The sequence below is a fragment of the Pedococcus ginsenosidimutans genome (genome assembly GCF_039544395.1).
Classification (GTDB): Bacteria; Actinomycetota; Actinomycetes; order Actinomycetales; family Dermatophilaceae; genus Pedococcus; species Pedococcus ginsenosidimutans.
Window position 1 is genome coordinate 57,297 of sequence record NZ_BAABLO010000009.1, and the last position, 56,384, is coordinate 113,680.

Consider the following 56,384-nt stretch of genomic DNA (forward strand, 5'->3'; position numbering starts at 1 on the left):
GCGTTGTCCGTCGTGTTGCCGACCGTGGTCGTGTAGTGGCGCGGGCGGACGCCGTCCCAGCAGTTCGGGAAGTCGATGTGCAGCGTCAGCGTCTTGCCGGGGGAGCCGTCAGCGCCCAGGCAGCTGGGGACGGACGTCGAGGGGGCGACCGGCATGTACTGGCCGCAGGACCAGTCGTACTTGGTGCCGACGAGCCGGGTGTCCGCGGGGAACGCGAGGCCGGGCCCGGAGTCCGGGCCACCCACACCGGTGAAGGGTCGGTAGTAGGCGGTGAACGCCTGGACGGGGATGGTCTGGCGGGTGCCGGTGGTGTAGCGCAGTGTCGGGGTCCAGTACCCGGCCGTGTCGGCGAGCTCGCGGCAGTTGGTGCCCTTGCTGACCAGGTCGGCGTAGTTGGCGAAGTTGCCCTTGGCGAGCCAGCCGTTGTTGCCGAAGAACTGGTGGGTGTGGACCATCGCCATGGTCTCGTTGTGGTGGACGATCGGGTCGACGGCGGCGGTGCCGGTGGTCTGCTTGCACTTGACCTTGAGCAGGGCCGAGGCCGACGACGCGGAGCCGACGAGGCCGGTCAGGACGAGGGCTGCGGCCACGGCGGCAGCGGAGAGTCTGCGGTGCATGGGGGGTGTCCTTGCTACGGCGCCACGGGGGCGCAACTGGGGGAGGAGGCCGCGCTCGGGGGGTGGCCCGAGGGGGGTCACGGCCTGCGCCGAAGGTAGCCAGCCGGCACCGTCCCCCGGACGCGTTCGAGGCATCGGGAGGCCGAACGATCGACGGGTCTCGGCCCAACAGGGGAGCCCTGTGGCCGGATCTGGGAAGGCGCCGGCAAAGAGTTGGTCAACCGGGGTCTGCGGCCCGTCGTGCGGGTGTAGGGAGCGAGGTCGCCCCCGCCTGCTCGAGAGCGGACGGGGGCGACCGGACGTCGACGGGGAGCAGGGGGCTCCCTGGCGACCGCGCGATGCTACCGCCCGTGGCGACGTGGTCCGCGCACCGACCTGCCGGTGGTTCAGAGGATGCGGGTCCTGACCAAGAGGCGGGCGAGCTCGGCCTCGTGGATCCCGGCACGGTCGGAGGCCTCCCGCAGCCTGCGGCCGGCTGCGTCGCCGTCCAGGTGCTGGGCCACCATGATCATGCCCACCGCCTGGTCCACCGCGAACTGGTCGAGCATCGCCTGGGGCGTCTGCTTGGCCCGGCGCACCCCGGCGAGGGACAGGTCGGCGTTGGTGACCGCCCCCTGCGCCCAGCCACCGCAGATCGCGGCCAGGGTCTCGTGGAGTCCGTCGAAGGTGGACTCGCTGCTGCCGTAGAGGTTGATGCCGCCGTAGACCTTCGCGGTCCGGCCGGAGCCCGTGCCGGCGGTGAGGAGCGGGATCGACAAGGTGCTCCTGACCCCGACGCGGTTCTCGTACTGCGAGAACAGTGCCCAGCTCCGCTCGTCGAGCGGGTCGTCACTCAGGGTGGCCGCCACGACCTCACCGAGCTCCATCGACTCCAGGCACGGCCCGGAGGTGAGGTACTGCACGGCGTCGAGGGCCGCCACGTCCACGCTGCTGGCGAGCCAGGTGAAGGCGAGCCCGTCGCGCACGAAGGACACGGTGAGCCCGAGGCAGTCGGGCGCGACGATGCCGACGTTCGCGACCACCGTCTCGAACAGCTCGCGGTACCCGTCCTCCTCGTACCTCGACAGCTCGGCCAGGGCGAACCGGGTCTCGGCAAGGGGTTCCATGGTCATCTCTTCTCCGGACCGGCTGGTGCACAGCCGTCAACCGCCGCGAGGGCCCGCGGCCGGTGCGGTGTCTGTGCCCCGTTCGTCGCTGCCGAAACACCGCATGGGGCATAATCGGTCGCGGTCAAAGCGTGGCCTTCCCTCCCCGGGCGCATGAGGCGCCCGGGTGTCGCAGAGGAGGCCACGATGACACCTGGGACCAACAGCCACGGCACCGCCATGACGTTCGACTTCCACGTCGACGAGCAGCGCTGGTACTGGTCGCCCTCCCTGCGGGAGCTCCTCGCCGTCGCCCCCGACGAGCCGGCCACCACCGCTCGGCTCTTCGACCACGTCGCCCCCGAGGACCTGCAGGCGACCTGGGCCGTCTTCCATGAGGTCACCAGGCGGCCGGGCGCCTTCTCCCTCACCTTCGGACTGCGCGACGGGCAGGCCCGCCTGCGCCGAGTCGTCATGGCGGGACAGGGTGTTGGAGAGGGCGACGGGCCGGACGGCGCGGTGCGCGAGGTGTCCGGGTTCCTCGTCGACATCACCGAGACGCTGCGCGCCAGCGAGCAGCACGCGGTCGAGGCCTCGAGTCGGCACCGGGCCGCCATCGAGCAGGCCAAGGGCGCGCTCATGCTGAGCTTCGGCATCTCCGCCGAGGCGGCCTTCGAGGTCCTGCGGGCCGAGTCCAACCGTCACAACATCAAGGTCGCGGTGGTGGCACAGCGGATCACCGCCCGCCTCAGCGACCCCGTGTTCGCCCGGAAGGACCCGCTGCGGTCGCTGCTCGACATCCTCAAGACCCTGGCGCTGCCCGAGAGGGTGACGTGTTCCGGGGCCGAGCCGCCCGAGTGCCCGGCACTCCGGGACGGGGAAGCGGCAGGCTGACCGGGTCGCGGGTCGCCTCGGGCGTGCGGCCCGAGGAGCACCTGCCCCCGCACGAATCCGCGGGCCGCACAGCATCTCCTTGCCCCGCGGACACCTCCGGCAAACGCAGGACAGACGCGCATTTTGCCGTATGGCAACAGGCCGCGGCCGCCCGGAGAATTGCGTCCATGGTCAGGCAAGCGGTGCTCGACGGGATCGCCTCCCTCGTGGCTGCCTCGATGATCGTGGCCGCCTGGGCGGCCGGTCGCCACGGCGGTCTCTGGTGACGCAGTCCGGGTCCTGACCGGGGTCGACCCCGGTCCCGCGGCACCGTCGTGGGCGACGCCGTACGGTGCGGGACCGCCCCGCGCGTCATACCGTGGGGCCCATGCGGATCACCCACCTCGGCCACGCGTGCCTGCTCGTCGAGATCGGCGACGCACGCATCCTGCTCGACCCGGGAACGTTCTCGCCGTCAGCGGCTGACCAGCGTGACCTCGACGCCGTCCTCGTGACCCACCAGCACGCGGACCACTTCGACGTGGACCGGTTGCCCGAGCTGCTCTCGGCCAACCCCGGCGCGCAGCTGCTGGTCGACCCGGAGTCCGCGCAGCTGTTGCGCGGCAAGGGGATCGAGGCGCAGGCCGTCGCGGGCGGGGACACCTTCTCGGTCGGGGGAGTGACGGTGACCGGGGTGGGGGAGATGCACGCACTGATCCACGACGAGATCCCCAGGATCCACAACACGGGGATGCGCCTGTCCGCCGACGGCGAGCCCACGTTCTTCCACCCCGGCGACGCGCTCGACGCCGAGCCCGGCGACGTCGACGTGCTCGCGTTCCCGCTCAGCGCCCCGTGGTCGCGCAGCCGTGACATGACGGCCTTCCTGCGCAGGCTCGACGCCCCGCACGCCGTCCCGATCCACGACGCGATCCTCAGCGACGTCGGTCGCAAGCTCTACCTCACCCAGGCGGGCAACCTGGGCTCCCGGCGGACGCAGGTCCACGACCTCGGCGGCGGCCGCACCGAGGAGTTCACCGCCTGAGCCGGGACCCACGGCGCGGTCCGGCGCCCACCCGCTCCTACACCGTTCGGACAGTCGTGCCGCGCCTCGACGTGTGCACGCCCTGCCTTCGCTAGCGTCGGGGGCATGCCGGACGACCAGATCGCCCTCCGCCTCCGGGGCCTGACCAAGCGCTTCGGGGCGATGACCGCCGTCGACCGTCTCGACCTCGACGTGCCCCGCGGCTCCTTCTTCGGGCTGGTCGGCCCCAACGGCGCCGGCAAGACCACCACGCTCTCCATGGCCACCGGGCTGCTGCGGCCCGACGCAGGCAGCGCCCACGTCCTCGGCACCGACGTCTGGGCCGACCCCGTCGCCGCCAAGGCCCGCATCGGGGTGCTGCCGGACGGCCTGCGGCTGTTCGACCGCCTCACCGGGCTCCAGCTGGTCACCTACGCCGGCCTCCTGCGCGGCATGGAGCGCGACCTGGTCGCCCAGCGGGTCGGCGAGCTGCTCGCCGCGCTCGGCCTCACCGACGCGCAGGACAAGCTCGTCATCGACTACTCCGCGGGCATGACCAAGAAGATCACCCTCGCCTGCGCCCTCGTGCACGCCCCGCGGCTGCTGGTGCTCGACGAGCCGTTCGAGGCGGTGGACCCGGTGTCGGCGCGCACCATCCGCGGCATCCTCGAGGACTTCGCGGCCAACGGCGGCACCGTCGTCCTGTCCAGCCACGTCATGGACCTCGTCGAGCGGATCTGCAGCCACGTCGCGATCATCGCCGGGGGCCAGGTCCGGGTCGTCGGCACGGTCGACGAGGTCCGGGGCGGCATGACCCTGGACGACAGGTTCCTCGACCTCGTCGGGGGCACGACCGACGTGGAGGGTCTGGCGTGGTTGCGCACCTCCTCCGACTGAAGCTCCACCTGCTGCGCAACGGCCTGCGCCGCAGTCCGGCAGCCCTCATCGGCATGGTGCTGGGTGTGCTCTACGGCGGCGGCATCGTCGTCGCGGTGGTCAGCGGCCTCGTGGCCCTGCGGTTCGTCCCCGACGCCGAGCTCGCCCGCGCCCTGGTCGTCGTCGGCGGGTCCGCGATGGTGGCGGGCTGGGCGCTCCTGCCGGTCGTCCTCTTCGGCATCGACCCCACCCTCGACCCGGCCCGGTTCGCCACCTTCGCCGTCCGCGAGCGGACGCTGGCCCTCGGCCTGGCCCTGGGTGCCCTCGTGGGCCTGCCCGGCGCGATGACCGTCGTCGTGGTGCTGGCCACCGTGTTCACAGGCACCCGCACCCCCGTGGCCGCGGTCGCGGCGCTCCTCGGCGGTGCCTTCGGGCTGGCCACCTGCATCCTCGTGAGCCGCATCGTGGCCGGTGCTGCAGCAGCAGTGCTGGCCACCCGGCGCGGGCGTGACGTCGCGGGCATCGGCGGCCTGCTGGTGCTGCTCAGTCTCGGCCCGCTCGCCGGGGTGGTCAACGACGGCGGCATCACGGTCGCCGGGATCAAGTCGCTGGGTAGCGTGCTCGCCTGGACACCCCTGGGGTGGGCCTGGGCCGCCTCGGGCGACGTCGTCGCCGGTGACTGGGGCGCGGCCGGGATCCGCCTGCTGCTCGCGGGGGCGCTCTGCCTGGTCCTGTTCGCGGTCTGGGAGCGCCTGCTGGTCGCGGTGCTGCGCAACCCGCACTCGACGGCCGCCGGCGGCTCCGGTGGCGCGCGCCACGGCCTCGGCCTCTTCGCGCGGCTGCCGGCCACGCCGACGGGGGCGATCGCGGCGAGGGCGGGCACCTACTGGCTGCGCGACCCGCGCTTCAACTTCCCGGCCATCATGACCACCCTGCTCCCCGCGGGCCTGCTCATCCCGGGACTCGGCGGCTCGCGCTTCGCCCTGGCGGCGATGCCGCTGGTGTCCGCCTACCTCATCGGCTGGGGCCAGCACAACGACGTGGGGTACGACTCGACGGCCTTCTGGCTGCACGTCAGCTCAGGGGTCGACGGGGTCGCCGACCGCGTGGGCCGGCTCTTCCCGTCGGCTGTGCTGGCGCTGGTGTGCGTGCCCGGCTACGCGGTCCTCGGGCCCCTGGTGGGCGGGTCATGGTCGCAGGTGCCCGCGACGCTGGGGGCCGGGGTGGGGCTGGCCCTCAGCGGCTTCGCCGTGGCGTCGGTGACCAGTGCGGTCAAGCAGTACGCCGTGCCCGTCCCGGGCGAGAGCCCCTTCAGCAGCCGGCCGGGGTCGGTGGGCGTGACCTTCGCCGTGCAGACCGTGTGCGGTGGCGCCGTCGTGGTGCTGTCGCTGCCGGTCCTGGTCCTGGCGGGCCTGGCGTTCTTCGGCTGGCACTGGGCCGCCTGGGCCGCGCTCGTCGTCGGACCCGTGGTCGGGGTGGTCGCGTTCGTCGGGGGTGTGCGCCTCGGGGCGAGCCTGTTCCGCCGGCGCCAGGCCGACCTCCTGCAGGACCTCGTCGGCATGGCCTGACCGCGGCGTACCGGGTCGGTGCGCCCAGCGGGTCAGTGGTGGCGCCGCTCGTGCTCCTCCTGCGCGAGGTGGGCGGCACCGATGATGCCCGCCTTGTTCTGCAGGGTTGCGGGCACGATCGGGGTCTTGAGGCGCAGGAGCGGCAGGAACTGGTCGGCGTCCTTGGAGACCCCGCCGCCGACGACGAAGAGCTCCGGCCAGAGCAGCGCCTCGACGTGGCTGTAGTAGCGCTGGAGCCGCTCGGCCCACTCGGGGTAGCTGAGCCCCTCCTTGTCCTTGACCGAGGACGCCGCACGGGTCTCCGCGTCGAAGCCGTCGATCTCGAGGTGGCCCAGCTCGGAGTTGGGGATGAGCTTGCCGTCGTAGATGAGCGCCGACCCGATCCCCGTGCCGAGGGTGGTCATGACGACCAGGCCCTTCTGGCCCTTGGCGGCGCCGTAGTGGATCTCGGCCACGCCGGCAGCGTCCGCGTCGTTGACCAGGACGATGTCGTGCCCGAGCTTGGCCTCCAGCATCGGCTCGGCGTCGAAGTCGAGCCAGGACTTGTCGATGTTGGCCGCCGAGCGGACCACCCCGTGGGTGACGACACCGGGGATCGTGACGCCGATGGGGGAGTCGCCGCGGACGTCCTCGAAGTGCTCGACCACCTGGTTGATGACGTCGGCCACCGCCTCGGGCGTCGACACGGCCGGGGTGTCGATGCGCAGGCGCTTGGACGCGAACGCGCCCTGGGACAGGTCGACCGGCGCGCCCTTGATGCCGCTGCCGCCGACGTCGATCCCGAGGGGGAGTCCCTGCTTCGCGTGCTTGGACATGGTGTGCCGCCTCCTTGCGGTCGCCGTGCGCCGGAGTGGTACCGGTCAGGGCAGGGTGAGGATCTCGTTGCCGTGGTCGGTGACCAGGATGGTGTGCTCGAACTGTGCCGACCGCCGGCGGTCCTTGGTGACCACCGTCCAGCCGTCGTCCCACATCTCCCAGTCGGGCGTGCCGAGGTTGAGCATGGGCTCGATGGTGAAGGTCATGCCCGGCTCGATGACGGTGTCGTAGGACGGTGCCGCGTCGTAGTGGGGGATGACCAGGCCGCTGTGGAACGAGCGACCGATCCCGTGGCCCGTGAAGTCGCGGACCACGCCGTAGCCGAACCGCTTGGCGTAGCTCTGGATGACACGGCCGATGATGTTGACCTCGCGGCCGGGCACAGCCGCCTTGATGCCGCGCATCATCGCCTCGTGGGTGCGCTCGACCAGCAGGCGCGACTCCTCGTCCACGTCGCCCACGAGGTAGGTGGCGTCGGTGTCGCCGTGCACCCCACCGATGTAGGCGGTGATGTCGATGTTGACGATGTCGCCGTCCTCGAGCGGGCGGCTGTCCGGGATGCCGTGGCAGATGACCTCGTTGACCGAGGTGCACAGCGACTTCGGGAAACCCTTGTAGCCGAGCGTCGAGGGGTACGCCCCGTGGTCGAGGAGGAACTCGTGGCCGACGCGGTCGACCTCGTCGGTGGTGACTCCCGGCGCGATGACGGCAGCGGCGGCGGCCATGGCCTGGGCGGCGATGCGCCCGGCGACCCGCATCTTCTCGATGGTCTCGGCGTCCTTGACGTCGCCGCCCTCCTCGCGCGCGGGCGCCGGCCGGTCGACGTACTCGGGTCGCTCGATGGTGGTGGGCACCGGGCGGCGCGGTGACACCTCTCCCGGGGCCACGCTTGCGTACGTCAACGGCATACGGTGGAGTCTAGAGAGGTCCACAGATCCGTCGAGTTGGAGGCACCCCCCATGGCTTACTGGTTCAACGTCGATACCCGTCAGGTCGAGACCGACGACAACAAGAGCCAGGGGGACCACCTCATGGGCCCCTACGACACCCAGGACGCGGCGTCCCGTGCCCTCGACAGCGCGCGGGAGCGCTCGGAGAAGTGGGACGCCGAGGACCGCGCCTGGGAGGACGGTCGCTCCGAGGACTGACCGGTCGGGGTCAGTCGTCCAGCCGGTGCACGGAGACGGCGTACCCGCCGCCGTCGTGCCAGGGCTTGCGGTCCCAGGTGCCGTAGCGCCGCACGAACGACAGCCCGGTCACCTCACAGGCGCGGTCGTAGTCCGCGAGCGGGGTGACGGGGCAGCCCTGCGGCAGGTGCGCGGCGTCGAGCCCGAACCCGGCCACGAGCAGCCCGCCGGGCTGGAGGTGGGCGGCGATCCGTTCCACCGCCGACAGCAGCGTGCCGGGGGCCAGCAGCGGGATGACGTTGCCTGCGAGGACGGCGATCTCGAACGCCTGCGCCCGCAGCTGCAGCCTGCTGAGGTCCTGGCGCACCCACGTCGTCGACGGGTCGCGCTTCTCCGCGACCTCGACCATCGCCGCGTCGGCGTCGACCCCGGTGCAGTGGTAGCCCAGGACCGTGAGCTGGGTGGCCACCCGGCCGGTGCCGCAGCCCGCGTCGAGGACGCGGACCGGGGGGCTCATCAGCGACGCGACGAAAGCCGCCTCACCGTGGATGTCCATCCCCTTGGCGGCGAGGTCGTCGAACCGCTGCTGGTAGGCCGTCGCGGCGCCGGGTCCGCCCGACACCTCCGACCAGCGCGTGCGCGGCTCCATCTCGGTCATTCGCTCACCTGTCCCTCCCTCGGCGGTGGACCCAGCCTAGGTTCCGGTGGGGCGCAGCGGAACCGCCGCCCACCGCGGCCCGCAGGTCGAGCTACCCGCCGAGCTCCCGCAGCCCGGGCAGCACGCGGTCGGCGAACGTCGTGAGGAACCGTGACTGGTCGGCGCCCGGGCCGTGGAAGACCAGGTGGTTGAAGCCGAGGTCGACGTACGGCCGCACGGCGGCCACGACCTCCTCGGGGTCGTCGGTGACGATCCACCGCGACGCCACCTGCTCGTCCGGCAGCTCGTCGCCGAGCCGCTCCATCTCCAGCGGGTCGCTGGTCCCGTGCTTCTGCTCCGCGGTGAGCGACAGCGCGGCCCAGAACCGGCAGTTGGCCACCGCCTGCTCGCGGTCGGGGTCCCACGACAGCTTCACCTCGATCATCCGGTCGAGGTCGTCGCGGGTGCGGCCCGACTTCTCCAGCCCCTCGTCCACGGCCGGCAGCAGCTTGTCGCGGTAGAGCTCCTCGCCCTTGCCGGAGGTGCAGATGAAGCCGTCCCCGGCACGCCCCGCGTACCTCGCCACGAGCGGCCCCCCGGCCGCGACGTACACGGGCACCGGCTGGTCGGGCTTGTCGTAGACGGTCGCGTCGGTGGTGCGGTAGTAGTCGCCCTCGAAGGTCACGCGGTCCTCGGTCCAGAGCCTGCGCATCAGGGTCACGGCCTCGCGGAGCCGGGCGAAGCGCTCCTTGAACTCCGGCCACTGCTCGACGGACCCGACGACGACCTCGTTGAGGGCCTCCCCGGTGCCGATGCCCAGCATGAGGCGGCCCGGCTGCAGGCAGGCGAGGGTGCCGAACGCCTGCGCCACGACGGCCGGGTTATAGCGGAAGGTCGGGGTCATGACCGAGGTGCCGAGCTGCACGCGCTCGGTGCGCTCGCCGAGTGCGGCGAGCCAGGCCAGCGAGAACGGCGCGTGCCCCCCGTGGTGGCGCCACGGCTGGAAGTGGTCGGAGACCATGACGCTGTCCAGTCCCAGCTGCTCCGCCTGGACCGCGAAGTCGAGCAGCTCGCGGGGGGAGAACTGCTCGGCTGAGGCCTTGTACCCGATGCGCAACGTCATGCGTCACACCGTATGCCGCGCGTCGCGGCGGTGCCTTGCCGGTGGGGGGCATGGCAGGGTCGTCCCATGGATGCCGAGGCCGGGCCGCTGACCGACGTCGAGGCCGAGGTGCTCTCGCGCCTCGACCCCGAGGCCCTGCTGGCCGACCTGCGCGAGCTCGTCGCCTGCGCCCCCGTGGGCGGCACGACCGGCGAGGTGGAGGTGCAGCGGTGGTGCGCCCAGCGGCTGCGCGACCTCGGGTTCACCGTCCGGGAGTGGGACGTCGACCTGGCGGCGACGCGCGCCGACCCCGGTCACCCGGGCGAGGAGGTGGACCGCGACTGCCTCGTCGCGGTCGTCGCGCGGTGGGGCGGCGCCGAGGACGAGCTCCCCGCGCTCGTCCTCTGCGGCCACACCGACGTGGTGCCCGCGGGGGACCGTGGTCGGTGGCGCACCGACCCGTTCACGCTGCACGTCGAGGGGAAGGGCGACGCGCGCGTGGTGGCCGGCCGCGGCACCTGCGACATGCTCGGCGGCGTCGCTGCGGTCCTCGCAGCTGCCCGCGCCCTCACCGGCTCAGGGGCGCCCCTTCCGCGGGGTCTCGCGGTCCACCTCGTCAGCGGCGAGGAGGACGGCGGGGTCGGGGCCCACGCCACCCTCGCTGCGGGCCACGGCGGCGAGGCGTGTGTCATCGCCGAGCCCACCGGTGGGGCCGTCGTCCCGGCCAACGCCGGCTCCCTGACCTTCCGGCTCGAGGTGCGGGGGCGGTCGGCGCACGGGTCCACGCGGACCCTCGGCGAGAGCGCGCTGGACCACCTCGCTGCGGTGCTCGCCGTGCTGCGCGAGCTGGAGGCGGCCCGCAACGACGGGGCCCCGGACGCGTTCGCCCACCTCGACCTCGTCGCCCCGATCTCGGTGGGCATCGTGCGGGCCGGTGAGTGGGCGAGCACCGTGCCGGACCAGCTCGTGGCGCACGGTCGGTACGGTGTGCTGCCCGGTGAGCCGCTGGAGGACGCACGGGCGGTGTTCGAGGCAGCGCTGGCGGGCCCGGCCGACCGCGACCCGTGGCTGCGCGACCACCCGGTGTCGGTGACCTGGCCCGGCGGCGCGTTCGCCCCGGGCGCGTTGCCCGACGGGCACCCGCTGCTGGACCAGACCCTGGACGCGGCGGCTGCAGCCGGTGCCGGTCGACCGCGCGTCGAGGGCGCGCCCTACGGCTCGGACCTGCGGCACTATGCCGCGCACGGCATCCCCACCCTGCAGTACGGGCCGGGCGAGCTGGCTGCCGCGCACGCGGTCGACGAGTCGGTGACGGTGCGGGAGCTCATGGGCTGCGCGCGGACCTACGCGCTGCTGGCCCTGCGCCGCTGCGGCGCACCCACCCCGTAGGGGCGAGCGCGCCGCAGCAGCAACGGTTCTCGTACGGAGCGGTCAGGTCAGAAGACGATGCCCCGCGCGGCGAAGCGGTCCTTGACCAGTGCGGCCGCGGCCGCCCCGTCGTGGGCCAGGGCCTCGGTGTAGGTGGCCTTCGCAGCCGCCGAGAAGCTCGTGTCGGGCGCGTAGTGGAACTGGCTGTTCACGAGCGTGCGGTCCCAGGCCGCGGTCGTCTTGCCGAGGGTGACGTAGCCCTTGCGGATCTCCCAGAGGGCCTGGCTCCAGATCTGCCCGTCGTAGTGCACCTCGCCCTTCTTGTCGGCCACCGTGAGCCCGAGGTCGAAGCGCCGGATGCAGTGCGGCGCAGCGGTGTACGACGTGGAGTCCCAGTCCATCGGGCACGCCTCCTCCGCCTTCGTCGGCCAGCCGTACTGCTTGTCGGCGGCCAGTCCCACGGACACCGCGAGGTAGTCGCCGAAGGACTCGCCGATCGAGCCGGCCTCCTCGCTGGTCCCGTAGCCGGGCACCTGCGAGGCGTGCACCGCGTGGCCGTACTCGTGGACGATGACCTCTGCGTCCTCGGCGTCGTCGACCCCACCCTTGCCGAGGCGGATCCGGTAGGGCTTGTCGGTCTGGTAGGAGTTGTCGCCGCCGTACTGGTCGACCTTGACGGTGAACTGCTCCTTGACGACGCCGGGCAGGGTCGACCCGAAGCCCAGCGACTGCAGGTACTCCTGCGCCTGGTTGACCCAGAAGTAGGCCATCACCTGCTCGAACTGGTCCTGGTGGCGGGTGTAGTCGAACGTGTTGGTGGTGTTGAAGGCCGGCGTGCCCGTGGCCGACTGCACCGTGACCCACGAGCCCCGCAGGTAGCCGGAGCCGTCGAGGTTGCGCAGGGGGACCGTGGCGTAGGCGGAGGCGGGGACCGCGGCGTCGGAGTCCTTCTGGTCGGTGAGCGACTGGTCGCCCGAGGACTGCACCGGGTTGACCATGAACACCGAGCCGCTGCCGGTGGTGGTGCCGCTGCCGGCCTTGGTCGCCTGGGCGGGTGCGGCGGCCAGGCACAGGGCCAGCGCGGTGGCGCCGACGGCGATGGCGCTGGCGGTACGTCGAGTGGGGGTCACGTGGGTTCCTCCGGTCACGAGGGTGCGGCCCCGGTCGGGGTCCACCGGTGGACGTTAGCCCGCCGACAGCCCCGGTGGGGTCCTCCGCGTGGTGGAGTTCGCGCGGACCGCCCCTGACCGCCCTGCGCCCGGAACGCCTACTGCGGCAACGAGGGGATGCCGCCCGCCGGGGTGGCGGGCCCGCGACCGCTACTCGGGGAAGGAGTGCTCGGGGGCCGGGAAGGCGCCCGAGGCGACGTCGGCGGCGTAGGCGGCGGCGGCCCGCCCCAGCTCGCCTCGCAGGTCGGCGTACTTCTTGACGAAGCGTGGAGCCTTGCCGCCGCGCAGCCCGGCCATGTCCTGCCAGACGAGGACCTGCGCGTCGCACTCCGGCCCCGCGCCGATGCCGATCGTCGGGATGGACAGCACCTCGGTCACCCTCGCCGCGAGGGGGGCCGGGACCATCTCCATGACGACGGCGAAGCAGCCGGCCTCCTGCAGGGCCAGCGCGTCCTCGACGAGGCGGTCCGCGGACTCGCCGCGGCCCTGCACCTTGTAGCCGCCCAGGACGTGCTCGCTCTGGGGGGTGAAGCCGATGTGGCCCATCACGGGGATGCCGGCCCGGACGAGCAGCTCGACCTCCGGGACCATCGAGGCCCCGCCCTCCAGCTTGACCGCGTGGGCCATGCCCTCCTTCATGAAGCGGGTGGCGGTGGCCAGCGCCTGCTGCGGGCTGGCCTGGTAGGACCCGAACGGCAGGTCGGCGACGACCATCGCGTGGCGTGCGGCCGAGGTGACCGCGCGCACCAGCGGCACGAGGTGGTCGACCGTCACCGGCACCGTCGTCTCGAAGCCGTAGACGTTGTTGCCGGCCGAGTCACCCACGAGCAGGACGGGGATGCCGGCCTCGTCGAAGATCTCCGCGGAGTACATGTCGTAGGCCGTGAGCATCGCCCACTTCTCGCCGCGCTCCTTCATGGCCTGCAGGTGCGGTACCCGTACCCGGCGCTGCGGCGCGGCCTGCACGCCCGTGCCGTAGGGGGCCGTGACCTCGGCCGGGGTGCTCGTCGTCGAGGGGTGCTCGCTCATGCAGGCATCCTAGGAGGGCGGGGGACCGGGGACGGCCCGTCGGGTCCTGCCCGGGCCGCCGGGGACACCGCTCGGACGCACGGGCTCCACCTCGTGTTCACAGAACATCAATCGACCGAACGGGTGAATCTCTTTACCGAGTCCTGACCATTTCAGACATTCCGCATGACTCGAACCCGTGTTTGGGTCGTGCCTATGTGTGCCGGACCTTGGCACGCACAGGTCAATTGGAGGATCAGTGAAGAGACACCACGTGAGCGTTCTCTCGGGTGTGGCCGTCGCGGCCATCGCCCTGAGCATGGCTCCCGCGTCGGCGCAGGCAACCCCTGTCGCCGGCGACAAGGAGGCGAAGGCCGCCAGCCGCGACCACGACCTGCCCAACCCGCTCGGCGACGCCCAGCGCGCGCTGCGCAAGGAGGCCGTCGAGAAGCTCGTGAAGGGCGAGGCGACGACGGAGACCAGGGGCGGCCAGCGCGTCATCAAGGTCAAGGGCAACGCCAAGGCTCCGAAGGGGAGCAAGGCTGCCAGGGACAAGTTCGTGTCCTACCCGGTCGAGCGCGAGGAGGACATCTTCACGATCCTCGCCGACTTCGGTGACCAGACCAAGACCACGACGGGCGGCACGGCGGGTCCGGTGCACAACCAGATCCCCTCGCCCGACCGCAACTGGGACGGAAGCAAGACCGACGACAACTCGACCTACTGGACCAAGGACTTCAACCGGGCCCACTACCAGGACATGATGTTCGGGTCGGGGGAGTCGTTCAAGGACTTCTACACCAAGCAGTCCAACGGCCGCTTCCTCGCCAAGGGTGACGTCTCCGACTGGGTGAAGGTGCCCTACAACGAGGCCGCCTACGGCAGCAACAAGCAGAGCGACGCCGCTGGCTACTGGCCCTTCATCCGCGACACCGCAGCCGCCTGGTACAACGACCAGAAGGCCCAGGGCAAGACCGACGCCGAGATCAAGACCTACCTGTCGCAGTTCGACAAGGTCGACCGCTACGACTACGACGGCGACGGCAACTTCAACGAGCCGGACGGCTACATCGACCACTTCCAGGCGATCCACGCCGGTGAGGGCGAGGAGGCCGGCGGTGGTGCGCAGGGCGAGGACGCCATCTGGTCGCACCGCTGGTACGCCTACTCCAACAACCAGGGCAAGACCGGTCCGTCCGGCAACCTGCTCGGCGGTGTCCCGCTGGGCAGCTCCGGCCTGTGGATCGGTGACTACACCACCGAGCCCGAGAACGGTGGCCTCGGTGTGTTCGCGCACGAGTTCGGCCACGACCTCGGCCTGCCGGACCTGTACGACACCGCGGGTGGCGACAACGGCACCGGCTTCTGGACGCTGATGTCCGGCGGCTCGTGGCTCAACCACGGCACCGACTCCATCGGCACCACCCCCGGCTACATGGGGGCGTGGGAGAAGCTGCAGCTCGGCTGGCTCGACTACAAGACGGTCAACTACGGCGAGGACTCCACCGTCAAGCTCGGGTCCGCCGACAAGGCCAGCAACACCGCCTACCAGGCGCTGGTGGTCAACCTGCCCGACAAGACGGTCAAGACCGACTACAACACCCCGCACTCGGGTGCGAACGAGTGGTGGGGCGGCGCTGACGACAGCCTGAACAACACCCTGAGCCGCTCGATCGACCTCACGGGGAAGACCTCGGGCAGCGTCACGGCCTGGCTGCAGTACAACATCGAGACGGACTACGACGCCCTGTACGCGGAGGCCTCCACCGACGGTGGCAGCACCTGGGCGCAGGTCGGCAGCCTCGTGGACGGCCCCGGGGACAACTCGGCGCTGAGCCCGTGGACCCAGAAGACGTTCGACCTGGCGGCCTACGCCGGCAAGAAGATCGACTTCCGGTTCCGCTACGCCACCGACGGCGGTCTGCACTACCAGGGTGCGTTCATCGACGACATCACCATCTCCGCCGACGGCGCGCCGGTCCTGACCGACGACGTCGAGGGCGGTGACAACGGTTGGACCGCCAAGGGCTTCACCCGCATGGGCGGCTCGACCTCGGTGCAGGCCTCGCACTTCTACCTGGCCGAGAACCGCACCTACACCGGCTACGACGCCACGCTCCAGACGGGGCCGTACAACTTCGGCTACGCCAACACCCGGCCCGACTGGGTGGAGCGCTTCCCCTACCAGAACGGCCTGCTGGTCACCTACGCCGACGGCCAGTACGGGGACAACAACACCTCCGCCCACCCCGGCGGTGGCGAGGTGCTCCCGGTCGACGCGCGCCCGGCCCCGGTGCTGTTCTACGACGGCACCAAGCTCGGGAACCGTCGCCAGCCGTTCGACGCCACGTTCGGACAGGAGGCCACCGACGCAGTGACCTTCCACAAGAACGGCGTCGCCACCACGGTCCCGTCGCAGCCCGCGATGCCGACCTTCGACGACCGCGACCCGAACCGCTACTGGAGCGCCGCCAACCCGTGGAACTCCACCAAGGTCGCCGGCTCCGGAACCACCATGACGGTGGCCAAGACCACCGACGGTGGCAACGAGCTGCAGGTCAAGGTCCAGTTCAAGTAACACTGCTGGTCGTCACGCCGATCGGCTGACGGCACCACGAGGGGCCCCGGGACACGTTCCCGGGGCCCTTCGCGTGCTGCACCAGTGGTGAGGTGGGGCGACGCCCAGCAGAATCAGGACGAACCCGCCACAGCGGGGGTACCGGCTACGAGGAGGTTCCGGAGATGGCTGAGGGCTTCGAGGTGGGCCACGCACGCGGAGAGCTGGACGAGCAGACCCGCCACGCGCTGGTGGCGGCGCAGCTGCGTGGCGAGGAGAAGGCCAGGGGCAGGGACCCTGAGGCGGTCATCGCCGCAGTGGCCGAGGAGATCCGTGCGCTGGGCCTCGAGCCGGACCACGACGAGCTCGAGCGCCGCTACGCCGCGATCGACCCCGACCTGCCGCTGACGCGCGACACCGAGGACGAGGTCACCGGGGACGCAGCCACCGACCTAGCCACCGACAGGGCCACCGACGCGCCGGAGGGGGCGCCGGGGCCGAACCCGCAGGTCCGGTCCGACCTCGTGAGCGAGGCGGAGATGACTCCCACACCGACCGGCGACGAGCCGCGACGCAGCGACGGCACCTGAGCCTGCGTGACCTGCGGCCGCCGGACTGCCTAGGCTGCCCCGGGTGATCTACGACGACGTCGTCATCGGTGCCGGCCACAACGGGCTCACCGCCGCTGCCTACCTCGCCCGAGCCGGGCGCAGGGTGCTGGTGCTGGAGGCCGCCGACCACGTCGGCGGTGCCGCCGTGTCGGCGCAGGCGTTCCCGGGGGTGGACGCGCGCCTGTCGCGCTACTCCTACCTCGTGTCCCTGCTGCCCCGGCAGGTGATGGCCGACCTCGACCTCGACGTCCGGCTCATCCGGCGCCGCTACTCCTCGTTCACGCCCGTCCCGTCCGACCCGTCGCGCGGGCTGCTCGTCGACCACGGCGACCCGGCCGCCACCGCGGCGGGTTTCGAGGCACTCACCGGCGGCAGGGCCGAGTACGCCGCCTGGCAGGACTTCTACGGTCGCGTGCAGCACCTCGCCGAGCAGGTCTTCCCGACGGTCCTCGAGCCGCTGCGCACCGAGGCCGACCTCGCCGCCCGCGTCGGCGACGACGCACTGTGGGAGGCGCTGGTCCGCCGCCCGCTCGGGGAGGTCCTCGAGCAGACCTTCGGCGACGACACGGTCCGCGGGGTGGTGGCCACCGACGCGCTGATCGGCACCTTCGCCGACCTGCGCGGCGAGGACCTGCGGCAGAACGTGTGCTTCCTCTACCACCTCATCGGCGGCGGGACCGGCGACTGGGACGTGCCCGTCGGCGGGATGGGTGCGGTGACCGACGGCCTCGCCCGCGCCGCTGCGAAGGCTGGGGCCGAGATCCTCACGGGGACAAGGGTTCTCGCGGTCGACCCGAACGGAGAGGTCACCTGGGAAGGCGGCTCCGCGCGCGGGCGCACGGTCCACGCGGCCTGCGCCCCCGCCGTCCTCAACCGGCTCCTCGACGCCACTGGCGCCGCACCGGTCGCCACCGAGGCCGAGCCCGAGGGGGCGCAGCTGAAGGTCAACATGCTGCTGTCACGGCTGCCCCGCCTGCGCGACTCCTCGGTCGACCCGGCGGGGGCGTTCGCCGGCACCTTCCACATCAACGAGGGCTACGGCCAGCTCCAGGAGTCGTGGGCCGCTGCCGGAGCGGGTCGCGTGCCGCAGCTGCCGCCGTGCGAGATCTACTGCCACAGCCTGTCCGACCGCTCGATCCTCGGACCCGACCTCGCCGCCACCGACGCCCAGACGCTCACGCTGTTCGGCCTCCACCTGCCGGCCAGGCTGTTCCGCGGCACCGCCGAGGAGCACGACGCGGTGAAGGACCTCGCCCTGGCGCGCACGCTCGAGTCGCTCAACTCCGTGCTGGCCGAACCCATCCAGGACGTGCTGCTGCGCGACGGCGACGGCGCCTACTGCCTCGAGGCCCGCACCCCCGTGGAGCTCGACGCGGATCTGGGGCTGCCCGGCGGCAACATCTTCCACCGGTCGCTGCAGTGGCCCTGGGCCGAGGAGGAGGCCGAGGTCGGCACGTGGGGGGTGGAGACGCGCCACCCGAACGTGCGCGTCGCCGGTGCCGGGGCCCGTCGCGGCGGCGGCGTGAGCGGCATACCCGGGCACAACAGCGCGCAGTCGGTTCTCACGGGCTGAGCGACCCGGCGCTGCGAGGCGCCCCGCGCCCCGCGACTAGGGCAGGATTCACCCCATGGATCGTCAGCAGGAGTTCGTCCTTCGCACCATCGAGGAGCGCGACATCCGCTTCGTGCGGCTGTGGTTCACCGACGTGCTCGGCACGCTCAAGTCGGTGGCCGTCGCCCCGGCCGAGCTCGAGGGTGCGTTCGCCGAGGGCATCGGCTTCGACGGCTCCGCCATCGAGGGCTTCGCGCGCGTCTACGAGGCGGACATGCTCGCCAAGCCGGACCCCGCGACGTTCCAGGTGCTGCCCTGGCGCGGTGAGAACCCCGGCACCGCGCGCATGTTCTGCGACATCACGCTGCCGGACGGGTCGCCCAGCTTCGCCGACCCGCGCCACGTGCTGCAGCGGGCGCTGGGCAAGGCCTCCGACCTCGGGTTCACCTTCTACACCCACCCCGAGATCGAGTTCTACCTCCTCAAGGCCGGGTTCAAGCCGGGGGAGAGCCCCGAGCCCGTCGACCAGGCCGGGTACTTCGACCACGTCCCGCACGGCACCGGCCACGACTTCCGCCGGGCCGCGATCACCATGCTCGAGTCGATGGGCATCTCGGTGGAGTTCAGCCACCACGAGGGCGGTCCCGGGCAGAACGAGATCGACCTGCGCTACGCCGACGCGCTGTCGACGGCCGACAACATCATGACCTTCCGCACGGTCATCAAGGAGGTGGCCCTCGAGCAGGGCATCTTCGCCTCCTTCATGCCCAAGCCCTTCGCCGACCACCCCGGCTCCGGCATGCACACTCACATGTCGCTGTTCGACGGTGACAGCAACGCCTTCTACGAGGCCGGCGCGCCCTACCAGCTGAGCAAGGTGGGCCGTCAGTTCATCGCGGGGCTGCTCCACCACGGCGCCGAGATCACCGCCGTCACCAACCAGTGGGTCAACTCCTACAAGCGGCTCTGGGGCGGCGGCGAGGCCCCGGCCCACCTCACCTGGGGCCACAACAACCGCTCCGCCATGGTCCGCGTGCCGATGTACAAGCCCACCAAGGGGCAGAGCAGCCGGGTCGAGGTGCGCACCCTCGACGCCGCGTGCAACCCCTACCTCGCCTTCGCGCTGATGCTGGCGGCGGGGCTCAAGGGCATCGAGGAGGACTACCCGCTGCCGGCCGAGACCGAGGACGACGTGTGGGGCCTGACCTCCGGTGAGCGCCAGGCGATGGGTATCGAGCCGCTGCCCACCTCGCTGCACGAGGCCATCCGCGTCATGGAGAAGAGCGACCTGGTCGCCGACACCCTCGGCGAGCACGTGTTCGACTTCTTCCTGCGCAACAAGCGCGCCGAGTGGGACGACTACCGCGGCGAGATCACCCGCTTCGAGCTCGAGCGCTACCTGCCCGGTCTGTGATCTCGGGCCGCGCGGTCTCCCAGTCGGCAACCCTGGCCAGGCTGGGCTTCGCCGATCCGCCGCGGGCCGGGCAGCTGCTGGCCGACCCGGCGCTCGCCGGTCTCGTCGACCCGTTCGACGACGTCTTCCGGGACGGGCTGCCCGACGCGCTCGGTGTCGTGGCGGACCCCGACCTGGCGCTGCTCAGCCTGGTGCGCCTCATGGAGTCGCTGCGTGCCTCCGAGCCCAGGCGGCGCGACGAGGAGTCCGGGGCGGCCACGGAGGTCACCGGGCTCGTCGCCGCACTGCGCCACCCGGGCGCGGCCCGCGACCGGCTGCTCGCAGTCCTGGGGGCGTCGAGCGCCCTCGGCGACCACCTCGTGGCGCACCCGGAGCACTGGCGCAGCGTCGCCGAGGCGCGACCACGCACCCCGGAGCAGCGGGTCGAGGAGCTGGTCGCCGCCGTGCGCGAGACCGGCGGCCGCACGCCGTACGACGCCCTGCGCATCGGCTACCGCAGGCAGCTGCTCGGCATCGCGGCGCTCGACCTCACCACCGACGACCCGCCGGCGGCGCTGCCGGAGGCGGCGGCAGCCCTCGCCGACCTCGCGGAGGCCGCGCTCGAGGCCGCCCTGCAGATCGCCCGCGACCACGTCGGCGACGACGCCGACCTGTGCGACTTCGCCGTGATCGGGATGGGCAAGACCGGTGGCCGCGAGCTCAACTACGTCAGCGACGTCGACGTCATCTTCGTCGCCGAGCCGCGCGAGGGGGTCGACGAGCCCCGTGCGCTCGCGGCCGGCACAGCGCTGGCCACCCACCTCATGCGGGCCTGCTCCACCTCGACGGGGGAGGGCACGCTGTGGCCGGTGGACGCCGCACTGCGGCCCGAGGGCAAGAACGGCCCACTGGTGCGCACCGTCGAGAGCCACCGCACCTACTACGAGCGCTGGGCCAAGACCTGGGAGTTCCAGGCGCTCCTCAAGGCCCGGCCCGTCGCGGGCGACCGGGCGCTGGGCGAGGCCTACCTCGAGGCGGTGCGCCCCATGGTGTGGCAGGCCGCCTCGCGGGAGAACTTCGTCGAGGACGTCCAGGCGATGCGCCGCAGGGTGGAGCAGCACGTCCCTGCAGCGGAGGCCGACCGCCAGCTCAAGCTCGGCCCGGGCGGCCTGCGCGACGTCGAGTTCAGCGTGCAGCTGCTGCAGCTCGTGCACGGCCGCGCCGACGCGTCCCTGCGCTCCGGCACCACCCTCGAGGCCCTCGACGCCCTGGCCCGGGGCGGCTACGTGGGGCGCGACGACGCTGCGACCCTCGACGACGCCTACCGGCTGCTGCGCACCCTCGAGCACCGGATCCAGCTGTTCCGCCTGCGGCGTACCCACCTCATGCCGACGGCGGAGGCCGACCTGCGCCGGCTCGGCCGCGCCCTCGGCCACCGCTCGGACGCGGCCAAGGCCGTCGCGGCCCAGCGGCAGCAGGAGGCGCGCGAGGTGCGCCGGATCCACGAGCGGCTCTTCTACCGCCCGCTCCTGGCCGCCGTCGCGCGCCTCAGCACGAGCGACGCCCGGCTGGGGCCGGAGGCCGCCCGCGAACGGCTGGCCGCCCTCGGCTTCCGCGACCCGGCCGGCGCGATCCGCCACCTCGAGGCGCTCACCGCCGGCGTCAGCCGCCGTGCCGCCATCCAGCGCACGCTCCTGCCGGTGATGCTCGCCTGGTTCGCGGACGAGGCGGACCCCGACGGCGGCCTGCTCGCGTTCCGCAAGGTGAGCGAGGAGCTGGGGTCGACCCACTGGTACCTGCGGCTGCTGCGCGACGAGGGCTCGGCCGCCGAGAGGCTCGCCCACACCCTCGCGCGCAGCCGCTACGCCGCCGACCTGCTCGTCGGGGCGCCGGAGTCGGTCGCGATGCTGGGCGACCCCGGCGGCCTCACGCCCCTGCCGCGGGCCGACCTGGTCAAGCGCATGACCGCGGCCGCGGGGAGGCAAGAGGACCCCGACCGCGCCGTACGGGCGGCCCGGAGCCTTCGCCGGCAGGAGCTGTTCCGCATCGCCGTCGCCGACCTCACCGGCGAGCTCGACCTCCAGCAGGTGGGCACCGCCCTGACCGACCTCACGGCCGCCCTGCTGGAGACCGCCCTGACGGTCGCCGTGCGCGTCGTCGAGGAGCGCCACGGGCCCGCGGCCACCCGCCTGCTCGTGGTGGGCATGGGCCGCCTCGGCGGGGGAGAGGTGGGGTACGGGTCGGATGCCGACGTGCTCTTCGTCCACGACCCCGTCGACGGCGCGGACGACAAGGCCGCCCAGGAGCAGGCCCTCGAGACCGTGCAGGAGCTGCGCCGGCTGCTGGGTGCGGCCGGACCGGACCCCGCGTTGGGGCTGGACGCGGACCTGCGCCCCGAGGGCAAGAACGGCCCGCTCGTCCGGAGCCTCGCCAGCTACCGCGCCTACTACGCGCGGTGGTCGCTCACGTGGGAGTCGCAGGCCCTGCTGCGCGCGACGCCGATCGCCGGTGACGTCGAGCTGGGGGAGCGCTTCCTCGAGCTGGTCGACCCCCTGCGTTGGCCCGACGACGGCCTCACCCCCGACCAGGTGCGCGAGATCCGCCGGCTCAAGGCGCGCATGGAGGCGGAGCGGCTGCCGCGCGGCGCCGACCCCAAGAGCCACTTCAAGCTGGGCCGTGGCGGGCTGAGCGACGTCGAGTGGACCGTGCAGCTCATCCAGATGCAGCACGCCCACGAGGTCGAGGGGCTGCGCACCACGTCCACCCTGGGCGCGCTGGGGGCCGCAGTGGCCGCCGGGCACCTCGACCCGGAGCAGGGGGAGGCCCTGCGCGCGTCATGGACCCTGGCGTCCCGGCTGCGGAACGCGGCCGTCCTCTTCCGGGGCAAGCCCGCCGACAGCGTGCCCTCCGACCTGCGCGTGGCCGACGGCGTCAGCCGCATCCTGGGGGGTGAACCCGGCTCCGGCGCCGACCTCGCCGGTGCCTACCGCCGGGTCGCCAGACACGCCCGGGCGGTCACCGAGTCCAACTTTTACGGGTCCCGGTAGCGGGGTACGGTCGGGCCATGGTCAGCGGGAAGGGTGGCTCCGCCACGGTGCCCTCCTACGCCGAGGTGCTGCGCACCCCGGTGTTCCTCCCGGTCTTCGCCGCCTCCACGCTGTCGACCTGGGGCGACTACATCGCCCGCATCACCGTAGCCGCCGTGGTCTACACGTGGACGGGCTCCGCGCTCGCCACCGCGGCCACGTTCGCGGTCTCGCTCGTACCCAGCATCCTCGGCAGGGCCCTGCTCGCGCCCCTGTGCGACCGCCTCGCCCCGCGGACGACCCTCGTCGGCACCCACCTGATCCGGGCGGCGCTGGTGCTGTTGCTGGTGCTGTGCGTACGCACGACCGAGTCGGTCGCGCTCGTGCTCGGCATCGTGTTCGTGCTCGAGTTCGTGGGCGGGCCGGCCATGACGGCCAGCCAGATGCTGCTCACCGACCTGTTCCCGGTACGCCGCGTGTACGCCCGCGCGTTCGGGCTCACCACCCTGGCCACGCAGGTCAACCAGGCCATCGGCCTGGCCCTCGGCGGCGTCGTCGTGGGCCTCGTGGGCGACACCACCGCGCTGCTGCTCGACCTCGCGACGTTCCTCGTCGGCGCCGTGGTGCTGGCCGTCGTCACGCCACCCAAGGCCGTCGTGGAAGGGGCGGACGGCCCCCTCTCCGGGCTCCTCGGCGACCTGGCCGAGGGGTGGCGGCAGATCCGCACGAGCAGTGTCCTCACCATGCTGCTGCTCCTCTCCCTGGCCAGCGCCCTCGCCGCGGCGGCGCCGGAGGCAGTGGCGCTGCCCTACGCCAGCGACCACGCGGGGTCCTCCACCTGGGGAGGCCTGCTCATGGCCGCCCCGATCCTCGGCGCCGTGGCCGGCCTCCTCCTGCTCGGCAGGCTCCCCGCAGAGCGCCAGTTCCGCATCGTGCTGAGGCTCGCGCTGCTCATGCCGGTGCCGCTGCTGGTGACGATCTTCGAGCCCCCGCTGCCGGTGGTGTGGGCGGCGTGGTTCGTGTCCGGTGCGCTGCAGAGCTACATGCTCCCGCTGCAGTCCGCGTTCACCCTGCTCGTGCCGACCGCCATGCGTGGACGCGTCTTCGGCCTCGCCGGTGCGCTCTCCGTCGGCGTCACCGGGCTCTGCTTCCTGGCCGCAGGATGGGTGTCCGAGCACACCTCGCCGGCGGCCTCGGTCGGGATCTGCGCGGTGCTCACGCTCGGCATGTTCGTGCTGCTCGCGGCCCGGTGGCCGGGGGAGCAGATGCAGGAGGAGATCGACGCGACGTTCGGTCCGGCCGAGGCGCAGACGGGTGAGCCGCAGACGGGTGAGGCGTCGAGGCCGGACGAGCTGGAGGCGTCGGACGCCCACCCGGTGGACGTCCCCGGGGTTGGTTCCCACGTGGTGGAGGCCCGGCCGGTCGACAGGGAGCCCCGCGCGGGCTGAGACGCCGACCGGGGCCGTTCGGGCCATCCCGGGGCCCCGCCTAGACTTGGGCCCATGATGTCCACGATCGACCTGCGCGGACGCGACCTCGGTGCCCGTGAGCTGCGCCTCCTGCTGCCGCGAGCCGAGTTCGACGTGGCAGCGGCCGTGGAGACGGTGCGCCCCCTGTGCGAGGACGTGCGCCGCCGCGGTGCGGAGGCCCTGTACGAGCTCGGCGAGCGCTTCGACGGTGTCCGCCCCCCGACGCTGCGCGTGCCCGCCGACGTCATCGCCGCAGCCCTCGACACGCTGGCCCCGGACGTCCGGGCTGCCCTCGACGAGTCGGTCCGACGGGCCCGCATCGTGCACGAGGACCAGCGCCGTTCCACCACGACCACCCAGGTGGCCCCGGGTGGGTCGGTCACCGAGCGCTGGGTCCCCGTCGACCGGGTCGGGCTCTACGTGCCCGGCGGCCGGGCGGTCTACCCGTCGAGCGTCGTCATGAACGTCGTCCCGGCGATGGTCGCCGAGGTCGGCTCGCTCGCCGTCGCGAGCCCGCCGCAGCGCGAGAACACCGGTGTCTTCGCCGGATACCCGCACCCGACCGTGCTCGCCGCCTGCGCGCTGCTGGGCGTCGACGAGGTGTACGCCGTCGGCGGTGCCCAGGCCGTGGCCGCCTTCGCCTACGGCTTCACCGACGGCGAGGGGGACGATGCGGTGGTCGCCGAGCCGGTCGACCTCGTCACGGGCCCGGGCAACATCTACGTCACCGCGGCCAAGCGCCTGCTCAAGGGCCTCATCGGCATCGACTCCGAGGCCGGCACCACCGAGATCGCGATCCTGGCCGACGACACCGCCGACCCCGGGCACGTCGCGGCCGACCTCATCAGCCAGGCGGAGCACGACCCGCACGCCGCCTCGGTGCTGGTCACCGCGAGCGCCGAGCTCGCCGACGCCGTCGCCGCCGCGGTGGAGCGTCGCGTGCCCGCCACGAAGCACGCCGACCGGGTCCGCACCGCTCTGACCGGCCCGCAGTCCGGGGTCGTCCTCGTCGACGACCTCGACCAGGGCCTGCAGGTCGTCAACGCCTACGCCGCGGAGCACCTCGAGATCCAGACCCGCGACGCCGCCGCGGTCGCCGGACGCGTCCGCAACGCCGGCGCGGTCTTCGTGGGGGCCTTCTCGCCGGTGAGCCTCGGCGACTACGTCGCCGGCTCCAACCACGTCCTGCCCACGGGTGGCTGCGCGTGCCACAGCAGCGGCCTGTCGGTGCAGACGTTCCTCCGGGGCATCCACGTCGTCGACTACAGCCGCGAGGCGCTGCACGAGGTGGCGCACCACGTCGTCGCCCTGTCGCAGGCCGAGGACCTTCCCGCCCACGGCGAGGCGGTCACGGCCCGTTTCGACGACGGTCGCTGAGACGGGGGCACCGACCGTGACCGAGACCACCGACCGGGCGGCGCTCGACGCCCTCCTGCGTGAGGACCTGCGTGGTGCGAGCCCGTACGGCGCGCCGCAGCTCGACGTGCCCGTCCGCCTCAACACCAACGAGAGCTCCTACCCGGTGCCCGCCGAGGTCGTCGCCGACATCACCGCGCGGGTCGCCGCGGTGGCGCCCTCGCTCAACCGCTACCCCGACCGCGAGTTCACCGAGCTGCGCACGGCCCTCGCCGCCTACCTCACCTCGACCTCCGGCGTCGTGGTGGGGCCGGCGCAGGTCTGGGCCGGCAACGGCTCCAACGAGGTGCTCCAGCACGTCGTCCTCGCCTTCGGCGGCCCGGGGCGCACCGCGCTCGGCTTCACCCCCGCGTACTCCATGCACCCCCTCATCAGCACCGGCACGGGGATGGCCTGGGTCGACGGGCTGCGCGGCAGCGGGCCCGATGCGCCGTTCGACCTCACGGTCGAGTCGGCGGTGGCGCAGGTCCGCGAGCACCAGCCTCACGTCGTCTTCCTCTGCTCGCCCAACAACCCCACCGGCACGGCCCTGTCGCTCGAGGTGGTCGAGGCCGTGTACGCCGCGGCCGAGCGCGCCGTCGTCGTGGTCGACGAGGCCTACGCAGAGTTCGCCCGCCCGGGCACCCCGAGCGCGCTGACGCTCCTCGAGGGCCGTCCCCGCCTGGTGGTGACCCGGACGATGAGCAAGGCGTTCGCCTTCGCCGGCGGGCGGCTCGGCTACCTCGCGGCCGACCCGGCGCTGGTCGACGCGCTCCGGCTGGTGCGGCTGCCCTACCACCTGTCGGCGCCGACGCAGGCGATCGCCCTGGGCGCCCTCGCCCACGCCGACCAGATGCTCGGCACCGTCGAGGCCATCAAGGAGCAGCGCGACCGCATGGTCACCCGGCTGGCCGAGCTCGGCTACGCCCCGGTGGCCAGCGACGCCAACTTCGTCCTGTTCGGCGGACTCGTCGACGCGGCCGACACCTGGCGGGCGCTGCTGGACCGGGGTGTGCTGGTCCGCGACGTCGGCATCCCCCACTATCTTCGTGTCACGGCCGGGACCCCGGCCGAGACGGACGCGTTCCTGGCCGCCGTGGCCGAGATCGCCGACACCGCCACCGACAGGAGCGCTTCGTGACCGCAGGTGACCCCCGCAAGGTCTCGCTGAGCCGTTCGACCTCGGAGTCCAGCGTCGAGCTCGAGCTCGACCTCGACGGCACCGGTGTCGCCGACGTCTCGACCGGCGTCCGCTTCTACGACCACATGCTCACGTCGCTGGCCAAGCACTCCCTGATCGACCTGCGGGTCAAGGCCACCGGCGACGTCGACGTCGACGCCCACCACACGGTCGAGGACGTCGCGATCGTCCTCGGTGACGCCCTGCGTGAGGCCCTCGGCGACAAGACCGGCATCTCCAGGTTCGGTGACGCCACCGTGCCGCTCGACGAGGCCCTCGTCCAGGCGGTCGTCGACGTGGCGGGACGCCCCTACGTCGTCCACACCGGCGAGCCCGAGGGCCAGGCCTACGTCGTCATCGGCGGCAACTACGTCGGCTCCCTGACCCGCCACGTGTGGGAGTCGTTCGCCGGCCGGGCGGGCATCGCGCTCCACGTGCGGGTGCTCTCGGGCCGCGACCCCCACCACGTCGTGGAGGCGCAGTTCAAGGCGGTGGCCCGTGCGCTGCGCGCGGCCGTCGCCCGCGACCCGCGGGTGAGCGGCGTACCCAGCGCGAAGGGCAGCCTCTCCACGTGAGCGTGCCGTGGCAGTCCGCGCGGGACTCGCGCGGGCTGCTCCTCGTGCGCGGCGAGCCCTCGCGGGCCGCGGGCTGGCTGAGACGCGGTCTGGTCGCGTGCGAGGTCGTGCCGCTGGGGCAGTGGACGGCCCTCGTGCCGGCCGAGCGCACCTCGCGGGCGAGCGCACCGTACGACGACCCCGTGGCCGCGCTGGTCGGGAGACCGCTGCCGAACCGGCTGCGGCCGGCAGTCGGCTTCTTCGTGGTCGACGACCGGGCCGTGGTCACGGTCAGGTCCCGCGGCTGGCGCGGTGGGCAGCGCTGGCTGGTGTGGGAGCCGGGGAAGGGCCCCGTCCGCACGCCCACCCTCGACGCCGCCCGCCCGACCGACCTGGTCGCAGCCGCACACGGGCCCTCCGGCCCGCGGACCGTGGCGTCGGTGGTCGCGGACGGCTCGGGTGACGCGACGGGGTGGCTGCGCGGCCTGCTCGCCGCCCTGGGCCTGCCCGGGGCCGAGCTGCTCGCCCCCTCGACGGCCCTGCACGGCCAGGTCGTCGCCCCGACCGCGCAAGCGGTTGCCCGTTTCGAGTCCCGCATGGCTGAGCAGGCGCAGCACCGCGCCGAACTGGAGGAGAGCTGATGGCGCACGTCGTGGTGTTCGACTACGGCAGCGGCAACGTCCGGTCCGCCGTCCGTGCCCTCGAGCACGTCGGTGCCGAGGTCACGCTGACCGGCGACCGGGCGGCCGCGCTCGACGCCGACGGGCTGTTCGTGCCCGGTGTCGGCAACTTCCACGCCTGCCTCACCGGCCTGCGGGCTGCGGACGGGCCCCTGGTCATCGAGACCCGCCTCGCCGGCGGACGTCCGGTGCTCGGGGTGTGCGTCGGGATGCAGGTGCTCTTCGACGGCAGCGAGGAGCCGGGTGCCAGCCCGCAGGAGGGTCTGGGCGAGTGGCCCGGCACCGTGACGAGGCTGAAGGCGGACGTCGTGCCGCACATGGGCTGGAGCGACGTCACCGCGGCCCCGGGCACCCGCCTGTTCGCCGGTGTGGAGTCGGAGCGGTTCTACTTCGTCCACTCCTACGCCGTGCAGGACTGGACCCTGGAGCCCCCGACCGGCGCGTTCGCCGCCGTGGCGCCGAAGGTCACCTGGTCCGAGCACGGCGGTCCCTTCGTGGCAGCGGTCGAGAACGGCCCACTGTCCGCGACCCAGTTCCACCCCGAGAAGTCGGGGGAGGCGGGCCTGGCGCTGCTCGAGAACTGGGTGCGCACCCTCTGAGGCGCCCGGCCGCGCCGGAGCCACGCCCCCGTACCGCCACCATCCCTCGCTGGACCCGCACCATCCGCACGACTCACGAAGGACACCGCATGACCGCACCTCGCCTCGAACTCCTGCCCGCCGTCGACGTCGCCGACGGCCAGGCCGTCCAGCTCGTGCAGGGGGTGGCGGGCACCGGTGGGCAGTTCGGCGACCCCTGGCAGGCCGCGCTCGCGTGGCAGGAGCAGGGCGCGGAGTGGCTGCACCTCGTCGACCTCGACGCGGCGTTCGGGCGTGGCTCCAACCGTGAGCTGCTCGCCGAGATCGTCGGGCGCCTCGACATCAAGGTGGAGATGAGCGGCGGGATCCGGGACGCCGCGTCGCTGGAGGCCGCGCTGGCCACCGGGTGCCGACGGGTCAACCTCGGGACCGCGGCCCTGGAGGACCCCGAGTGGACCGCCGCCGCCATCGCCGAGCACGGCGACCGCATCGCGGTGGGCCTCGACGTCCGTGGCACGACCCTGGCGGCGCGCGGCTGGACCCAGGAGGGCGGCGACCTCTGGGAGACCCTGGAGCGCCTCGACCGCGAGGGCTGCGCCCGCTACGTCGTCACCGACGTCAACAAGGACGGCATGCTCAAGGGCCCCAACCTCGAGCTGCTGCGCGACGTGTGCGCCCGCACCGACCGCCCGGTCGTCGCCTCCGGGGGCGTCTCCACGCTCGAGGACATCGCGGCGATCCGCGGGCTCGTGCCCGACGGGGTGGAAGGGGCGATCGTCGGCTCGGCCCTCTACCGGGGAGCGTTCACGCTGCCCGCCGCCCTCGACGTGGCGGGTCGCCCGTGACCGGTCCCGTGCCGTCCCACGACTCCGCCGGCGTCCCGTTCGGCGGCCGCGAGCTGAGCGGCACCGGGTTCGACGGCGACACCGGTGCGGCCGACCCCGCCCTCGTCGCCGCGATGGCGGACCCGGGTGACGAGCGAGGCCTGATGGCGGCCGTCGCGGCGGCCCGCCTGCTGGTCCCGATCGTGGCCGAGCCCGTCTCCACCGACGCGAGCGGGGAGCACGTCGTCGAGAAGCAGACCGACATGGCTGCGGTCACGCTGGTGGCGCCCGACGGCACCCGAGCCCTGCCGGTGTTCAGCTCCATGGAGGCGATCGCCGCGTGGGACCCCCAGGCGCGCCCCGTACCCGTCACCGCGGCCCGTGCCGCCCAGGCGGCGGTGAGCGAGCGGTGCGAGGTCATGGTCGTCGACGTGGCGGGGGAGCGGTCCCTCGCGCTGCGGCCGAGCATGGTCTGGGCGCTGGCGCAGCAGCGCGAGTGGCTGCCCGCCCACGAGGACGACACCGTGGCCCGCGCCGTCGCCGACGCGGTGCACGACCAGCCCGACGTCGTGGGTCACCGGCTGGACGCGGGTGCACCGGGCGAGGGGGTCCTGCGGGTTCACCTCACGCTGGTGCCCGGGCTCGACGCCGACCGCGTGCAGGCGGTCGCGACAGCGATAGGGGAGCGCCTCGCCACCGACGGGGAGATCCGCGCCCGCATCGACGGCCTGGCCTTCTCGATCTCCTAGGCGTGCGGGGGCGCCAGCTCGGTCACCCGCACGACGGCGGCCGGGTCGAGCGCGGCGTACAGGTGGGGGAAGACCTCGCCGGTCGCGGGGTTGCCCACCTCGCGGACCGGTGGCTCGGCGAGCCGGTCCTCGTCGATCTCGAGCAGGAGCAGCGGGCCGGGGTGGTCGGCATAGAACGCGCGCCGCACCACGGGCCACTGCTGCGCCGAGGAGCAGTGGATGAACCCCTCCTGCGCCAGGGTGCGGCCGCGGGTCGACTGCGTGTAGCTGCCCGACGCGAGGGCGTCGGTCCAGTGCTCGGGCTCGGCGAGGTGGTAGATCGTCGTCACCCTCCGCATTCTCCCCCGACCCGGTGCCGCTGAGGCACGAGGACGAGCCGTCGGGGCCGTCGCACGTGTCAGCGGCACCAGGTCGGGAGGAGGGCGGGTACGGCGCCGGGTGGGCTCAGGTCGAGGCCTGGGTGTTGCTCTCCACGATCGGGTCCTCGACGACCTTGGCGTCGTCGGCCATGCCGCCGGGGTTGTCGCCCCCGAGACCGGCCCGCACGAGCTCCTCGATCTGCTTGCCGGTCTCGGCGTCGACGCTCCTCCAGTAGTCTAAGGCCCGCTCGAGCACCGGGGACTTCACGCCGCCGAGCAGGTGGCCGGCCACCGTCTCCACGAACGCCTCGCGCTGCGCGTCGTCCCAGACCTCGCGCACGAGGGTGCCGGCCTGGCCGAAGTCGTCGTCGTCGGCGCGCAGGGTGTAGGCCTGCCGCACCATCGCCCCGTCGGCCTCCCAGCCGTCCTCCACCTCGCCGACCTCGTCGGCATACCCGCGCCCCTGGCTGTTCGGGGCGTACACGGGGGCGTCGCCACGGTGCTCGTACGCCATTGCGCCGTCCTGCGCGTAGGTGTTGAGGCCCTCCACGCGGGGGCGGTTGACCGGCAGCTGCAGGTAGTTGGCGCCGATGCGGTAGCGGTGGGTGTCGGAGTAGGCGAACGCCCGCCCCAGCAGCATCTTGTCCGGCGAGAAGCCGATGCCCGGCACGACCGCCGACGGCTCGAACGCCGCCTGCTCGATCTGGGCGAAGAAGTTGTCAGGGTTCTTGTTCAGCGTCATGGTGCCGACCTTGATGAGCGGGTAGTCGCTGTGCGGCCACACCTTGGTCAGGTCGAAGGGGTTGAAGTGGTAGGTCTTCGCGTCCTCGTACGGCATCGCCTGGATCGACAGGGTCCAGCTCGGGAAGTCGCCCGCCTCGATGGAGTCGTACAGGTCGCGCCGGTGGTGGTCGGCGTCCTGGCCCGCGATGCGCGTCGCCTCCTCACCCGTGAGGCCCTCGACGCCCTGGTTGCTGTGGAAGTGGTACTTCACCCAGTGCTTCTCCCCGGCGGCGTTGACCCAGAGGAACGTGTGGGAGCCGTAGCCGTTCATGTGGCGGAACGTCTTCGGGATGCCGCGGTCGCCCATGAGGTAGGTGACCTGGTGGGCCGACTCGGGGTTGAGGCTCCAGAAGTCCCACTGCATGTGGTTGTCGCGCAGGCCCGAGCCGCCGAGGCGCTTCTGGCTGCGGATGAAGTGCGGGAACTTCATGGTGTCGCGGATGAAGAAGACAGGGGTGTTGTTGCCGACGAGGTCGTAGTTGCCCTCGGTCGTGTAGAACTTCAGCGCGAAGCCACGCGGGTCGCGCCACGTGTCGGGGGAGCCCTGCTCGCCCGCGACCGTGGAGAAGCGGGCCAGCATCTCGGTGGTCACACCCGGCTGGAAGAGGGCCGCCTTGGTGTACCGGGAGACGTCCTCGGTGGTCTCGAACGTCCCGAACGCCCCGGACCCCTTGGCGTGCACGTTGCGCTCCGGGATGCGCTCGCGGTTGAAGTGCGCCATCTGGTTGAGGAAGTGCACGTCGTGGAGCAGGATCGGCCCGTCCGGACCGAGGGTGAGCGAGTTGCGGTCGCTGGGTGCGGGGGCGCCGTTGTCGGTGTGCGACCCGAGGCCGGCCTCGTCGGAGGGCGCGGTGCGGATGGACTCGCCGGGGTGCTGGTCGGTCATGGTGCTCCTTCGGTGGCGTGCTCGGGGTCTGGTCTGCGAGGTCTCTGGGCCGGCCCGCGGCGTTCACGAGCCTTCCTCCACCCTCGTCCATCGACGGTTTGCCCGCATCCGAGGCAAGTCGCTGGGGAGCTCCCGTCGAGGGTGCGTCGGGGTGCGAGGGGGACCGGTCGGTGTCAGGGGCGAAATCGGTTTGGCCGGTGTCGTGGGTCGCTGCGACAGTGGACGGGTGCAGTTCCACCGCTACCGTCGCGTCCTCGCCAACCAGGCGCTGCGCCGTGCGCTCGTCCTGGGGTTCCTCGTGCGCATGCCCATCTTCACCGGCGGGATCGTCCTCACGCTGCACGTGGTGTCCGCCCTCGGCCGCACCTATGCCGCCGCGGGCCTGGTCTCCGCGGCTGCGACCGTGGCCATCGCCGTGAGCGGGCCCTGGCGCGGCCGGCTGCTCGACCGGATGGGGCTGCGCCGCGTGGTCGTCCCGTCGCTGGTCGTCGCGGCCGGGTGCTGGTCGGTCGCGCCGTTCGTCTCCTACTGGCCGCTGCTGGTGCTGGCCTCGCTGGCCGGGCTCTTCGTCGTGCCGACCTTCTCGATCATCCGCCAGGCCATCATCGTGGCCGTCGACGAGGACGACCGCCGGACCGCCATCAGCCTCGACTCGGTGGCCGTGGAGCTGTCGTTCATGGTCGGCCCGGCGTTGGGCGTGTGGGCCGCCACGGTCTGGCCGACGCAGTGGGTCCTGTTCGGCATCCAGATGCTCGGGGTCGCCGCCGGGGTGCTGCTGTGGGTGGCCGACCCGGTCATCCGCGACGACCGCCCGGTGCTCGACGACCAGGGCGCCCCCGAGGCGGCCTCGTCGGTCGCCCGCTCGACCTGGTTCCGGCCGCCCTTCATCGTCATCTGCCTCGGGGCGACCGCGACCACGGTGGTCCTGGGCGGCTCCGACCTCGCGTTCGTCGCCGCGCTGCGCGACTTCGGCTCGACGTCCTCCATCGGCTGGGTCCTGGCGGTCTGGGGTGCCGGGTCCCTCGTCGGCGGCCTCGTCTACGGCGGACTGCACCGCTCGTTCTCCGCGTTCTGGCTGCTCGGCGGGCTCGCGGTCGTCACCGCGCCGATGGCCCTGGCGTCCGGAGCCCCCTCGCTCGCGGTGCTCGCCTTCGTCGCGGGCCTGTTCTGCGCGCCCACGATCACCGCGACCGTCGACCAGGTCAGCCGCGTCGTCCCCGCAGCCGCCCGCGGCGAGGCCATGGGGTGGCACGGCTCGTTCATGACCGCCGGTATGGCGCTCGGTGCCCCGTTGGCCGGCGCGGCCATCGACCACGTCGGGTGGGGCGCGGGGTTCCTCAGCGTGGCCGTGGTCGGGCTGGTCGTCGCCCTCGCGGGGGCCGCAGCCACGTCGGGGCGGGCCCGCCGGCACCGGGCCGACCGCGCGGGGCGTGCCGAGGAGCGCACCCGGGCCGCCGCCACCGTCTGATCTCCTTCTCGACCCCGCCTCCCCGCCCCCTCCCTCTCGGCTTTGGGTGCCGGAGCGCTCGCAGAACCGTGCGCTCCAGCACCCAATCCAGGGGTCTGGGGCTCGGGAGGGTCGGGCGGAGGTCGAGGAGGTCAGACGACGGAGCCGGTGAGCTTCTCCCCGGGGCCCTGGCCGGGCGCGTCGGGGATCACGGAGGCCTCCCGGAACGCGAGCTGCAGCGACTTCAGGCCGTCGCGCAGGGGAGCGGCGTGCTGGCTGCCCAGGTCGGGGGCGGAGGCGGTGACCAGCCCGGCGAGGGCGTTGATGAGGCGCCGGGCCTCGTCGAGGTCGAGGTGGTCCGCGGCATCGGGGCCCTCGGCCAGCCCGCACTTGACCGCCGCGGCGCTCATCAGGTGGATCGCGGCCGTGGTGATGACCTCGACGGCCGGTACCTCGGAGATGTCGCGGGTCTGCTGGGCGACCCGCTCCTGCTCGTCGTGGGGGACGTCCTGGGTGACATCCTGGGTGGCGTCGTGGGTGGTGCCGGTCGGGTGGGGATTGGCAGATTCCGTGCTCACGCTGGTAGCCTTGCAGATCGACCGGCCGTGACCACCCACGGGGTCGCCACGGGTTCGTCCCGAGGCGGTCTCACAGGGGCCACGGTGTGCAAGAGAAGCAGCACCTGCTTCCACCCGCGTCGACCACACAGGTCGCCGGGTCTCCCGGGTCACCGAGGCGTAGCCGCGGGGCGTGAGCCACGCAGGATACGGTCCTCGGGGTCCCGTGACGGAACTGGTGAGGCTTCTCGCGCGACAGCGGCGGGGAGCCTCTTCTCGTTGGGTGCGGTCGGACGTTTCCCTGACCGAAGGAGCAGCACCATCAGCGAGCCTCGCATCAACGACCGCATCCGGGTTCCGGAAGTGCGGTTGGTTGGCCCCAACGGAGAGCAGGTCGGCATCGTGCGCGTCGAGGACGCGCTGCGGCTCGCCGCCGAGGCAGACCTCGACCTCGTCGAGGTCGCCCCGATGGCCAAGCCTCCAGTCGCCAAGCTCATGGACTTCGGCAAGTTCAAGTACGAAGCCGCACTGAAGGCGCGCGAAGCGCGCAAGAACCAGGTCAACACGGTCATCAAGGAGATCAAGCTCCGCCCGAAGATCGATCCGCACGACTACGGCACCAAGAAGGGCCACGTCGAGCGCTTCCTCAAGGGTGGCGACAAGGTCAAGGTGACGATCATGTTCCGCGGTCGCGAGCAGTCGCGCCCCGAGCTGGGCTTCCGCCTGCTGCAGCGCCTGGCCGAGGACGTCCTGGAGCTGGGCACGGTCGAGTCCGCGCCCAAGCAGGACGGCCGCAACATGATCATGGTGCTGGCCCCCACGAAGAAGAAGTCCGAGGCGATGGCCGAGCAGCGCCGCGCACGGACCTCCGACGCGGGCCACGCCGCGGCCCCGGCCGACGCGCCGGAGGCAGCCCCGGCCGCCGAGACCGCTGAGGCACCCGAGGCCACGCCGGCCGACCAGGCCCCCACCACGTAGTTCCGACCACTGGCCCCGCCAGCTGGTCACGTCCCACCGGCTACACCAACACCGCTACATCAACAGCAAGGAGATCGGCAGCCATGCCGAAGATGAAGACGCACTCCGGTGCCAAGAAGCGCTTCCGGATCACCGGCAAGGGCAAGGTCATGCGCGAGCAGGCTGGCGGTCGCCACCTCCTCGAGCACAAGTCCTCGCGCTTCACCCGCTCGATCGCGAACGACGTCGAGGTGTCCAAGCCGGACTCCAAGAAGGTCAAGAAGCTCCTCGGCCGCTGAGCCGAGCCCATCCACCCCACATTGTTTGGCCGGGCTCAGCACGAAGCCTCGCAAGCAGACAGACAGCAAGGAGAACTCACGTGGCACGCGTGAAGCGGGCAGTCAACGCCCAGAAGAAGCGCCGGGTCGTCCTCGAGCGCGCCAGCGGCTACCGCGGGCAGCGCTCGCGGCTCTACCGCAAGGCCAAGGAGCAGGTCACCCACAGCCTCGGCTACGCCTACCGGGACCGTCGGGCCAAGAAGGGTGACTTCCGTCGCCTCTGGATCCAGCGCATCAACGCCGGCGCCCGCGCCAACGGCATGACCTACAACCGCTTCATCCAGGGCCTCAAGGCCGCGGAGATCGAGGTCGACCGTCGCATGCTGGCCGAGCTGGCCGTCAACGACGAGGCTGCCTTCGCCGCGCTCGTCGAGATCGCGCGCGCGAACGTCCCGGCCGTGGCCGAGACCGCGAACGCCTGATCCAGCGCGTCACCGCACCACCCGAGCGCCGGGACATGACCCCGCCGTCCTCACCCCTGACCAGCCCCCGGTCGGACAGGGTCAAGGCGGTCCGGGCCCTGTCCCGGCGCTCGGTGCGTGAGAAGACCGGCCGTTTCCTCGTCGAGGGGCCCCAGTCGGTGCGCGAGGTGGTCCGCCACCGGCCCGAGCTGGTCGTCGACCTCTACCTCACGTCCGACGCCGTCACCCGGTACGGCGAGGTCGTCGACTCCGCTCGCGCCGCCGGCCTGCACGTCCACGAGGTCTCCGCGGAGGTCCTCGGCGCGATGAGCGAGACGCCGACTCCGCAGGGGCTGGCTGCCGTCTGCCGGGTCCCCAGCGCCTCGCTCGAGGACGTCCTGGCGGCCCGTCCGCGGCTGCTGGTCCTGCTCACCCACGTCCGCGACCCCGGCAACGCCGGCACCGTCATCCGCGGTGCGGACGCCGCGGGCGCCGACGCCGTACTGGTCAGCGACGCCTCCGTCGACGTGCTCTCACCCAAGGTGGTGCGCTCCACGGCGGGTTCGCTGTTCCACCTGCCGGTCGTGACCGGGCTGCCCGTCGAGGGCACGATCGGACGGCTGCGCGAGGCGGGGATCCGGGTCCTCGCCGCCGACGGGGCGGGCACCGTCCTGCTGCCGGAGGTCGACCTCGCCCCCGCCCATGCCTGGGTCATGGGCAACGAGGCGTGGGGCCTGGAGGAGTCCGTCCGCGACGGTTGCGACGAGGTCGTCCGGGTGCCGATCCACGGCAAGGCCGAGTCGCTCAACCTCGCGATGGCCGCCACGGTCTGCCTCTACGCGTCCGCAGCAGCCCAGAGGGGCTAGGGTTCGCGCCATGGACTACCGGCCCGGCTCCATCCTCGACCCCGAACGGGCAGCCCAGGCCAGTGAGCTGCTCCCGGACGGGCTCGTCGCCGCCGAGGCCGATGCCCGCGTCAGCTTCCTCAACCGCCGCGCCACGCAGGTGCTCGGCATGCGTCGACGCGACCTGCTCGGGCGCGACATCCGCGAGGCCCTCACGCTGCGCGACAGCGACGGCACCGACTGGTGGGAGGCCACGGACCCCTGGTCCGGCCTGAACATCCGCACCGGTCACCGCGAGAAGTTCCTCATGCTCGAGGGCGGCCGCGAGGTGCTGGTCACCGCCAAGTACCTGCGTCCGGGACGCAACCAGCCGGTCAACCGGGTCCTCATCATGGTCCGCGACGCCGAGGCCAGGCGCCGGCTGGAGGCCGACCACGCCGCCCTCATCTCCACGGTCGCCCACGAGCTGCGGTCGCCCCTGACGTCGGTCAAGGGGTTCTCCTCGACCCTCCTGCGCCGCTGGGACCGCTTCACCGACGACCAGAAGCGGCTGATGATCGAGACGATCGAGGCCGACGCCGACCGCGTCACCCGCCTGATCACCGAGCTCCTGGACGTGTCGCGCATCGACGCCGGGCGGCTGCAGATCCGCCCGCAGCCCATCGACGTCGCCGCGGTGTTCGGCCGGCACGTGGAGCGCGCGGTGGCCAGCGGCCAGGACCGTGACCGCTTCCGCATCGAGGTGCCGCAGGACCTGCCCGAGGTGTGGGCCGACCCGGACCGGCTCGACCAGATCCTGTCCAACCTCATCGAGAACGCCTTCCGCCACGGTGACGGCGTGATCACGCTCGCGGCCGTCCCGTCCGAGGGCGACTCGCAGGAGGGACTGGCAGCCCGCGGCCACCACACCACCGGGGTCGACGTCGTCGTCAGCGACGAGGGCAAGGGCATCTCCACCGACCACCGCGACCTGGTCTTCAGCCGATTCTGGCACGGCTCCGGGCGCGGCAGCACCGGGCTGGGCCTGTACGTCGTCAAGGGGCTCGTGGAGGCGCACGGCGGCCAGGTACGGGTCGAGTCCGCCACCCCCAGCGGCGGGGCCCAGTTCCGCCTCACCCTGCCCTCCGAACCGCCGGACTACCTCGCGTGAGGTCGGTCGCGCCGGCAACGGGGTTGCACCGGGGGCCCGTCAGCAGCCACGCTGGGTCCATGACGCCTGCCAGCCGGCGATTTACCGCGCCTCCGGTCGCGGCCGCACGGCTGCGCTGAAGGCGTTCCCCGCCTGCCGGAGGCTGAACCCCGCCCGCACCCCAGACCGGGGTCGCCGCCGCGCGCCCCTAGACTCGGTGGGCCCGTTCCGGGCGCCGAGAGCACGCACCGCGGGTGATGTCCCGCGACCCGTGTCGACAGAGGAAAAGGCATGTCTGGACCCAACACGCAGTACGACCCCGTCGAGGTCGCCGCACTGGACCCGGCCGCGGTCGAGCAGGCCGTCACCGACGCCCTGGCCGCGATCGCCGCGGCCGACTCGCTCGACGCCCTCAAGGCCGCCCGCCTCGCCCACCAGGGTGAGAAGAGCCCCCTCGCCCTCGCCAACCGCGAGATCGGGGCGCTGCCCCCGAGCGCCAAGGCAGAGGCCGGCAAGCGCGTGGGCCAGGCCCGGGGACGCGTCGGGCAGGCGCTGGCCGCCCGCCAGGTCGAGCTCGAGGCCGAGCGCGACGCGCGGATCCTGGTCGAGGAGACCGTCGACCTGACGGTCCGCACCCCCCGCCGCCCGCTCGGCGCCCGGCACCCGATCAGCCTGGTGACCGAGCGCATCGAGGACATCTTCGTGGCGATGGGCTGGGAGATCGCCGAGGGGCCGGAGGTCGAGTCGGAGTGGCTGAACTTCGACGCCCTCAACCTCTCACCGGACCACCCCGCCCGTGGTGAGGCCGACACGTTCTTCGTCGCACCCGCGGGAAGCGGCCTCGTGCTGCGTACGCACACCTCGCCGGTGCAGATCCGGACGATGCTCGACCGCGAACCCCCCATCTACGTCCTGTGCCCGGGCAAGGTGTTCCGCACCGACGACCTCGACGCCACCCACACGCCGGTGTTCCACCAGTTCGAGGGCCTGGTCGTCGACGAGGGCATCACCATGGCCCACCTCAAGGGCGCGCTCGACGCGTTCGTGCAACGGCTGTTCGGTGACGGCATCGTCACGCGGCTGCGCCCCAACTACTTCCCCTTCACCGAGCCGAGCGCCGAGATCGACTGCCAGTGCTGGGTCTGCGGCGGCACGGACGCCTCGTGCCGCACCTGCGGCGGCACCGGCTGGATCGAGCTCGGGGGCTGCGGCATGGTCAACCAGCGGGTGCTGCGCGCAGCCGGTGTCGACCCGCAGCGCTACTCGGGCTTCGCGTTCGGCCTCGGCATCGAGCGGTCGCTCATGCTGCGCCACGGGGTCGGGGACATGCACGACATCGTCGAGGGAGACGTCCGGTTCTCCCGCCAGTTCGGAATGGAGATCTGATGCACGCGCCCGTGTCCTGGCTGCGCGAGCTGGCCGACGTGCCCGCCGACGCCACCGGTGCCGACGTCGCCGCCGCCCTCGTCCGGGTCGGGCTCGAGGAGGAGGGGTTGAGCGGTGGCGACATCAGCGGTCCCCTCGTCGTCGGCCGCGTCCTCACGGTCGAGCCCGAACCCCAGAAGAACGGCAAGACGATCAACTGGTGCACCGTCGACGTGGGCGACCACGGCCAGCGGGTCACCGAGGGCAAGGCGCAGGAGATCGTCTGCGGCGCCCACAACTTCACCGTCGGCGACCTGGTCGTGTGCGTCCTGCCCGGGGGCGTGCTGCCCGGCGGGTTCGAGATCTCGGCCCGGAAGACCTACGGCCACATCTCCAACGGCATGATCTGCTCGGCCCGCGAGCTCGGCCTCGGCGACGACCACGACGGCATCATCGTGCTCTCCGAGCTCCTCGGGGAGGACGCCGCGGCGGCGCTCGCTCCGGGTGACGACGCCATCGCCCTGCTCGGCCTGGCCGACGAGGTGGTCGAGGTCAACGTCACGCCCGACCGCGGCTACTGCTTCTCGCTGCGCGGCATCGCCCGTGAGTACGCCCTGTCGACCGGCGTCGCCTTCCGGGACCCGGCGGACCTCGCCGTCGCGCAGGGGCAGGGGGCCGGGTACCCGGTTCACCTGACCGACGACGCGCCCGTCCGGGGAGTCGTCGGGTGCGACCGCTACGTCGCCCGCGTCGTCCGTGGCGTCGACGTCGGCGCCTCCACCCCGCAGTGGATGCGCAGGCGCCTGACCCAGGTCGGCATGCGCCCGATCTCGCTGGCCGTCGACGTCACCAACTACGTCATGATGCTGCTCGGCCAGCCGCTGCACGCGTTCGACCTCCAGACGCTGTCGGGCTCGGTCGGCACCCGCCGCGCGCGGGTCGGGGAGAAGCTCACCACCCTCGACGACGTGGCCCGGGTGCTGGACCCCGAGGACCTGCTCATCGTCGACGGCTCCGACACGCCCCTCGCCATCGCGGGTGTCATGGGCGGCGAGGCCTCCGAGGTCACGTCCAACACGACCGACGTGCTCATCGAGGCGGCCCACTTCGACCCGATCTCGATCGCGCGCTCCTCGCGCCGCCACCGCCTGGTGACCGAGGCGTCCAAGCGCTTCGAACGCGGCGTCGACCCCGCGGTCGCAGCGGTGGGCGCCCAGCTGGCCGTCGACCTGCTCGTCCAGCACGGTGGGGGCACGGCCGACAGCGGGGTCACCGACGTCGGCGAGCTGCGCACCTCCGCGAGCATCGCCTTCGACACCACGCTGCCGACCCGCTACGTCGGGCTCGACTACCCGCGCGAAGAGGTGCTGTCGACGCTGCGCGCCATCGGGTGCGTCGTCGAGGAGGGCGCGACCGACGGAGCCGCCGGGGGCGAGGTCGTCACGGTGCTGCCGCCGTCCTGGCGCCCAGACCTCGCGGACGGCCCGGACCTGGTGGAGGAGGTGGCCCGCGTCCGCGGGTACGACCAGATCCCGTCCGTGCTGCCGCAGCCGAAGAACGGGCACGGCCTGTCGCACGGGCAGCGGGTGCGCCGGGTCGTCGCCACGACCTTGGCCCAGCAGGGCCTGGTCGAGGTGCTCACCTACCCCTTCGTCAGCCGTGACCTGTTCGACCGGCTCGGGTATGACGCGCAGGACCCGCGGCGACGCGCCGAGGCGCTCGTCAACCCCCTGTCCGAGGAGGCGCCGCTGATGCGCACCTCGGTGCTCGACACCCTCCAGGACGCGCTGCGGCGCAACGTCGCCCGCGGTCACCGCGACATCGCCCTCTACGAGGTGGGGCTGGTCACCGAGGGGCGTGAGACCGCCACGGAGGCGCCCGTGCCCGGTATCGAGGTGCGGCCGGACGACACGACCCTCGCGAGGATCCGTGACGCGGTGCCGGTGCAGCCGCGCCACGTCGCGATGGCGGCTGCGGGCGACGCCGAGCCGGCCGGGCCCTGGGGGCCGGCGCGGCCGTTCGACGCCTCTGACGCGGTGGCCTGGGTGCTGACCCTCGGCACGGCCCTGGGTCTCGACCTCGAGGTCGCCTCCGCCGACCGGGCACCCTGGCACCCGGGCCGCTGCGCGAGCATCTCGTTGTCCGACGGCACGCTGGTCGGGCACGCCGGCGAGCTGCACCCCAAGGTCACCGCCACCCTCGACCTGCCGGCACGCAGCGTGGCGGCCGAGGTGGACGTCGACGTCCTCATCGCCGCCACGGGGAAGCCCCACCAGGCCAGCGAGCTGTCCACCTACCCCGCGGCGCACACCGACGTGGCCCTGGTCGTGGACGAGCCCGTTCCCGCCGGTCGGGTCGAGGCCGCCCTGCGGGCCGGGGCGGGGGAGAGCCTGGAGTCGGTGCACCTGTTCGACGTCTACCGCGGCGAGCAGGTCGGCGCCGGGCGCAAGTCCCTCGCCTACCGCCTGACGTTCAGGGCAGCCGACCGGACCCTGACCACCGACGAGGTCAGTGCCCTGCGCGACGCGGCGGTGGCCGCTGCGGCGTCGGGGACCGGCGCGGTGCAGCGGTGAGCGCCGACGCTCGCCCCGTCGCCGTCGTCACCGGGGCCTCCCGCGGTATCGGGCGCCACCTGGCCGACGCGTTCGAGCAGGCCGGGTACGTCGTGGAGCGTGGCTCGAGCGCCGTCGCCGACGTGACCGACCGTGCTGCCGTCGACCGCTGGGTGGCCGACGTCGTCGAGCGTCACGGCCGTGTCGACGTCCTGGTCAACAACGCCGGCGTCATCGACACCGAGGTCCCGATCCACGAGGCCGACCCCGACGAGTGGTGGCGCACCATGGAGGTCAACGTGCTGGGGCCGTTCCTCGTCACGCGCGCGGTGCTGCCGCACATGCTCGAGGCGGGGGTGGGGCGTGTCCTCAACCTCAACAGCGGTGCCGGCGTGCGGCCGGGCGCCGTCGCGTCGGCCTACAACGCGAGCAAGACGGCGCTGGCCCGCGTGACGGGGTCGACCCAGCTCGCGGGGCAGGACCGCGGTGTCCTGGCGTTCGACCTCGCCCCGGGGGTGGTGCGGACCGACATGACCGAGGCGATGGTCGCGCACGAGGACCGGACCGAGTGGACCGACCCCGGTGAGGTGACCGCCCTGGCCCTCGCGCTGGCCTCCGGCGAGCTCGACGTCTGGGCCGGCCGCATGGTGCGCGCCGGCGTGGACACGCCTGCCTCCCTGCACGACCGTGCTGCCGGCGGGCTCGACGACGCCGACCGCACCATCACGCTCATGCCCTGGGGGGACGACGACCCCCTCGGGTGACGAGTCCACGGCGCAAGGACGCGACTGCATAAACCTGTAATGGTGTGTATAGTCATGCGTCATGGTGAGAGTGGCGGTGGCTGGTGCGAGCGGGTACGCGGGCGGGGAGGTCCTGCGTCTCCTCCTGGCCCACCCGCAGGTGGAGATCGGCGCCGTCACGGCCGCCTCGAGCGCCGGGCAGCTGCTCGGTGCGGTGCACCCGCACCTGACGCCCCTGGCCTCCCGTGTGGTCGAGGAGACCACGCCACAGACCCTGGCCGGGCACGACGTCGTCTTCCTCGCGCTGCCGCACGGCCACTCCGGCGCCCTGGCCGCCGAGCTCGGTGACGACGTCGTGGTCATCGACTGCGGTGCCGACTTCCGGCTGGCCGACGCCTCCGCGTGGGAGACCTTCTACGACACCCCGCACGCCGGCACCTGGGCCTACGGGCTGCCCGAGCTGCCCGTCGCTGGCGGCGACCGGCAGCGAGGGGCGATCCTCGGACAGACCCACGTCGCCGTACCGGGCTGCTACCCGACCGCGGTGTCACTCGCGCTGGCCCCCGGCTTCGCCGCCGGGCTGCTCGGCAGCGAGGGTGTGGTGGTCGTCGCCGCGTCCGGCACCTCCGGTGCCGGCAAGGCGCTCAAGCCGCACCTGCTCGGGGCCGAGGTCATGGGTGCCATGTCGCCCTACGGCGTCGGGGGCACCCACCGCCACACCCCCGAGATCGAGCAGAACCTCACCGCGGCAGCGGGAGTCCCGGTGACGGTGTCGTTCACGCCGACCCTGGCGCCCATGCCCCGCGGCATCCTCGCCACGTGCACGGCGCCGCTCGCGGAGGGTGCCGACCCGGCTGCTGTGCGCGCAGCCTGGGAGGACGCGTACGCCGACGAGCCGTTCGTCCACGTCCTGCCGCAGGGGACCTGGCCGTCCACGGGCAGCGTCCTGGGCAGCAACCTCGTGCACCTCCAGGTGGGCGTGGACGAACGCGTGGGGAGGGTGGTCGTCGTGGCCGCGGTCGACAACCTCACCAAGGGCACGGCGGGTGCAGCGGTGCAGTGCATGAACCTCGTGCTCGGTCTGCCCGAGACGACCGGCCTGCCCGTGGCGGGGGTGGCGCCGTGAGCCTGCCGCTGCACCTCATGAGGCACGACCAGGATGTCGCCTTCGTCCGCCTGCCGGCGGGGGAGGAGCCGTCGTGGGACTGGCGCACCGGCCCGCTGGCGTCCATCACCTACACCGACAGCGAGACCTCGCTGGTGTCCGCGTTCGACACCCTCCCCGAGGGGGTCCGGCGCCAGGGCCCGCTCACGGCCTTCGAGATCGCCGGACCCCTGGACTTCACCATGGTCGGTGTCCTCTCGGGCCTGCTGGAACCGTTGGCCCGCAAGGGAATCAGCATCCTGGCCCTGTCCACCTACGACACCGACTGGATCCTGGTCGACAGCGAGCGGGCGGACGACGCCGCCGACACCTGGCGACGCGGGGGCAACACCGTCGCGCCGGCACGCCTTTCCGGGGGTGCGTCGTGAGCATCACCGCGCCACAAGGGTTCCGGGCTGCTGGGGTGGCCGCCGGCCTCAAGGCCAGCGGTGCCCCGGACCTCGCCCTGGTGGTCAACGACGGTCCCGACCACCACGGTGCCGCGGTGTTCACGAGCAACCGCGTCGAGGCTGCCCCCGTGACGTGGTCGCGCCAGGCCTGCCTCGACGGCAGGGTCGACGCGGTCGTCCTCAACTCCGGGGGCGCGAACGCGTGCACGGGAGCCCAGGGCTTCGCCGACACCCACGCCACGGCTGAGCACGTGGCGGGCGCGCTCGGGGTCGCCTCGCACGACGTCGCCGTCTGCTCCACCGGCCTCATCGGCGAGCTGCTTCCCATGCCCAAGGTGCTGGCCGGGGTGGACGCCGTCGTCGAGGCGCTGCGCACGGACGGCGGCGAGGACGCCGCGGTGGCCATCCGCACCACCGACACCGTGCACAAGCAGGCGGTCGCCCATCGCGACGGCTGGACGGTCGGGGGCATGGCCAAGGGGGCGGGCATGCTGGCCCCGGCGCTGGCCACGATGCTCGTCGTGGTCACCACCGACGCCGTGGTGGGCGAGGGGGTCCTCGACGGCGTACTGCGTGCGGCCACGGCGGTGACGTTCGACCGGGTCGACTCCGACGGGTGCCAGTCCACCAACGACACCGTCCTGCTGCTCGCCTCGGGAGCCTCCGGGGTCGCCCCCGGACGCGACGAGCTCGCCGCTGCCGTCACCGAGGTGTGTGCCGACCTCGCCCGCCAGCTGGTCGCCGACGCGGAGGGCGCCCACCACGACATCGCCATCGAGGTGGTCGGCGCCGCCAGCGAGGCCGATGCCCTCGAGGTCGCCCGCTCGGTCGCGCGCAACAACCTGTTCAAGTGCGCGGTGTTTGGCAACGACCCCAACTGGGGCCGGGTCCTCGCGGCGGTCGGCACGACGCGGGCGGAGTTCGACCCGTACGCCCTCGACGTCTCCATGAACGGTGTGCAGGTCTGCCGCTCCGGGGGAGTCGGGGAGGACCGGGCGCTGGTGGACCTCACGGGCCGCGAGGTGCACGTCCTCGTCGACCTCCACGCCGGTGCCGAGTTCGCGACGATCTGGACCAACGACCTGACCCACGACTACGTCCACGAGAACTCGGCCTACTCCAGCTGAAGGAAGACATGCCTCCGTCCCCGAGCACCATCCGTGGCCACATCGGCGCGGCCGCCCTGCGCGTCGCCCAGGGCAAGGCGCAGACCCTGGTCGAGGCGCTGCCGTGGCTGGAGCGTTTCCGCGGGGCCCTCGTCGTCGTCAAGTACGGCGGCAACGCCATGGTCGACGACACGCTCAAGGCCGCCTTCGCCCAGGACGTGGCTTTCCTCCGCTACGCGGGCCTGCGCCCGGTCGTGGTCCACGGCGGTGGGCCCCAGATCGCGCAGATGCTCGAGCGGCTGGGGCTGCGCAGCGAGTTCGTCTCAGGGCTCCGGGTGACGACCCCGGAGGTGATGGACGTCGTCCGCATGGTGCTCACCGGGCAAGTGGGTCGCGAGCTGGTCGGCCTGCTCAACCAGCACGGCCCGGTCGCCGTGGGGCTCTCGGGCGAGGACGCCGGGCTGTTCGGCGCGCGCCGCCGCGGCACCGTCGTCGACGGCGAGGAGTTCGACCTCGGCCTCGTGGGAGACGTCGTCACGGTCGACCCGGGTGCGGTGCAGGACATCCTCGACGCCGGACGCATCCCCGTGGTGTCGACGGTCGCCCCCGACCTCGACGTCGACGGCCAGGTCCTCAACATCAACGCCGACACCGCGGCCGCCGCCCTCGCCGTCGCGCTGGGGGCGCACAAGCTCGTCATGCTCACCGACGTCGAGGGCATCTACGCCGACTGGCCGGACCCCGACTCCCTGCTGTCCTCCCTGCCCGTGAGCGAGGCGCGAGAGCTGCTGGGCCGCGTCGACGCCGGCATGATCCCCAAGCTCGAGGCCTGTGTCCGCGCCGTCGACGAGGGAGTGCCCCAGGCCCACGTCATCGACGGACGGCAGCCGCACTCCCTGCTGCTGGAGGTGTTCACCTCCGAGGGGATCGGCACCATGGTGGTGCCCGATGCCGACACGGAAGGCGACCGGTGACCATGACCCACAACGACGAGCTCCTCGCGCGCTACGAGTCCTCCGTCCTGGGGGTGTTCGGGCGCCCGCCGCTCGTGCTCTCGCACGGCGACGGCTGCTACGTCTGGGACGTCGACGGGCACCGCTACCTCGACCTGGTGGGCGGCATCGCCGTCAACGCACTGGGCCACGGGCACCCGGCCCTCGTCAGCGCGGTCAGCAAGCAGGCCGGCGAGGCCATCCACATCTCCAACCTGTTCACGTCCCCGGCCCAGATCGCCCTCGCGGAGAGGCTCCTCGGCATCGCCGGGGCCCCCGAGGGCTCGCGGGTCTTCTTCGCCAACTCCGGTGCCGAGGCCATCGAGGCGGCCATCAAGCTCAGCCGGCGCACGGGCCGCACCGGCATCGTCGCCGCCGAGGGCGCCTTCCACGGGCGCACGACGGGGGCGCTGGCCCTCACCCACAAGGCGGCCTACCGGGAGCCCTTCACCCCCCTTCTGCCCGGGGTCTCGCACGTCCCGTACGGCGACGAGGAGGCGCTGCGCGCCGCGGTGGGGCCCGAGACCGGCGCGGTCGTCCTCGAGCCGGTGCAGGGTGAGGCCGGGGTCCTCGATGGCGGTGCGGCCTACCTGCGCCTGGCCCGCGAGCTGACCTCGGCGGCCGGCGCGCTGCTGGTGCTCGACGAGATCCAGACGGGTATCGGGCGCACCGGCACGTGGTTCGCGTTCCAGCAGGCCGGGGTGGTGCCCGACGCCATCACCGTGGCCAAGGGCCTCGGCGGGGGCGTGCCGGTCGGAGCCCTCGTGACCTTCGGTCCCGAGGTGTCGGGGCTGCTCACGGCGGGCCAGCACGGCTCGACCTTCGGCGGCAACCCCCTCGCCGCGGCGGCAGGGCTCGCGGTGATCGACACGATCGAGTCGGAGGGGTTGCTCGCCCACGCGGCCCTGGCGGGCGAGCACCTCGCCGAGGCGGTGGCCGCGCTGCACCACCCGCTGGTCAGCGGGGTGCGGGGCCGTGGGCTGCTCCGCGCGATCACGTTGACGGCCCCGGTGGCGGCACAGGTCGCTGCCTCGGCGCGCGACGCCGGCTTCATCGTCAACCCCGTGGCCCCCGACGCCCTGCGACTGGCCCCGCCACTCGTCGTCACCCTCGAGCAGCTCGACACGTTCGTCGCCGCCCTGCCCGGCCTGCTCGACGCCACCACCGCCCCCGAGGAGACCTCGTGACCAGACACTTCCTGCGCGACGACGACCTAAGCGCCGAGGAGCAGGCCCTGGTCCTGCAGCGTGCTCTCGAGCTGAAGGCGGCGCCGTACTCCCGTCGCCCGCTGGAGGGCCCGCGCACGGTCTCGGTGGTCTTCGACAAGCCCACGCTGCGCACCCAGGTGTCGTTCGCCGGCGCCATCAGCGCGCTCGGGGGCCTGCCGCTGGTCGTCGACGGCAACCTCGCCCAGATCGGCACGCGGGAGTCGATCGCCGACGTCGCGCGCGTCCTCGGTCCGCAGTCCGCCGCGGTCGTCTGGCGCACCCACGGCCAGGACCGCATCGAGGAGATGGCCCGGTATACCGGTGTCCCGGTCGTCAACGCCCTCACCGACGACTTCCACCCGTGCCAGATCCTCGCGGACCTGCTGACCGTCACCGAGCACAAGGGCCGCACCGCCGGCCTGACGCTGGCCTACGTCGGCGACGGGGCCAACAACATGGCGCACTCCTACCTCCTGGGCTGCGCCCTCGCCGGCATGCACGTCCGCGTCGGCACGCCCGCCGCGCACCAGCCCCAGCCGGCCGTCCTCGCCCGCGCCCAGGAGATCGCGGCGGCACAGGGCGGCTCGGTCCAGGTCACCGACGACCCGCAGGCCGCGGTGGCCGGCGCCGACGTCGTCGTCACCGACACCTGGGTCTCCATGGGCAGGGAGCAGGAGAAGGGGGCGCGCCAGGGCGCGGCCAGCCCCTTCGTCCCGTTCGCCGTCACCGAGGAGCTCATGGCCGGTGCGGCGGTCGACGCGATCTTCCTGCACTGCCTGCCGGCCTACCGCGGCACCGAGGTCGAGGCCGCCGTCATCGACGGGCCCCAGTCCGTGGTCTGGGACGAGGCGGAGAACCGCCTGCACGCCCAGAAGGCACTGCTGTCCTTCCTCCTCGAGGGCCCGGCGTGACCATCGCCGCGACACGCACCGGACGCCAGCGCCGCATCGTCGAGCTGCTCGGGCGCCACGAGGTCCGCTCCCAGGGCGACCTGCTCGGGCTGCTCGCGCAGGACGGCATCGAGGTCACCCAGGCGACCCTGTCGCGCGACCTGCTCGACCTCGGCGCGGTCAAGGTGCGCTCGGGGCGGGCGCTCGTGTACGCCGTGCCGGGGGAGGGTGGGGACCGCACCGCCCGCCCTGCGCCCGACGGCAGCGAGGTGAGCGCCCGGCTCCGTCGGGTGTGCGAGGAGCTGCTCGTGACCGCCGAGCCCTCGCACAACCTGGTGGTCCTGCGCACGCCGCCCGGTGCCGCGAGCTTCCTCGCCTCTGCCCTCGACCACGCCGCCCTCCCGGGGGTGCTCGGCACCATCGCCGGCGACGACACCATCATGGTGATCACGACCGGCGCCCAGGCGAGCAGGAGCACCGCGTCCGCCCTGCTGGCCCTCGCCAGCGACTGACGCCCACCAGACCCGTACCCCACCCCAGCCAGGAGCCCTCGTGACCCCCGACAGCCACACCACTCCCGACACCGGCGCCGCGCCGGCGCACTCGCGGGTCAGCCTGTGGGGTGGACGCTTCGCCGGGGGCCCCGCCGACGCGCTGGCGGCCCTGAGCAAGTCCACGCACTTCGACTGGAGGCTTGCTCCCTACGACATCGCCGGCTCGCGGGCCCACGCCCGGGTGCTGCACGCGGCGGGCCTGCTCGACGACGCCACGCTCAAGGCGATGCTCGCCGGGCTCGCCCGGCTGCTGGCCGACGTCAAGTCCGGGGCCTTCGCACCCGCCGAGGACGACGAGGACGTCCACACCGCGCTGGAGCGCGGCCTCATCGAGCGCGCCGGGGCCGACGTGGGGGGCCGCCTGCGGGCCGGCCGTTCGCGCAACGACCAGGTCGCCACGCTCTTCCGGATGTACCTGCGCGACCACGCCCGGGTGGTGGCCGCACTGGTGCTCGACGTCGTCGACGCGCTGGTGTCCCAGGCGACCCGCCACGCCGGCGTCGCGATGCCCGGCCGGACCCACCTCCAGCACGCTCAGCCCGTCCTGCTCGGCCACCACCTGCTGGCCCACGCGTGGGCGCTCCTGCGGGACGTGCAGAGGCTGCAGGACTGGGACGTCCGGGCGGCGGTCTCGCCCTACGGCTCGGGCGCCCTCGCGGGGTCCTCGCTCGGGCTCGACCCGCAGGCCGTGGCCACCGACCTCGGCTTCCCCACGTCGGTCGAGAACTCCATCGACGGCACCGCGTCGCGGGACTTCGTCGCCGAGCTTGCTTTCGTCGCCGCCATGACCGCCGTCGACGTCTCGCGGCTGGCCGAGGAGGTCGTGCTGTGGGCGACCAAGGAGTTCTCGTTCGTCACGCTCGACGACGCCTACTCCACCGGGTCGAGCATCATGCCGCAGAAGAAGAACCCCGACGTCGCCGAGCTGGCGCGGGGCAAGGCCGGCCGGCTCGTCGGTGACCTCGCCGGGCTCCTCACGACGCTCAAGGCGCTGCCGCTGGCCTACAACCGCGACCTGCAGGAGGACAAGGAACCGGTCTTCGACGCCGTCGACACCCTCGAGGTCCTGCTGCCGGCCTTCAGCGGCATGGTCGAGACCATGCGGTTCGACACCGAGCGGCTGGCCTCCCTGGCGCCGCAGGGGTTCTCGCTCGCGACCGACGTCGCCGAGTGGCTCGTCCGCGAGGGGGTGCCGTTCCGCGTCGCCCACGAGGTGGCGGGCGCCTGCGTGCGCGAGTGCGAGGCCCGCGGTATCGAGCTGTGGGACCTCACCGACGCGGACCTCGCCGCGATCTCGGAGCACCTCACCCCCGGGGTGCGCGACGTGCTGAGCGTCGAGGGGTCCCTCGCGTCCCGCGACGCCAAGGGCGGCACCGCGCCGGTCCGGGTGGCCGAGCAGCTCGAGCGGGTGCGCGAGCAGGTCGCCTCCGTGCGGGACTGGGCGGCGACCCCCATCCCCGTGCGCTGACTCGGCGACCCCCATCGCTGTGCGCTGACGTGGCGGCCGCCGAGATCCATTCGGCGGAGTGCCACGATTTCGGGCTGCCTTCGCGCTAGGTTCGGTGACGTGGGTCACAGTCGACCCGCCTCGACCTCCGCGACAAGGACGGTGCCATGGGTGTCAGCGACGACCTCACAGCGGCTGCGGGTCACGTGGCCGGACTGCGACGCGCGGTGACCGCGCTCACCAAGGAGCTCGGCAACACCCTCGACCTGCAACGGCTGCGAGACGACGTCGTGCGCCTCGCCGACGACGTCGACCTCGTGGCCCGCGGCGCGGGCATCGGCTCGCAGGACCGTGCCGGCGGTCCGGGCGAGATCGTCTTCATCCCCGACGAGGACTACGACCCGGCGCTGTGGTCGGACGCCGAGGACGAGGGCGTCGGCCCGTCGCGAGGCCACTGAGGTGTCGCAGGCCCCCTTCAGCGGAGGCGTCCACGCCCCGGGTCGGGCCAGGGTCGCGGCGCGCACCCTGCGCGAGGACCGCTGGTGGCTGCAGCCCCTCGTCACGTTCGCCTGCTTCACGGCGTGGCTGCTCTACGGCCTGGTCCGCGCCAGCCTCCAGAAGGACTACTTCGTCGCGGACTACGGCTACCTCACGCCGTTCTACTCGCCGTGCCTGTCGACGTCGTGCGAGCCCGGCTCCGCCCACTTCGGCACCCCGTTCGGCGAGTGGCCGGCCCTGATCCCCTTCGCGGCCCTGACGCTGCCGTTCCTGCTGCTGTTCCGGTTGACCTGCTACTACTACCGCAAGGCCTACTACCGCTCGTTCTGGATGAGCCCGCCGGCCTGTGCGGTCCCCGAGGCCCACCGCGAGTACTCGGGGGAGACCCGCTTCCCGCTGGTCATGCAGAACCTCCACCGCTACTTCTTCTACGCCGCGGTGCTCATCTCCCTCATCAACACCTACGACGTCCTGCACGCCTTCCGCGGCAGGGACGGCGGCTTCGGGCTCGGCCTCGGCACGCTCATCCTGCTCGCGAACGTCGTCCTGCTGTGGTGCTACACGCTGGGGTGCCACTCCTGCCGCAACATCGTCGGCGGTCGCCTCAACCACTTCAGCAGGCACCCGTTGCGCTACAAGGCCTGGGGCCTGGTCGGCAAGCTCAACGCGCGCCACATGACCTTCGCCTGGGTGACCCTGGGCAGCCTCGTGGTCACCGACGCCTACATCGCCCTGGTCTCCGCCGGGACGATCTCCGACCTGCGGATCATCAACTAGGGAGCGCGTGTGACCGACCTCCGAGGCCCGACGCACGGCCCCACGCCCGGCTCCGCCGACGGCTCCGCGAACCACTCGCCGTCCGACGAGAGCCTCGAGCGCCACGAGTACGACGTGGTCGTCATCGGCGCCGGTGGTGCCGGCCTGCGGGCGGCGATCGAGGCGCGCGAGCAGGGGCTGCGGGTCGCGGTGATCTGCAAGAGCCTCTTCGGCAAGGCGCACACCGTCATGGCCGAGGGCGGCATCGCGGCGTCGATGGGCAACGCCAACGAGAAGGACAGCTGGCAGGTCCACTTCCGCGACACGCTGCGCGGGGGGAAGTTCCTCAACAACCCGCGGATGGCCGAGCTGCACGCCAAGGAGGCACCCCAGCGGGTGTGGGAGCTCGAGACCTACGGTGCCCTGTTCGACCGGACCGCGGACGGCCGCATCAGCCAGCGCAACTTCGGTGGCCACGAGTACCCGCGCCTCGCCCACGTCGGCGACCGCACCGGGCTCGAGCTCATCCGCACCCTGCAGCAGAAGGTCGTGAGCCTCCAGCAGCAGGACCGCCGCGAGACCGGCGACTACGAGTCGCGCCTGCGGGTCTTCGCCGAGCTCACCGTCACCGAGATCCTCAAGGACGCCTCGGGAGCCGTGTCGGGCGCGTTCGGCTACTGGCGCGAGTCCGGCCGGTTCGTGCTCTTCTCGGCCCCGGCGGTGATCCTGGCGACCGGCGGCATCGGGAAGTCCTTCAAGGTCACCAGCAACTCCTGGGAGTACACCGGTGACGGCCACGCCCTGGCCCTGCGCGCGGGCGCTGCTCTCATCAACATGGAGTTCATCCAGTTCCACCCGACGGGCATGGTCTGGCCGCCCTCGGTCAAGGGCATCCTGGTCACCGAGTCGGTGCGCGGGGACGGGGGAGTGCTGCGCAACTCCGACGGCAAGCGCTTCATGTTCGACTACGTCCCCGACGTGTTCCGCGGCCAGTACGCCGACTCCGAGGAGGAGGCGGACCGGTGGTACGACGACCCGGACAACAACAAGCGGCCGCCCGAGCTGCTGCCCCGTGACGAGGTGGCTCGTGCCATCAACAACGAGGTGAAGGAGGGACGCGGGTCACCGCACGGCGGCGTGTTCCTCGACGTCTCGACGCGGCTGCCGGCCGAGGAGATCATCCGCCGGCTGCCGTCGATGCACCACCAGTTCAAGGAGCTCGCAGACGTCGACATCACGGCCGAGCCGATGGAGGTCGGCCCCACCTGCCACTACGTCATGGGTGGTGTCGAGGTCGACGCCGACACCGCGGCGACGGCCGTGCCCGGGCTCTACGCCGCCGGTGAGGTGGCCGGCGGGATGCACGGTTCCAACAGGCTCGGTGGCAACAGCCTCTCGGACCTGCTCGTCTTCGGCCGCAGGGCCGGGCTCGGTGCGGCCGAATACGTTGCGGGACTTGGTGGTTCGCGCCCCTCGGTCAGTGACGCGGATGCACGGGCCTCGCTGGCGACGGCGCTGGCGCCCTTCCGCGCGGCCTCGGACAACCCCTACGCACTGCACAGCGAGATGCAGCAGAAGATGAACGACCTCGTGGGCATCATCCGCAGGGAGGGCGAGGTCCGCGAGGCGCTGGAGGTCCTCGACGAGCTGGACGAGCGCGCGAAAGGCGTCGGGGTGCAAGGGGGTCGCGCCTTCAACCCGGGGTGGCACCTCGCCCTCGACCTGCGCAACATGCTCGCGGTCTGCAGGTGCGTGGCGCTCGCCGCCCTGGAGCGCACCGAGTCGCGGGGCGGGCACACCCGCGAGGACTTCCCGGGCATGGACCCGAAGTGGCGTGGCGTCAACCTCGTCTGCACGCTCGAGGGCGACGGCGTCACCCTGCGCCACCAGCCGGTCCCGGAGATCCGCCAGGACCTGCTCGAGCTCTTCGAGCGCAGCGAGCTGGCCAAGTACCTCACCGAGGCCGAGCTCGTCCGCCGGGACGGGCCGGCTGCAGTGCACCAGGCCGATGACGGGAGCGGGGCATGAGCTACGACGCGAGGTTCAAGGTGTGGCGCGGCGACGCCGACGGGGGTGACCTCCAGGACTTCACCGTGGAGGTCAACGAGGGTGAGGTCGTACTCGACATCATCCACCGGCTGCAGGCGACCCAGGCACCCGACCTCGCGGTGCGGTGGAACTGCAAGGCCGGCAAGTGCGGGTCGTGCAGCGCGGAGGTCAACGGCCGTCCGCGGCTGCTCTGCATGACCCGGATGAGCACCTTCGAGGAGAGCCAGACCATCACGGTGACGCCGCTGCGGACCTTCCCGGTGCAGCGCGATCTCGTGACCGACGTGTCGTTCAACTACCAGAAGGCCCGCGAGGTGCAGGCGTTCTCGCCGCCGGAGGACCTGCAGCCGGGCGACTACCGCATGCAGCAGGTCGACGTGCAGCGCAGCCAGGAGTTCCGCAAGTGCATCGAGTGCTTCCTGTGCCAGGACGTCTGCCACGTCGTGCGTGACCACGAGGACAACAAGCAGGCGTTCGCCGGGCCGCGGTTCCTCATGCGGGTCGCCGAGCTCGACATGCACCCGCTCGACACCGCCGACCGGCGCCCGGCAGCCCGGGAGCAGCACGGCCTCGGCTACTGCAACATCACCAAGTGCTGCACCGAGGTCTGCCCCGAGCACATCAAGATCACCGACAACGCGCTCATCCCCCTGAAGGAGCGCGTGGTCGACCGTCACTACGATCCCGTGGTGTGGCTGGGCAACAAGATCCGTCGTCGCAAGGACTGACCGACGTCCCGCGCGGTGAGCGCCTGCCACGGTCGTTCTTCGCCCGAGACGTCCTCACCGTGGCGCCGGAGCTGCTCGGCGCGACCGTGTCGCACGGCGGCGTCACCGTCCGTCTCACCGAGGTCGAGGCGTACGCGGGGGAGGCGGACCCGGGCTCGCACGCGTTCCGGGGTCCCACGCCCCGTACCGAGGTGATGTTCGGCCCGGCCGGCCACCTCTACGTCTACTTCACCTACGGCATGCACTGGTGCGCCAACATCGTCTGCGGCACGCAGGGGAGTGCCAGCGCGGTGCTGCTGCGTGCCGGCGAGGTGGTCGACGGTGAGGACGTCGCCGCCGTGCGACGGGAGGGGGTACGCCGTCGCGACTGGGCCCGTGGACCGGCCCGGCTCGCGACCACCCTGGGCCTCGACGGGGCGCTGACGGGGGCCGACGCGTGCTCGCCCGATGCGGCGGTCGCCTTCCACGCCCCGGCCTCGGAGGTCGCCCCGACCGCGGTGCACAGCGGACCACGGGTGGGGGTGGCAGGGGCCGGGGGCGACGCGCTCGCGCACCCCTGGCGCTTCTGGCTGGCCGACGAGCCGAGCGTCTCGGTGTACCGGCCGGCGAAACCCCGTCCACGTCGGACGTCCTCATAGGGCAGGCTGTGCTCGTGCCCGCAGGCCCCGCGGGCCTCCACGACCGGACAAGGAGAACCCACACCGTGAGCGACATCCTCGACGAGCTGCAGTGGCGAGGGCTGGTGGCGCAGACCACCGACGAGTCCGCGCTGCGCAAGGCACTCGCCGACGGGCCGATCACGGCGTATTGCGGGTTCGACCCCACGGCCCCGTCGCTGCACTTCGGCAACCTCGTGCAGCTCGTGGTCATGCGCCACCTGCAACGGGCCGGCCACCGGATCATCTGCCTCGTGGGCGGGTCGACGGGCCTCATCGGTGACCCGCGGCCGTCGTCCGAGCGCGTCCTCAAGACCAAGGAGCAGACGGCCGAGTGGGTCGCCCGCATCCAGGCACAGGTGCGCCCCTTCCTCGACTTCGAGGGCGACAACGCCGCGGTCATGGTCAACAACCTCGACTGGACGGCCCCCATGTCGGCCCTGGACTTCCTGCGCGACATCGGGAAGCACTTCCGGGTCAACCAGATGGTGAAGAAGGACGCGGTCGCCGCACGGCTGGGCAGCGACGAGGGTATCTCCTACACCGAGTTCAGCTACCAGATCCTCCAGGGACTGGACTTCCTCCAGCTCTACCGCGACTACGGCTGCACGCTGCAGACCGGTGGGCAGGACCAGTGGGGCAACCTCACCGCCGGCTCGGACCTGATCCACCGGGTGGAGGGCAGGTCGGTGCACCTGCTGACCACCCCGCTCATCACCGACGCGTCCGGGACCAAGTTCGGCAAGAGCGAGGGCAACGCCATCTGGCTCAGCGCCGAGATGACCAGCCCGTACGCCTTCTACCAGTACTGGATCAATGTCGAGGACGCCTCGGTCGTCAAGCTCCTCAAGGTGTTCACCGACCGCAGCCCGGAGGAGATCGCCCGGCTCGAGCAGTCCCTGGCGGAGAAGCCGTTCCTGCGGGAGGCGCAGAAGGCGCTCGCCGCGGACGTCACGACCCTCGTCCACGGGGCAGCGGCCACCACCGCCGTCCAGGCGGCGTCGGAGGCGCTGTTCGGGAAGGGCGACGTCACCGCGCTGGACGCGCGCACGCTGGCCGACGCGACCGGCGAGCTGCCCGGGGGAGAGGTGTCCGTGGGGACGTCGGTCACGGATGCCCTCGTCGCCGTCGGCCTCGTCGACTCCCGCAACGCCGCGCGGCGGGCCATCGGGGACGGCGGGGCCTCCCTCAACAACGTCAAGCTGTCCGACCCCGAGCAGCTGCTCGGAGAGGGCGACTTCCTGCACGGCCAGGTGGCGCTGCTGCGACGGGGGCGCAAGTCCCTGGCGGCCGCGCGCCAGGCGCCCGGAGGGGCCGCAGCCCGCTGACCTGCGGATTTGTCTTTCGCGTCGAGTCCCGTCTAATGTTCTCGACGTCAGCCCGACAGGGAGGAACGGACACCACCGCGGTCACCACCGCGAAGAAGGCCGGTCCCGGGGCTGAACCCCACATGCAGTACAGTGCTTCTCCGGCGCACTTCGATGCGCTGGTCAGCAAGAACGTGGGGGCTTTCCACCACGGTTTTCCCGCCGCGAAGCGGATTTGGGAAAACGAAGACGGAAAGCATACGATTGAGGGGTTGCCCCGGAGGCTTCGCACGAAAGCGAAACCGATGGTGTGCGTCCGATCCTTGAGAACTCAACAGCGTGTCAAAAATCGATGCCAATTACCTCGTCTCTGGGGTGCCGGCTGCATGGCCTTTCTGGTTGTGGGTTGGTGTTCTGGAACGAAAATCCTTTGGTTGAA

Annotated in this window: 53 protein-coding genes (1 of these 53 only partly in view); 42 read left to right on the forward strand and 11 right to left on the reverse strand. The window is 72.5% G+C overall.

Annotation, left to right across the window (positions count from 1 at the left end):
* Together ABEA42_RS10565 and ABEA42_RS10570 are read right to left on the reverse strand one after the other, a co-directional pair.
* Positions 1 to 617 carry the 5' portion of a DUF1996 domain-containing protein gene (locus ABEA42_RS10565; protein ID WP_345503148.1) on the reverse strand. Its footprint begins 265 nt before the window's first position, so 617 of the gene's 882 nt are visible here — the first part of the coding sequence; it begins with the start codon at positions 615 to 617; the stop codon falls past the left edge of the window.
* Between the two features lie 386 nt (positions 618 to 1,003).
* The gene (locus ABEA42_RS10570) at positions 1,004 to 1,723 is read right to left on the reverse strand and encodes an ANTAR domain-containing protein (RefSeq protein WP_345503150.1); all 720 of its coding nucleotides are present in this window, start codon (positions 1,721 to 1,723) and stop codon (positions 1,004 to 1,006) included.
* A 186-nt stretch (positions 1,724 to 1,909) separates the two neighbouring features.
* Between ABEA42_RS10570 and ABEA42_RS10575 the strand changes: the two genes are divergently transcribed.
* The 4 genes from ABEA42_RS10575 to ABEA42_RS10590 all read left to right on the forward strand — a co-directional run bounded on the left by ABEA42_RS10575 (position 1,910) and on the right by ABEA42_RS10590 (position 6,043).
* The gene (locus tag ABEA42_RS10575) at positions 1,910 to 2,596 is read left to right on the forward strand and encodes an ANTAR domain-containing protein (protein WP_345503152.1); all 687 of its coding nucleotides are present in this window, start codon (positions 1,910 to 1,912) and stop codon (positions 2,594 to 2,596) included.
* Positions 2,597 to 2,963: 367 nt separating this feature from the next.
* Positions 2,964 to 3,620: an MBL fold metallo-hydrolase gene (locus tag ABEA42_RS10580; protein ID WP_345503154.1), complete on the forward strand. Its 657-nt coding sequence runs from the start codon at positions 2,964 to 2,966 to the stop codon at positions 3,618 to 3,620.
* A 105-nt stretch (positions 3,621 to 3,725) separates the two neighbouring features.
* Complete coding sequence (locus ABEA42_RS10585) at positions 3,726 to 4,496, forward strand: ABC transporter ATP-binding protein (RefSeq protein ID WP_345503156.1); 771 nt, start codon at positions 3,726 to 3,728, stop codon at positions 4,494 to 4,496.
* Positions 4,472 to 6,043, forward strand: a complete 1,572-nt coding sequence (locus ABEA42_RS10590) for a hypothetical protein (RefSeq protein WP_345503158.1) — start codon at positions 4,472 to 4,474, stop codon at positions 6,041 to 6,043. Before ABEA42_RS10585 ends, ABEA42_RS10590 begins: the two co-directional genes overlap by 25 nt.
* Positions 6,044 to 6,075: 32 nt before the next feature.
* Here ABEA42_RS10590 and ppgK read toward each other — a convergent pair whose 3' ends face one another.
* Together ppgK and map are read right to left on the reverse strand one after the other, a co-directional pair.
* Positions 6,076 to 6,858, reverse strand: coding sequence for a polyphosphate--glucose phosphotransferase (gene ppgK / locus ABEA42_RS10595; protein WP_345503160.1), 783 nt, complete (start codon positions 6,856 to 6,858; stop codon positions 6,076 to 6,078).
* 45 nt (positions 6,859 to 6,903) lie between these two features.
* A complete protein-coding gene (map, locus tag ABEA42_RS10600; RefSeq protein WP_345503162.1) occupies positions 6,904 to 7,767 on the reverse strand; it encodes a type I methionyl aminopeptidase in 864 nt (287 codons plus the stop codon).
* Positions 7,768 to 7,818: 51 nt separating this feature from the next.
* Here map and ABEA42_RS10605 point away from each other — a divergent pair, with 51 nt between their 5' ends.
* Complete coding sequence (locus ABEA42_RS10605; protein WP_345503164.1) at positions 7,819 to 8,007, forward strand: methionine aminopeptidase; 189 nt, start codon at positions 7,819 to 7,821, stop codon at positions 8,005 to 8,007.
* A gap of 10 nt (positions 8,008 to 8,017) precedes the next feature.
* On the opposite strand, the gene ABEA42_RS10610 is transcribed toward ABEA42_RS10605, so the two are convergent.
* Both ABEA42_RS10610 and fgd read right to left on the reverse strand, forming a co-directional pair.
* Positions 8,018 to 8,644 carry a class I SAM-dependent methyltransferase gene (locus ABEA42_RS10610; RefSeq protein WP_345503166.1) on the reverse strand — a complete coding sequence of 209 codons (627 nt, stop codon included), beginning with the start codon at positions 8,642 to 8,644 and terminating at the stop codon, positions 8,018 to 8,020.
* 91 nt (positions 8,645 to 8,735) lie between these two features.
* Positions 8,736 to 9,746 carry a glucose-6-phosphate dehydrogenase (coenzyme-F420) gene (gene fgd, locus ABEA42_RS10615; protein WP_345503169.1) on the reverse strand — a complete coding sequence of 337 codons (1,011 nt, stop codon included), beginning with the start codon at positions 9,744 to 9,746 and terminating at the stop codon, positions 8,736 to 8,738.
* A 66-nt stretch (positions 9,747 to 9,812) separates the two neighbouring features.
* On the opposite strand from fgd, the gene ABEA42_RS10620 reads away from it, so the two are divergent.
* Positions 9,813 to 11,114 carry an ArgE/DapE family deacylase gene (locus tag ABEA42_RS10620; protein WP_345503171.1) on the forward strand — a complete coding sequence of 434 codons (1,302 nt, stop codon included), beginning with the start codon at positions 9,813 to 9,815 and terminating at the stop codon, positions 11,112 to 11,114.
* A 47-nt stretch (positions 11,115 to 11,161) separates the two neighbouring features.
* On the opposite strand, the gene ABEA42_RS10625 is transcribed toward ABEA42_RS10620, so the two are convergent.
* Together ABEA42_RS10625 and panB are read right to left on the reverse strand one after the other, a co-directional pair.
* Positions 11,162 to 12,223: a M36 family metallopeptidase gene (locus tag ABEA42_RS10625; RefSeq protein WP_345503173.1), complete on the reverse strand. Its 1,062-nt coding sequence runs from the start codon at positions 12,221 to 12,223 to the stop codon at positions 11,162 to 11,164.
* A 189-nt stretch (positions 12,224 to 12,412) separates the two neighbouring features.
* On the reverse strand, positions 12,413 to 13,291 hold the full coding sequence (gene panB / locus ABEA42_RS10630) for a 3-methyl-2-oxobutanoate hydroxymethyltransferase (RefSeq protein WP_345503175.1): 879 nt from the start codon (positions 13,289 to 13,291) through the stop codon (positions 12,413 to 12,415).
* Between the two features lie 253 nt (positions 13,292 to 13,544).
* On the opposite strand from panB, the gene ABEA42_RS10635 reads away from it, so the two are divergent.
* The 13 genes from ABEA42_RS10635 (at position 13,545) to ABEA42_RS10695 (ending at position 29,838) form a co-directional block, all read left to right on the forward strand.
* Positions 13,545 to 15,848 carry an immune inhibitor A domain-containing protein gene (locus ABEA42_RS10635; RefSeq protein WP_345503177.1) on the forward strand — a complete coding sequence of 768 codons (2,304 nt, stop codon included), beginning with the start codon at positions 13,545 to 13,547 and terminating at the stop codon, positions 15,846 to 15,848.
* 164 nt (positions 15,849 to 16,012) lie between these two features.
* Positions 16,013 to 16,417, forward strand: coding sequence for a hypothetical protein (locus ABEA42_RS10640; protein WP_345503179.1), 405 nt, complete (start codon positions 16,013 to 16,015; stop codon positions 16,415 to 16,417).
* Between the two features lie 43 nt (positions 16,418 to 16,460).
* Positions 16,461 to 18,011 (forward strand): phytoene desaturase family protein, encoded by a 1,551-nt coding sequence (locus tag ABEA42_RS10645; RefSeq protein ID WP_345503181.1) that lies wholly within the window; start codon positions 16,461 to 16,463, stop codon positions 18,009 to 18,011.
* Positions 18,012 to 18,066: 55 nt separating this feature from the next.
* Positions 18,067 to 19,404 (forward strand): type I glutamate--ammonia ligase, encoded by a 1,338-nt coding sequence (gene glnA / locus ABEA42_RS10650; RefSeq protein ID WP_345503183.1) that lies wholly within the window; start codon positions 18,067 to 18,069, stop codon positions 19,402 to 19,404.
* Complete coding sequence (locus tag ABEA42_RS10655; RefSeq protein ID WP_345503185.1) at positions 19,401 to 22,430, forward strand: bifunctional [glutamine synthetase] adenylyltransferase/[glutamine synthetase]-adenylyl-L-tyrosine phosphorylase; 3,030 nt, start codon at positions 19,401 to 19,403, stop codon at positions 22,428 to 22,430. The genes glnA and ABEA42_RS10655 overlap by 4 nt, the downstream gene beginning before the upstream one ends.
* A 17-nt stretch (positions 22,431 to 22,447) precedes the next feature.
* Entirely contained in the window at positions 22,448 to 23,857 is a 1,410-nt protein-coding gene (locus tag ABEA42_RS10660) for an MFS transporter (protein WP_345503187.1), read from the forward strand.
* A 54-nt stretch (positions 23,858 to 23,911) separates the two neighbouring features.
* A complete protein-coding gene (hisD, locus tag ABEA42_RS10665) occupies positions 23,912 to 25,255 on the forward strand; it encodes a histidinol dehydrogenase (protein WP_345503188.1) in 1,344 nt (447 codons plus the stop codon).
* 16 nt (positions 25,256 to 25,271) lie between these two features.
* Positions 25,272 to 26,414 (forward strand): histidinol-phosphate transaminase, encoded by a 1,143-nt coding sequence (locus ABEA42_RS10670; protein ID WP_345503189.1) that lies wholly within the window; start codon positions 25,272 to 25,274, stop codon positions 26,412 to 26,414.
* A complete protein-coding gene (gene hisB, locus ABEA42_RS10675; RefSeq protein WP_345503190.1) occupies positions 26,411 to 27,028 on the forward strand; it encodes an imidazoleglycerol-phosphate dehydratase HisB in 618 nt (205 codons plus the stop codon). Before ABEA42_RS10670 ends, hisB begins: the two co-directional genes overlap by 4 nt.
* Positions 27,025 to 27,648 (forward strand): hypothetical protein, encoded by a 624-nt coding sequence (locus ABEA42_RS10680; RefSeq protein WP_345503191.1) that lies wholly within the window; start codon positions 27,025 to 27,027, stop codon positions 27,646 to 27,648. The genes hisB and ABEA42_RS10680 overlap by 4 nt, the downstream gene beginning before the upstream one ends.
* Positions 27,648 to 28,286 (forward strand): imidazole glycerol phosphate synthase subunit HisH, encoded by a 639-nt coding sequence (gene hisH, locus ABEA42_RS10685; protein ID WP_345503192.1) that lies wholly within the window; start codon positions 27,648 to 27,650, stop codon positions 28,284 to 28,286. Before ABEA42_RS10680 ends, hisH begins: the two co-directional genes overlap by 1 nt.
* An 89-nt stretch (positions 28,287 to 28,375) precedes the next feature.
* On the forward strand, positions 28,376 to 29,110 hold the full coding sequence (gene priA / locus ABEA42_RS10690) for a bifunctional 1-(5-phosphoribosyl)-5-((5-phosphoribosylamino)methylideneamino)imidazole-4-carboxamide isomerase/phosphoribosylanthranilate isomerase PriA (RefSeq protein WP_345503193.1): 735 nt from the start codon (positions 28,376 to 28,378) through the stop codon (positions 29,108 to 29,110).
* Positions 29,107 to 29,838 (forward strand): SseB family protein, encoded by a 732-nt coding sequence (locus tag ABEA42_RS10695; RefSeq protein WP_345503194.1) that lies wholly within the window; start codon positions 29,107 to 29,109, stop codon positions 29,836 to 29,838. The genes priA and ABEA42_RS10695 overlap by 4 nt, the downstream gene beginning before the upstream one ends.
* Here the strand turns inward: ABEA42_RS10695 and ABEA42_RS10700 are convergent.
* Both ABEA42_RS10700 and ABEA42_RS10705 read right to left on the reverse strand, forming a co-directional pair.
* Positions 29,835 to 30,167 carry a DUF952 domain-containing protein gene (locus ABEA42_RS10700; protein ID WP_345503196.1) on the reverse strand — a complete coding sequence of 111 codons (333 nt, stop codon included), beginning with the start codon at positions 30,165 to 30,167 and terminating at the stop codon, positions 29,835 to 29,837. The genes ABEA42_RS10695 and ABEA42_RS10700 overlap by 4 nt on opposite strands.
* 115 nt (positions 30,168 to 30,282) lie before the next feature.
* Positions 30,283 to 31,866: a catalase gene (locus ABEA42_RS10705; protein ID WP_345503198.1), complete on the reverse strand. Its 1,584-nt coding sequence runs from the start codon at positions 31,864 to 31,866 to the stop codon at positions 30,283 to 30,285.
* Between the two features lie 226 nt (positions 31,867 to 32,092).
* On the opposite strand from ABEA42_RS10705, the gene ABEA42_RS10710 reads away from it, so the two are divergent.
* Positions 32,093 to 33,334, forward strand: coding sequence for an MFS transporter (locus tag ABEA42_RS10710; protein WP_345503200.1), 1,242 nt, complete (start codon positions 32,093 to 32,095; stop codon positions 33,332 to 33,334).
* A gap of 131 nt (positions 33,335 to 33,465) precedes the next feature.
* On the opposite strand, the gene ABEA42_RS10715 is transcribed toward ABEA42_RS10710, so the two are convergent.
* Positions 33,466 to 33,774 carry a DUF1844 domain-containing protein gene (locus ABEA42_RS10715; RefSeq protein ID WP_425572055.1) on the reverse strand — a complete coding sequence of 103 codons (309 nt, stop codon included), beginning with the start codon at positions 33,772 to 33,774 and terminating at the stop codon, positions 33,466 to 33,468.
* A gap of 417 nt (positions 33,775 to 34,191) precedes the next feature.
* On the opposite strand from ABEA42_RS10715, the gene infC reads away from it, so the two are divergent.
* The 22 genes from infC (at position 34,192) to tyrS (ending at position 55,966) form a co-directional block, all read left to right on the forward strand.
* Positions 34,192 to 34,848, forward strand: a complete 657-nt coding sequence (gene infC, locus ABEA42_RS10720) for a translation initiation factor IF-3 (RefSeq protein ID WP_345503232.1) — start codon at positions 34,192 to 34,194, stop codon at positions 34,846 to 34,848.
* A gap of 83 nt (positions 34,849 to 34,931) precedes the next feature.
* Entirely contained in the window at positions 34,932 to 35,126 is a 195-nt protein-coding gene (rpmI, locus tag ABEA42_RS10725) for a 50S ribosomal protein L35 (protein WP_345503203.1), read from the forward strand.
* An 80-nt stretch (positions 35,127 to 35,206) separates the two neighbouring features.
* The gene (gene rplT, locus ABEA42_RS10730; RefSeq protein WP_345503204.1) at positions 35,207 to 35,587 is read left to right on the forward strand and encodes a 50S ribosomal protein L20; all 381 of its coding nucleotides are present in this window, start codon (positions 35,207 to 35,209) and stop codon (positions 35,585 to 35,587) included.
* 35 nt (positions 35,588 to 35,622) lie between these two features.
* Positions 35,623 to 36,432: a TrmH family RNA methyltransferase gene (locus ABEA42_RS10735; protein WP_345503205.1), complete on the forward strand. Its 810-nt coding sequence runs from the start codon at positions 35,623 to 35,625 to the stop codon at positions 36,430 to 36,432.
* 10 nt (positions 36,433 to 36,442) lie between these two features.
* Positions 36,443 to 37,561, forward strand: a complete 1,119-nt coding sequence (locus ABEA42_RS10740; protein ID WP_345503206.1) for a PAS domain-containing sensor histidine kinase — start codon at positions 36,443 to 36,445, stop codon at positions 37,559 to 37,561.
* Positions 37,562 to 37,831: 270 nt separating this feature from the next.
* Positions 37,832 to 38,926, forward strand: a complete 1,095-nt coding sequence (gene pheS / locus ABEA42_RS10745) for a phenylalanine--tRNA ligase subunit alpha (RefSeq protein WP_345503208.1) — start codon at positions 37,832 to 37,834, stop codon at positions 38,924 to 38,926.
* Positions 38,926 to 41,478 carry a phenylalanine--tRNA ligase subunit beta gene (gene pheT / locus ABEA42_RS10750; RefSeq protein WP_345503210.1) on the forward strand — a complete coding sequence of 851 codons (2,553 nt, stop codon included), beginning with the start codon at positions 38,926 to 38,928 and terminating at the stop codon, positions 41,476 to 41,478. The genes pheS and pheT overlap by 1 nt, the downstream gene beginning before the upstream one ends.
* Entirely contained in the window at positions 41,475 to 42,221 is a 747-nt protein-coding gene (locus tag ABEA42_RS10755) for an SDR family oxidoreductase (RefSeq protein ID WP_345503211.1), read from the forward strand. Before pheT ends, ABEA42_RS10755 begins: the two co-directional genes overlap by 4 nt.
* Before the next feature lie 61 nt (positions 42,222 to 42,282).
* Complete coding sequence (gene argC / locus ABEA42_RS10760; protein ID WP_345503212.1) at positions 42,283 to 43,326, forward strand: N-acetyl-gamma-glutamyl-phosphate reductase; 1,044 nt, start codon at positions 42,283 to 42,285, stop codon at positions 43,324 to 43,326.
* Complete coding sequence (locus ABEA42_RS10765; protein WP_345503214.1) at positions 43,323 to 43,733, forward strand: ACT domain-containing protein; 411 nt, start codon at positions 43,323 to 43,325, stop codon at positions 43,731 to 43,733. Before argC ends, ABEA42_RS10765 begins: the two co-directional genes overlap by 4 nt.
* Positions 43,730 to 44,881: a bifunctional glutamate N-acetyltransferase/amino-acid acetyltransferase ArgJ gene (argJ, locus tag ABEA42_RS10770; RefSeq protein WP_345503215.1), complete on the forward strand. Its 1,152-nt coding sequence runs from the start codon at positions 43,730 to 43,732 to the stop codon at positions 44,879 to 44,881. The genes ABEA42_RS10765 and argJ overlap by 4 nt, the downstream gene beginning before the upstream one ends.
* Positions 44,882 to 44,889: 8 nt before the next feature.
* The gene (gene argB / locus ABEA42_RS10775) at positions 44,890 to 45,834 is read left to right on the forward strand and encodes an acetylglutamate kinase (RefSeq protein ID WP_345503216.1); all 945 of its coding nucleotides are present in this window, start codon (positions 44,890 to 44,892) and stop codon (positions 45,832 to 45,834) included.
* A gap of 2 nt (positions 45,835 to 45,836) precedes the next feature.
* Entirely contained in the window at positions 45,837 to 47,039 is a 1,203-nt protein-coding gene (locus tag ABEA42_RS10780; RefSeq protein WP_345503217.1) for an acetylornithine transaminase, read from the forward strand.
* Positions 47,036 to 47,971 carry an ornithine carbamoyltransferase gene (gene argF / locus ABEA42_RS10785; protein ID WP_345503218.1) on the forward strand — a complete coding sequence of 312 codons (936 nt, stop codon included), beginning with the start codon at positions 47,036 to 47,038 and terminating at the stop codon, positions 47,969 to 47,971. The genes ABEA42_RS10780 and argF overlap by 4 nt, the downstream gene beginning before the upstream one ends.
* The gene (locus tag ABEA42_RS10790) at positions 47,968 to 48,462 is read left to right on the forward strand and encodes an arginine repressor (RefSeq protein ID WP_345503220.1); all 495 of its coding nucleotides are present in this window, start codon (positions 47,968 to 47,970) and stop codon (positions 48,460 to 48,462) included. The genes argF and ABEA42_RS10790 overlap by 4 nt, the downstream gene beginning before the upstream one ends.
* 40 nt (positions 48,463 to 48,502) lie before the next feature.
* On the forward strand, positions 48,503 to 49,972 hold the full coding sequence (argH, locus tag ABEA42_RS10795; RefSeq protein WP_345503222.1) for an argininosuccinate lyase: 1,470 nt from the start codon (positions 48,503 to 48,505) through the stop codon (positions 49,970 to 49,972).
* Positions 49,973 to 50,118: 146 nt separating this feature from the next.
* On the forward strand, positions 50,119 to 50,409 hold the full coding sequence (locus tag ABEA42_RS10800) for a hypothetical protein (protein WP_345503224.1): 291 nt from the start codon (positions 50,119 to 50,121) through the stop codon (positions 50,407 to 50,409).
* 1 nt (position 50,410) lies between these two features.
* On the forward strand, positions 50,411 to 51,226 hold the full coding sequence (locus ABEA42_RS10805) for a hypothetical protein (protein WP_345503225.1): 816 nt from the start codon (positions 50,411 to 50,413) through the stop codon (positions 51,224 to 51,226).
* Between the two features lie 9 nt (positions 51,227 to 51,235).
* The gene (locus tag ABEA42_RS10810) at positions 51,236 to 53,233 is read left to right on the forward strand and encodes a fumarate reductase/succinate dehydrogenase flavoprotein subunit (protein ID WP_345503226.1); all 1,998 of its coding nucleotides are present in this window, start codon (positions 51,236 to 51,238) and stop codon (positions 53,231 to 53,233) included.
* Complete coding sequence (locus ABEA42_RS10815; protein WP_345503228.1) at positions 53,230 to 53,982, forward strand: succinate dehydrogenase/fumarate reductase iron-sulfur subunit; 753 nt, start codon at positions 53,230 to 53,232, stop codon at positions 53,980 to 53,982. The genes ABEA42_RS10810 and ABEA42_RS10815 overlap by 4 nt, the downstream gene beginning before the upstream one ends.
* Positions 53,946 to 54,620 (forward strand): DNA-3-methyladenine glycosylase, encoded by a 675-nt coding sequence (locus ABEA42_RS10820; RefSeq protein ID WP_345503230.1) that lies wholly within the window; start codon positions 53,946 to 53,948, stop codon positions 54,618 to 54,620. Before ABEA42_RS10815 ends, ABEA42_RS10820 begins: the two co-directional genes overlap by 37 nt.
* 65 nt (positions 54,621 to 54,685) lie before the next feature.
* Entirely contained in the window at positions 54,686 to 55,966 is a 1,281-nt protein-coding gene (gene tyrS, locus ABEA42_RS10825; RefSeq protein ID WP_345503231.1) for a tyrosine--tRNA ligase, read from the forward strand.
* The last annotated feature ends 418 nt before the right edge of the window (positions 55,967 to 56,384 follow it).

Excerpts from the sequence above, each read along its gene's own strand:
- ABEA42_RS10585 (WP_345503156.1), top strand. The coding sequence starts at position 3,726 with ATGCCGGACGACCAGATCGCCCTCCGCCTCCGGGGCCTGACCAAGCGC.
- ABEA42_RS10800 (WP_345503224.1), top strand. The coding sequence starts at position 50,119 with ATGGGTGTCAGCGACGACCTCACAGCGGCTGCGGGTCACGTGGCCGGA.
- ABEA42_RS10660 (WP_345503187.1), top strand. The coding sequence starts at position 22,448 with ATGGTCAGCGGGAAGGGTGGCTCCGCCACGGTGCCCTCCTACGCCGAG.
- ABEA42_RS10640 (WP_345503179.1), top strand. The coding sequence starts at position 16,013 with ATGGCTGAGGGCTTCGAGGTGGGCCACGCACGCGGAGAGCTGGACGAG.
- ABEA42_RS10570 (WP_345503150.1), bottom strand. The coding sequence starts at position 1,723 with ATGGAACCCCTTGCCGAGACCCGGTTCGCCCTGGCCGAGCTGTCGAGG.
- pheT (WP_345503210.1), top strand. The coding sequence starts at position 38,926 with ATGCACGCGCCCGTGTCCTGGCTGCGCGAGCTGGCCGACGTGCCCGCC.
- fgd (WP_345503169.1), bottom strand. The coding sequence starts at position 9,746 with ATGACGTTGCGCATCGGGTACAAGGCCTCAGCCGAGCAGTTCTCCCCC.
- ABEA42_RS10705 (WP_345503198.1), bottom strand. The coding sequence starts at position 31,866 with ATGACCGACCAGCACCCCGGCGAGTCCATCCGCACCGCGCCCTCCGAC.
- argB (WP_345503216.1), top strand. The coding sequence starts at position 44,890 with ATGCCTCCGTCCCCGAGCACCATCCGTGGCCACATCGGCGCGGCCGCC.
- ppgK (WP_345503160.1), bottom strand. The coding sequence starts at position 6,858 with ATGTCCAAGCACGCGAAGCAGGGACTCCCCCTCGGGATCGACGTCGGC.
- ABEA42_RS10780 (WP_345503217.1), top strand. The coding sequence starts at position 45,837 with ATGACCCACAACGACGAGCTCCTCGCGCGCTACGAGTCCTCCGTCCTG.
- ABEA42_RS10605 (WP_345503164.1), top strand. The coding sequence starts at position 7,819 with ATGGCTTACTGGTTCAACGTCGATACCCGTCAGGTCGAGACCGACGAC.
- argC (WP_345503212.1), top strand. The coding sequence starts at position 42,283 with ATGGTGAGAGTGGCGGTGGCTGGTGCGAGCGGGTACGCGGGCGGGGAG.
- ABEA42_RS10740 (WP_345503206.1), top strand. The coding sequence starts at position 36,443 with ATGGACTACCGGCCCGGCTCCATCCTCGACCCCGAACGGGCAGCCCAG.
- ABEA42_RS10580 (WP_345503154.1), top strand. The coding sequence starts at position 2,964 with ATGCGGATCACCCACCTCGGCCACGCGTGCCTGCTCGTCGAGATCGGC.
- hisH (WP_345503192.1), top strand. The coding sequence starts at position 27,648 with ATGGCGCACGTCGTGGTGTTCGACTACGGCAGCGGCAACGTCCGGTCC.
- panB (WP_345503175.1), bottom strand. The coding sequence starts at position 13,291 with ATGAGCGAGCACCCCTCGACGACGAGCACCCCGGCCGAGGTCACGGCC.
- priA (WP_345503193.1), top strand. The coding sequence starts at position 28,376 with ATGACCGCACCTCGCCTCGAACTCCTGCCCGCCGTCGACGTCGCCGAC.
- ABEA42_RS10610 (WP_345503166.1), bottom strand. The coding sequence starts at position 8,644 with ATGACCGAGATGGAGCCGCGCACGCGCTGGTCGGAGGTGTCGGGCGGA.
- ABEA42_RS10815 (WP_345503228.1), top strand. The coding sequence starts at position 53,230 with ATGAGCTACGACGCGAGGTTCAAGGTGTGGCGCGGCGACGCCGACGGG.
- ABEA42_RS10735 (WP_345503205.1), top strand. The coding sequence starts at position 35,623 with ATGACCCCGCCGTCCTCACCCCTGACCAGCCCCCGGTCGGACAGGGTC.
- ABEA42_RS10575 (WP_345503152.1), top strand. The coding sequence starts at position 1,910 with ATGACACCTGGGACCAACAGCCACGGCACCGCCATGACGTTCGACTTC.
- pheS (WP_345503208.1), top strand. The coding sequence starts at position 37,832 with ATGTCTGGACCCAACACGCAGTACGACCCCGTCGAGGTCGCCGCACTG.
- map (WP_345503162.1), bottom strand. The coding sequence starts at position 7,767 with ATGCCGTTGACGTACGCAAGCGTGGCCCCGGGAGAGGTGTCACCGCGC.
- ABEA42_RS10620 (WP_345503171.1), top strand. The coding sequence starts at position 9,813 with ATGGATGCCGAGGCCGGGCCGCTGACCGACGTCGAGGCCGAGGTGCTC.
- hisD (WP_345503188.1), top strand. The coding sequence starts at position 23,912 with ATGATGTCCACGATCGACCTGCGCGGACGCGACCTCGGTGCCCGTGAG.
- glnA (WP_345503183.1), top strand. The coding sequence starts at position 18,067 with ATGGATCGTCAGCAGGAGTTCGTCCTTCGCACCATCGAGGAGCGCGAC.
- rpmI (WP_345503203.1), top strand. The coding sequence starts at position 34,932 with ATGCCGAAGATGAAGACGCACTCCGGTGCCAAGAAGCGCTTCCGGATC.